This window comes from Paenibacillus albidus, from assembly GCF_014644435.1.
Lineage (GTDB): Bacteria > Bacillota > Bacilli > Paenibacillales > Paenibacillaceae > Paenibacillus_AQ > Paenibacillus_AQ albidus.
Window position 1 is genome coordinate 1 of record NZ_BMKR01000048.1, and the last position, 48,355, is coordinate 48,355.

Genomic DNA, 48,355 nt, shown 5'->3' on the forward strand with positions numbered 1-48,355 from the left:
TTGAAACATCTGACGAGAATTTGCATTCTCTACCGATTCATCTCCAGCATTCGCATGCTGCAAGAATCCTCTTTGTTTGGATTCCACTTTCGTGAATTCCCACTCACTCGTTGTTCAGTTTTCAAAGATCAATGTCTCGTTTTCGTTCATCGTTGCTTGTCAGCAGCGACCTTTATAATATATCACAGCACCTTCATTCTAGTCAAGCGATTTTTTTAATTAATTATTCGCTTGCCGTTCTGACAAGTTAATCAAGACTATCTTGTCCAAAGGGCCGAGACTTAATGTATCACAGAACACAACCTGCCGTCAACCATTATAGCAATGTTATTTTTAATCCCAATAAAAGCAGCACTCCCGGCAGCCCCAGAATCGTTACCGTGCCTATGGTTGCCGGATTTAGCGGAATGTACACTTCCGTCAACAGACCTGAGAAATTCACCAGGTAAATCCCTGCAGCAGCAAGGACTAAGTGAGTGCCGAACAGGCTTAACCAGCTCCAGCCTATTCTTTTTCTGAATACTATTAAAAGCAGCATTATTAATGACCCTATAAATATTCCCATCGCAGCTAATCTGATCATGTTACACCTCCTGCTAATGTTTTTACATTTGGCTGCGGTTCAAACCCAAGCTTTTGGCATGTTTCAAATGAATTTGATATTTGCGCTCCGCCGCTTCCAGTATAAAAATAGCGTAGTCAATCTGGTCCTGTCCTGTAGCTTCATCAAACATCAGGTAGGCCGTTTCCCACTCTGCATGTGCCTTTCGGACCTCTAAAAAGGTCTCCCAGCTCTCATCATACCGTTCTGCCTGCCGATCCCCTGCCGTCTCCCGCCGCCACGAACTCCACCATCCCATGCTGAATCCCCCTTTAGAATAAACTGCCGCAAAGATAAACGCTCTCTCAGCCGGCTATTCTCATTCATATCGGGATTGGGACAAACTTAGAACAAAAAAAGAAGCCCATAGCAGGCTTCCTTATTATTTCTCCATCCGGCCAGACCTCAGAACAGCTCGCGGCGACCCTCCAAGGCCTTGGATAGGGTCACCTCATCGGCATATTCAAGATCTCCGCCTACAGGCAGGCCATGGGCAATCCGGGTAATTTTGATTTCAAATGGCCGGGTTAACCGTGAGATGTACATGGCTGTTGCTTCACCTTCAATATTGGGGTTGGTAGCCATAATCAGCTCCTTCACCCTCTCGTCACTCAGTCGGGTCAACAATTCCTTTAGACGGATATCATCCGGCCCAATGCCCTCCATAGGCGAAATCGCACCCTGCAGAACATGATAGTATCCATTGAACTCCTTGGTCCGCTCAATCGCCACCAAATCCTTGGAATCCTGGATTACACATATTACAGAGGGATCGCGCGTTTTGTCCTGGCAGATCCGGCACGGATCGGTATCCGTGATGTTGCAGCAGACCGAGCAATAATGAAGATTGCGTTTGACATTTACCAAGGCTTTGGCAAAGTCGATAACCTCGTCTTCCTTCATACTAATCACATGAAAGGCCAACCGGGCGGCTGTCTTCGGCCCAATCCCGGGCAAACGCGTAAAAGCATCGATCAGCTTGGCTAACGGTTCGGGATAATACAAAGTGGTAGTTCTCCTTTTGACTTAATGGAGTGTGAACTAGAACAGGCCTGGAATTTTCATTCCGCCGGTGAATTTGCCCATATCGTTGTTGGCCAGCTCTTCGGCTTGGGTCAATGCATCATTTACCGCTGTGATTACAAGATCCTGAAGCATTTCTACATCATCCGGATCAACAGCTTCCGGTTTGATTTGAATGGAGAGCAGCTTTTTGTGGCCGTTCACTTGTACAGTGACTACCCCGCCGCCGGAAGATCCTTCAATCGTCTTGCTGCCGAGCTCTTCTTGGGCTTTTAGCATTTGCTCCTGCATTTTTTTGACCTGCTTCATCATCTGGTTCATATTATTCATACATCATCTCTCCTTTTGGATGCGCATTGCGCTAATGGGCCTGTTACTACTCTTTTATGACAACAAGGTCTTCTCCAAAAAGCTGGATGGCCTCGTCAATCCATGGTTCCTTGGAAGCACCCGCAGCTTCATGCTCATGCTCCAGGCGAAGCTCTTCTTTGCCCGGCTGGTCCGCAGACTTCTGCGCAGCCTCATTCCAGTCACGCATCATGATCGTAACCAGCCGATAAGGCTTGCCGAGACGGGCTGCCATAACATTCTCAATCACTTGCCTGTTGGCCGGCTTCTCAGTTGTGTCACGGTGAATGGTATTCTTAAAAGCCACAAGCACCGCATCCTCCATGACAGAGACAGGCTCCCCGTCCACAAACCAAGCATGAACCGTCACCTTCTCTTCCTTTACGCCTTGCAGAACAACGCTCCACTGCTTATAAACTGCTGAGAAATCAGGGCTGTCTTTACTGGCGATAAATTTGTCCACCTGGGGAGGCATCTTGCCGGCAGCAGAGATCCGCGGAGCACTCTGGGCAGGCTGCAGCTTCGGACTGGCATTATGATCACGCCCACCCGCAACCGCACCGGCTTGAATGGCTTGCTCCAGCTTCTTTTCCAAAGCGGCAAGCTGCCGCTTCAGCATATCCAGTTCACCAGGGTCCGCACCGGAAGAGGTTCCAGCAACAGCGGGAACGGAACCAGACGAAGCAGCAGCGACAGGAACCGCCAGGTTTCCTTGTTCATGCATGCTGCACAGCTTCATCAGTGCCACCTCAAACAAAGTCTGCGGATGGGTAGCATATTTCATCTCGCCCAGGTACCGGTTAAGGGTGTCGACGATCTCAAAGAGACGTTCACGGGAGAAAGCTGAAGCCATATCCTGGAACTCTGCAGGATTAAGAACCCGGTCAGTCAGTTGGTCTGCTCCCGGCACCATCTTAATCATAAGCAGATCGCGGAAATAATACAGCAGATTCTCCAGACACTTATCGGCACTTTTCCCCTCCTGCATCAGTTGCTCGACAAGCTCCAGAAGAAGACCCATGTCCCCTTCCAGAATAGCTTTGGCCAGGCGGGCAAACTGCTCTGAGGGGATACCGCCGGTCATGCCCAATACCTGCTGGTAGGTCACCTGTCCGTCCGTAAAGGACGAGATCTGGTCCAGAATACTCAAGGCATCCCGCATCCCGCCGTCAGAGAGACGGGCGATATACTGCAGCGCATCCGGATCCGCCTCGATCCCTTCCTTGTCACAAATCGTTCTCAGATGGGCAGCTTGCTCTTCCAGCGAGACTCTGCGGAAGTCAAAGCGCTGGCAGCGGGATATGATCGTTGCCGGCAATTTATGCGGCTCTGTTGTTGCCAAGATGAACATGACATGTGGAGGCGGTTCCTCCAGCGTCTTGAGCAGCGCATTAAAGGCTTCCGTTGTCAGCATGTGCACTTCATCAATAATATACACTTTACGGCGCACTTCGGTAGGCGCATATTTGACTTTATCCCTCAGGTCGCGGATTTCTTCCACACCCCGGTTGGATGCCGCATCAATCTCCTGCACATCCATTACGTTACCCGCAGTGATACGCAGACAGGAAGGACACTCATTACAAGGTTCAGGACCGAGTCCACGCTCACAGTTGACCGCTTTGGCCAACACCTTGGCAGCGCTTGTCTTACCGGTCCCGCGCGGACCGCTGAACAGATAGGCATGCGAAACCCGCTGTTCACGAATAGCGTTCTGCAGCGTCTTTATAATGTGCTGTTGTCCTACCATATCCTGAAACGACTGTGGCCGCCAAGCACGGTACAGCGCGATATGTTCCACTATGCATTACCCTCTCTTAGGTTGCCGCTTTCCGGCATTTGTCGCTAACCCATTATACTATATTCTCCAACCTTTGACCAAAAACAAAAAGCATCTCCGCTTATCGCAAAGATGCTGTCATTATTACATTATAAACCGTGCACCTGTTATTGATGGCTGCGATCCAAGCGGCAACCCTACATGACTGCTCGGGCTAGGCCACCCTCCGGCACAAGAGAAAACTTGCTTATGGCTGCTTCCTTCCGGACCTGACCAGGTTCACAAGCACTCATTGCGGAGGACCCAACCGTCAACACAGCCCGTAGGAACCAAGGCCTCACATCGACAGCACCTCTAACAGGAATTCAACCTCGCTACAGCGGATTGCGAGTTACAGGGCACCGCTACCTCCCCGTCTAGCACGGCGAAGTTAAGTATAGCTTACACCCGCCCAAAAATCAACCATAGGTACGGAAAAGAAACTTCAAAATATAGAAACCCCCGGCTGCAACAGCCGGAGGTTGGCTTAAACACTGGACCACAGAGATTCCAGCTGGATTAGATTCCATATTTTTTCTTGAATTTATCAACCCGGCCGCCGGCATCCAGGAATTTCTGCTTGCCCGTAAAAAACGGATGGCAGCTGGAGCATATTTCGACGCGAAGCTCTTGTTTCACGGAGCCGGCTTCAAAAGTGTTGCCGCACGCACAGGTTACCTTTGTTACATTATACTTTGGTTGAATTGTTGCTTGCATTTGAATCTCACCTCTCTTGCCCTAAGCCTCATGCGGACTTAGAGTTATATGAATATGCCCACATATTTTAGCATGGATAAATCCACACTGCAATAGGTTTCATATTCACAGCTTTGAACCCCTCAACTATGAACGCGCCCGGGCTTGGCACGGGTTAACGCCGGAGGCGGGACATGCGTAAACGATCCAATTACCACCCCGGGCAGCTCCTCCCGGAAAATATCAAGCATGGTCTTCATCCCCAGAATCTCTCCTTGAGCCGGCGGAATTAATTCAAGATAACTCTCCGGATCAATATTCAGATTGCGCATCTGAATAAGCTTCAGATCTGTACGCTTGACGAATTCGACCATCGCTTCAATCTCTTCCTCACGATCCGTCACTCCCGGGAAAATCAGGTAGTTAATCGACGTGTACACTCCCTGGGAGCCTGCGTATTTCAGTGACTTCTCCACATTCGCGAGCGTATAGCCGCGAGGTTTGTAATAGGCATTGTAATGATCATCCAGCGCACTGATCGTGCTTACCCGCATCAGATCAAGACCGGCATCAACAATCCCGCGAATATGGTCACTTAGCCCGGCGTTCGTATTGATATTAATGTAGCCCATATCCGTGATGGAACGGACCTCCCGCATAGCTTCAATAATGATCTTCGCCTGTGTCGAGGGTTCTCCCTCACAGCCTTGGCCAAAGCTGACGATGGATTGTGGTGTCTTCAAGTGCTCCAACATCACTTCAACCAGTTCATCCACCCGCGGTTTGAAATTCATCCGCGTCTGCGGAGATACAAATCCGCTGTCGTCCGGTTGTTCGGAAATACACCCGAAACAGCCTGCATTGCAGGAGTACGACACAGGTACGGCACCTTCCCAGCGGCCAAGAAACGTATTGGAGGAGGTGAGGCACTCATAACCAAGCGCACAGTTGGACAGATGAACGAACAGGCGATTCTCCGGGTATTTGGCCGTGAGGCTGCCCACACCCTTCTGCACCTCTTCCCTGTCGCAATTCAGCGGATTCCACTGTTCCGGGTCGTCAGTCAGCTCGGCGCCTACATAGAAGCCGCCATCTTTCCACACTACGGCCGAATATCCGAACAACGGAAGCTTGTAGGTCTTATCCGTCTTCACATAGCCCGGAAGGCATAACCGCGTATAGCCTTGCGGCATCAGTGCCCCAACCGCCTGGGAACCCTCAGGCAGCGGCATCATTTGCCCGGTCTTGGGGTCCATGCCCACCGCCCGTGTATGGGGCAGCCCCACCAGTGTAGCCCCTTCCGGCAGCGGGATTAGTTCTTCCTCCAGCATCTCAACAATCATATCCCCGCTGCGGGCCAGCCCGTACAGCTCGGGATGATCATATACGTTTCCTTGCCCGTCGGCATATACCAAATACATGTCAGTCTCCTCTTATTATCAATTCTCAAGTTGTCGGCAGGGAAGGTGTTTTGGGCCGGGTCGTCCGGCGTGCGGAGGCGCCGCTATTGGAGGTTCCGCCCTTGCTGGCAGTCCCGTTCGCTGCTTCCTTGCCCGAGACGTCAAAAGACGCCAAAAACTCGGCATTGGTCTTGCTGTCACGAAGCTTCTTGAGGAATCCTTCGACGAAATCGTAGGATTCGTTCATATTTTTACGGATCGACCAGATCGTATCCAATTCTTCTTTGCTAAGCAGCACTTCTTCGCGGCGCGTTCCTGAACGGCGGATATCGATCGCCGGAAAAATACGCCGTTCCGCCAATTTGCGGTCCAGATGGAGTTCCATGTTGCCGGTACCCTTAAATTCTTCATAGATAATGTCGTCCATACGCGAACCGGTGTCAATTAGTGCGGTTGCAAGAATGGTCAGACTACCGCCCTCTTCCACATTCCGCGCAGAACCGAAAAACCGTTTGGGACGATGGAAAGCCGCAGGGTCGATCCCCCCGCTGAGTGTCCGGCCGGATGGCGGAACAACGAGATTATAGGCACGCGCCAGACGGGTAATACTGTCCAGCAAAATCACAACATCCTTTTTATGCTCAACCAGACGCAAAGCCCGCTGCAGCACAAGTTCAGCCACTTTAATATGATTCTCGGGAAGTTCATCAAAGGTCGATGCCACTACTTCACCCTTTACGGAGCGCTGCATATCGGTTACCTCTTCGGGGCGTTCATCAATCAGCAGTACAAATAATTCAATCTCAGGATTATTAGTGGAAATGCTGTTGGCAATTTCTTTCAAGAGGAGCGTTTTCCCTGCTTTGGGAGGTGCAACAATCAAACCGCGCTGCCCCAGACCTACAGGAGCGAGCAAATCCATTATTCGGGTAGACAAATGAGTAGGGGATGTTTCAAGCGGCAGCTTGTCTTGCGGATAAAGAGGTGTAAGCGCCGGGAAATGAAGACGTTCCGCTGCACTGGCAGGATTCTCGCCGTTGACGGCATTGACCTGCAACAGTCCGAAATAGCGTTCATTTTCTTTGGGTGTCCGGCATTTGCCGGATACAAGATCTCCGCTTCTGAGATCGAACTTGCGGATTTGGGATGCAGAAATATAGATATCTTCAGCACTGGGGAGGTAATTAATCGGCCTCAAAAAGCCATAGCCCTCCGGCAGAATTTCCAGTACGCCTTCCATAAACATAAGTCCGCTTTGCTCCGCCTGTGCCCGAAGGATCGCAAAGATCAATTCTCGTTTCTTCATCTGCCCGTAGTAAGGGATCTGGTATTTCTTGGCCAGCTTATACAAGTCGGTCAGCTTCATTTCTTCCAGATCGGAAATTTGAAGATCCATTTAATAACCACCTATTCAATTTTTTTATATGAGTTCATCTCTAGCACTGTAACGGGCAAAAAACTATGAGTCTATTAAAACGCTCATTAGGATAGGATTACCCCAAATGGAAGGAGATATGCAGTTAACCCGCAAAAATTCCTCCCCCCTTTGTCCATGGCGTCTTCTTTATTCTTCGATTTGCTCACTTTCACGCCAGACGTCGGCTCCCAGATGGCGGAGATTGCTGACCAGATTGTCATAACCCCGGTCAATATATTCGACTCCTGTCACCTCTGTGATTCCTTCTTCTACAGTTAGACCGGCAATCACAAGGGCCGCACCTGCGCGCAGGTCGGCAGCCTTCACTTTGGCCGCATTAAGCTTACTGCCCTCAATGATGGCCGACCGCCCTTCGACCCTAATCTTGGCGCCCATGCGTACCAGTTCCGGCACATGCTTGAACCGATTGCTGTAGACAAAGTCGCTGAGCACACTAACTCCTTCAGCCTGGGTGAGCATACTCGTCATCGGAGATTGCAAATCCGTGGGAAAACCGGGATAGATCAATGCTTTGACATCAGCATTCTCATATTTCGCCTGGCCGATGACCCGAATGCTCTCATCCAGTTCTTCGATCCTCACACCCATCTCCAGCAGCTTGGCCGTTAAGGCCTCCAAATGCTTGGGGATGACATTATCTATCAATACATTGCCGCGCGTAGCTGCAGCAGCAATCATATATGTTCCGGCCTGAATCCGGTCGGGAATGATGGAATGCCGGCAGCCGTGCATTTCCGTAACCCCTTCGATCCGGATAGTTTCCGTGCCGGCGCCCTTAATAACAGCGCCCATAGAGTTCAACAGAGTAGCTACATCTATAATCTCAGGCTCTTTGGCCGCATTTTCGATAATTGTGGAGCCTTTGGCCCGTGAAGCAGCCAACATGATATTAATCGTGGCACCTACGCTGGATACGTCCAAATAAATCTTCGCACCGCGCAGTTCTTTGGCGTACAAATGAATAGAGCCATGTTCATTAGTGACAGTGGCTCCCAAAGCTTCAAAGCCTTTGATATGCTGATCTATCGGACGGGGCTCAAAATTACAGCCACCGGGAAGACCTATCGTCGCTTCCTTGAATCGTCCAAGAAGCGCACCCATCATATAATAAGAAGCCCGGAGTTTCTTTACCGGTCCGTTAGGCATGGGGATAGAAACAATACGGGAGGGATCAATTCTCATCTGGCTGCCTGACCAGGTTACATTTGCGCCAAGCTCTTCCAGGATTTCGGAGTAGACGGCTACATCACTTAGGGACGGCAAATTATCCAGAACAACTTCAGATTCAGCCAAAATTGCCGCAGGAATAAGGGCAATCGCGCTATTCTTCGCTCCGCTGATGGTTACAACACCCTGCAACGGGCGTCCGCCGCCAATCATTAATTTTTCCATAAATTTATCTGTTTCCCCCTACGTGTATTGCAGCCGGTTGGGCAATACGTGCTGTGGCTAATGCTGATGATAGGCAGAAACGGCTACGCCGTCCTTGCAGGGACGGCCTCCGTTTCCCGTTAAATGGAAAGACACCGGCTAGGCGGTGTGCTCTCCACATCAAAATATTCAACTGGACAGCCTATGAAGCTTGTCCGCATGACATGCGGGCTGGGTAATGTAAGGTAGGTTAGGCTTTGTTGCTGGAACCGAATTCGCGGATTTTGCCGATAACGGTTTGTTTGATAGCTTCGCGGCCTGGTGCGATGAATGTACGCGGATCGTAAGCATCCGGTTTAGCGGCAAGCACTTCACGAACAGTCTTCGCGAACACGATTTGGTTCTCAGTGTTTACGTTGATCTTGGAAGTACCCAGGGAGATAGCTTTCTTAATATCGTGCTCAGGAATACCTGTTCCGCCATGAAGAACCATTGGGATGTTCGTAGCGTCACGGATTTCTTCCATTTCCTTGAATCCAAGGTTAGGCTCGCCATGGTAAGGTCCATGTACGGAACCCAGTGCAGGTGCCAACGTGTCGATACCTGTTTCTTTGACGATACGCACGCACTCATCCAACTTGGCATACATAATTCCGCCGATTACATCATCTTCTTGTCCGCCTACAGTTCCAACTTCTGCTTCAACAGAAACCCCTTTGGCATGAGCATATTCAACGACTTTTTTAGTCATGTCAATGTTCTCGTCAATCGGGTGGTGGGAACCGTCGATCATTACGGAAGTAAAGCCGGCATCGATGGCTTCTTTACATTTGTCAAAGCTGGAGCCATGGTCCAGGTGGATAGCTACAGGAACAGTAATCTTCATATCATGAATAAGGCCTTCAACCATCTTGACAACAGTGGTGAAGCCGCCCATGTGGCGTGCTGCCCCTTCGGATACACCAAGGATTACCGGTGACTTCTCTTCTTCTGCGGCACCAAGAATCGCTTGTGTCCATTCCAGGTTGTTGATGTTGTACTGACCTACTGCGTATTGTCCTTCAAGTGCTTTGTTCAACATGTCCGTCATAGATACTAATGGCATGGTTTCATCCTCCTAAGAATGTTGGAATAGCTTGTTTTTAAGCCGACATCACATACAGGCTTATTATAGCACATCCTGTGTCAAATACTAAATAGGATAAACAAAAAAATGTCCCGGTGGGACGATTTTCATCCAACCCATGCCTCAGGCAGACTTGGCCGCTTTTGATTCCTATATTAGAATTGTGCCCACGGAGGAAATCTTTAATCTAACTGCATTGGTCCACAGACTTATTATGCAGATGCATATTGACTGCAACCCGCATTTCATCAATGTCAAACGGTTTCGTGAAGTGCATCAGAGCTCCCAAATTGGTCGCTTCCTTAATCATATCCAGTTCTCCGTAAGCCGTCATCATGATCACTTTAATCGCCGGGTTGATTTCCTTCAGATGCTTGAGGATCTCCAGTCCATCCATTCCCGGGATTTTCATATCGAGCAAGACCAAATCTGGGGATTCGCTGCGGACAATGTCCAATGCCAATTTACCGTTAGCCGCTTGAAATGTGGTATACCCCTCACTGTTAAACACTTCCATAAGAAGAATCCGGATGCCATTCTGATCATCGACAATCAATACTTTCTTTTTCTCCATACCATAACCTCCCAGAATTTAAGGCAGATTGACTATACCGCGCCCTTCACAGCTAACGGCCCCTTTAGAAACTAGTCCATACGAAACCTATAATTCGTGCTTTATAGTCAAATTCCTGCTAAATGGATAAAATGCGTAAATGTATGCCATAAAATGGGTCAAAAGAGGATTGCGAAGACCGGTTTTTTCGTATAGAGTCACAGTTCAGCGTGTAATACCGGAAATTTAAGGCGGTTTTGCAAAAAAAGAGAGCCCCCTTCCGGAGGCTCCTCTCAGACCCGAAGGTCCTGTTCTATTCTTATCTACAGCTTAGCCGAGTGAGTCAAAGAAGCTTTGACAAATTCACGGAACAAAGGCTGCGGGCGGTTCGGACGGGAAGTGAATTCCGGATGGAATTGTACTGACAGGAACCAAGGGTGGTTCGGCAGTTCTACAATTTCCACGAGACGTCCATCCGGGGATGTTCCCGAAATGACCAATCCGGCTTTTTCCATCTCTTCACGGAAAGCATTATTGAACTCATACCGATGGCGGTGACGTTCGTACACCAGCTCATCATCATAACAAGACATCGCCAGGGAATCCGGCAAAAGCTTGCAAGGATACAATCCAAGACGCATTGTACCGCCCATATCCTCAATATCCTTCTGCTCAGGGAGCAGGTCAATCAGCGGATAGGACGTTTCTGGATCGATCTCCGAGCTGTTGGCACCAGCCAGTCCCAGGATGGAACGGCCATATTCAATAACCGATACCTGCATCCCCAGGCATATGCCGAAGAAGGGAACCCCGTTCTCACGCGCATACCGAATGGCCGAAATCTTGCCTTCGATGCCGCGGTCTCCGAACCCTCCGGGTACCAGAATACCGCCAATTCCGCCCAGCAGTTCATTCACGTTCTCATCCGTCACCTGTTCAGCATCCACCCAGCGGAGCTTAACATCGGCATTGGCCGCAAAGCCTGCATGCGAAAGCGACTCAACCACGCTCAAATAAGCATCATGAAGCGCTACATATTTACCAACAATGGCAATTTCTACGGTATGCTCCAGCTTGGTAATGCGCTCCAGCATACTTTCCCACTCACGCATATCCGGCGCAGGAGTAGTAAGCTTCAAATGATTGACGACAATCTCGTCCAATCCTTCGTCACGCAAATTCAGCGGAACTTCATACAGTGTAGAAGCATCTCGGCATTCCACCACCGCATTGGCATCAATATCGCAGAACAGGGCAATCTTTGCCTTCATGTCGGAAGAGAGCTCATGCTCGGTGCGGCATACAATAACGTTCGGCTGGATGCCGATGCTCCGCAGCTCTTTAACGCTATGCTGGGTAGGCTTCGTCTTCACTTCACCGGCAGCCTTGATGTAAGGAATCAAGGTTACATGAATGTACATCACGTTCTCGCGGCCGATGTCACTTTTGATCTGGCGGATCGCTTCCAGGAAAGGAAGGCTCTCGATATCGCCTACGGTTCCGCCGATTTCTGTAATTACCACATCCGAACTGGTCTCACGGCCTGCGCGGAATACGCGTTCCTTGATTTCATTCGTAATATGCGGAATCACCTGAACCGTTCCACCCAAATATTCCCCGCGGCGTTCTTTGCTGATGACGGAGGAATAGATCTTGCCTGTCGTCACGTTATTGTTCTTTGACAGATTAATGTCAATAAAACGCTCATAATGTCCCAGGTCGAGGTCAGTCTCGGCACCGTCATCGGTTACAAAGACTTCCCCATGCTGATAAGGACTCATTGTTCCTGGGTCTACATTGAGATACGGATCAAATTTCTGAATGGTCACTTTCAGACCTCTGTTCTTGAGCAGCCTGCCCAGCGAAGCTGCGGTAATGCCTTTGCCAAGGGAAGACACAACGCCACCCGTTACAAAAATATACTTTGTCACTGTAAAACCCTCCTAAATAAAGTCCGGAAATTCAGGCGACGCATGATGTTTATCGTAACCCGTTTTTCAATCATCAAACGGGGGAAATCAAAAGTTATTACAGTAAAAACCGCAAATACTTGGCTTCTAAAAAACAAAAAAGTGACACCCGTAGACCCGGGGCACTTTTTATTTTAGAAAACACAATATTAACTTTCATCAGAAGCCCATGCAATAGTTTACTCTGACGCTTCTCTACTGTCAAGGCAGAATTATTCTGCCCCACAAACGCTCTTAATAATTATCGTCGGCATCCTCATTATCGGCATCCTCATCGGAGTCTTCATCCGAATCATCTTCATCCGTATCGTCTTCGTCAATGTCATCATCATCGATCACAACATCTTCGTCCACTTCTTCTTCGCTGTCGTCGTCAGAATAGAGGTCGTCACGATCTTCATCGATCACGTCGAAATCCTCTTCTTCCGCAGCATAGTTCTCTTCGTCCTCGGCAAAGTCGTCATCTTCCAAATCATCGTCTTCATCGTTGATGATCCGCACGCGTTTGGTATTGCCAACCGGATCATCGGAGCGCTCCAGAGGATACCAGCGCTTCAGTCCCCACAGGTTGGTTCCGACACAGGCAAAACGTCCGTCAATATTAATCTCGGTATATAACTGGGCAATCGTATCCTGGCTCTCTTGATCGGTCATACCGCGCAGCTTCGCTACCTCAACCATCAGATCACGGTAATAATAAGGCGTATTGGCCGCTTTAAGCACCAAAAAAGCAAGGTCTACCATTGGCATTTCTTTAACTTTCTCAGGGTCCAGCTTTAAATTGAGTGGCGTACTCACTAAAGGACACTTCCTCTCACGCATTGTTCACTATTCATGGCTTTATTTCAATAATATCCATTAACAAAACTAAGTAAAACCTATTTGGGAACAAAATGCAAGTCAAAAGCGGAGGGCACAGCCAGAAATACCCCCTCTGGACTTTGCCGGAGGGGGATCATTACTTTTTATATCGACAGAGAAGCAGACCATGCAGCCTTCCGCTGGACCCGGTCTTCGATCCTGATGTGTAAAAGGCGGAGGAAATTCCTCCGCACATGACTGTATCCGCGCCAAGGATCGGCTCCTTACGGGATGTTGCAAAGAGAGTATCAGTCTCTTCTGTCTATTTTATGTAAAGCGCCGTCTTTTGACACGATGGGCAGCCCATTTCGCTAAAAAAGGGCAAGTTCCCATTCGGCCCCCTGCTTCCGCTCATACAATATGGCAGCACGGCACCGAGGAGGGGACGGCGAGAGAATGGACTATTACGTATTTTGGCAGTTGCTGCTTGGAGAAATATCGGCGGCCCCCAAGAATGGCGAACGGCGCATTGTAACCTTTAAGGATGCCCGTCAGTATGCCGGGGCGTTGTCACAGTGGAAGCAGCTGAAAAAGAAACGCCCCGCCCTGCGGAAAGTGCAGGCCTCTCCGCTGATTCGGGCCTTTTTTGTACCTGCTGCCGGAGCGGCGAACCTGTTGAACCGGTTTGCGGATGTCCTGAGTGTGGAAGAGGACCCGCGCATTCAGCTTCATGCCGTCCCGGAGGAGAAAAAGGGCACAGTGGTTATGCCCTGGGGCGTGAAAGCAATCCATGCTCCGCAAGCCTGGTCCAGATCTACAGGCGTCCATGTCAAGATAGGTGTGATCGACACCGGGGCCGATTACCGTCATCCGGATTTACGGCACTCCCTGGCCTCCGGAATCAACCTCCTGTACCGCGGCATGCTGCCGCTGGACGATAACGGGCACGGAACACATATCGCCGGAACACTGGCTGCAGCAGGCGGCACCCACGGAATGATGGGTGTAGCCCCACGGGCGCTGCTGTATCCCGTCAAGGCATTTGACCATAACGGCTCGGCTTATGTGTCGGACATTGTACTGGGCATAGATTGGTGTGTCCAGAACCGAATTGACATTATCAACATGAGCTTCGGGATGAAGACAAGAAGCAAAGCTCTGCATAATGTGGTGATGAAGGCCTATCGGGCCGGAATCGCCATCGTTGCCTCCTCCGGCAATGACGGCAAGCGCGGCGGGGACTACCCCGCACGTTATCCGGAGACCATTGCCGTCGGCGCTATCGACAAGCGGCGCAGGGTCGCGGCGTTCAGTAACCGCGGTCCGTATATCGATGTATACGGACCGGGCGAAAGTGTGCCTTCCTGCTGGCTCAGGGAAGGCTACAAGGAGATGAGCGGCACCTCCATGGCGACCTCCCATGTTACCGGTGCCGCAGCTCTCTTGCTCGCGCTGAGGCCTGAGCTTACGCCGCGCGAGCTGAAGCTGCTCTTGCGCCGCACCGCTGCGCCGGTACGGCTCCGCAAGGGCCAGCGCCGCGCTTCCCTGGGCGGCGGCGCGGCCGATGCCCTGCGCCTGCTGAGGGCAGGCGCACGGGCCCGCCGGAGCCGCGAACGCGAAAGTGTTGCACAGGGGTGACGCCTGGCCTGGCATAAGCCGGCAAAATACAAACCGCCTCCCGTAAAGCCCAGGAGGCGGTTTGCTCAGTTATAAGCTACATGCGGTCTGGTGCAGACACTGCGATCAGACGCAGCACATTGGCAATCGTCGTCCGCGTTGCGCCGAGCAGGGCCAGACGGGCCAGCGTCTGGGCCGGATCTTCGGTGATGACACGCTCCGCTTTGTAATAGCTGTGGAATTGCGAAGCCAGATCGTATACATAACGCACCAGACGGTGCGGGGCATACGATTCTGCCGCAATGGTAATTTCGGCAGGCAATTCACCGATTTTGCGCAATAGGTCATATTCATGAACGGCAGTGAGCTTGGTGAAATCAATCTCGGCCAGATCGGGCAGGGTAATTCCCTGTTCTTCCGCTTGGCGGAAGATGCTGCAAATCCGCGCATGTGCGTATTGAACATAGAACACCGGATTCTCGTTGGACGTTGAGATGGCCAGGTCCATATCAAAATCCAGATGGGAGTCCATGCTGCGCATGGTGAAGAAATAACGGATGGCATCAATGCCGACTTCCTCCATCAGATCCTCCATCGTTACCGCCTTGCCGGTGCGTTTGGACATTTTGACCTTCTCGCCATTCTGGAACAGGCTGACCATCTGGGCGATCAGCACCACCAGCTTGGCCGGATCATTGCCAAGCGCGGACATGGCCGCTTTCATCCGTGGAATATACCCATGGTGGTCCGCTCCCCAGATATTGAACATTTTGTCGTATCCACGCAGATATTTGTCGTTATGATAAGCAATATCCGGCGTGAGGTACGTATAGGTTCCATCGTTCTTAATCAATACGCGGTCCTTGTCGTCGCCATATTTGGTGGTTTGCAGCCAGGTCGCGCCTTCCTGCTCATACACCTCGCCCCGATCACGCAACTCATCCAGCGAGCGCAGCACTGCTCCATTCTCATAGAGGGAGGTTTCACTGAACCAGATGTCAAAAGAAACGCGGAAACGGCTAAGATCACGTTTGATTTTGTCCAGCTCTTTGCCCAGGCCATAGGTACGGAAAAATGCCGCGCGGTCGCCTGGAGTCATCTCCAGCAGCGCATCGCCTTTCTCGGCTACGAGCTCTCTGGCAAAACCTTTGATGTCTTCGCCGTGATAGCCGTCTTCCGGCATTTCAGCCGGTTGGCCAAGCTCCTGCAAATAGCGGGCTTCAATTGACTGGCACAGGTTGGCAACCTGATTGCCGGCATCATTGATATAATATTCGCGGGTTACCTGATAGCCGGCATAATCCAATACATTGCACAGCGCATCGCCGACAGCGGCGCCCCGGGCATGGCCCAAATGCAGGCTGCCGGTAGGATTGGCGCTGACAAATTCAATCTCAACCTTCTGCCCTTGGCCGATATCAACACGGCCATAGTTGTCTCCCTGCTCCAGGACTTGCTTGATGACCGGATACAAGTAATGTTTGGACAGGGTGAAGTTAATGAACCCCGGTCCGGCAATCTCCGCCTTCTCAATGGATGCGCGGCCAGTCTCCAAATGCCCGATAATCGCTTCGGCGATCTGGCGCGGATTACGCTTCGCAATCTTCGTCAGCTGCATCGCGGCATTCGTAGCCAGATCCCCATGCGCCTTGTCTTTGGGAACTTCCAGCACAAGGGCCGGCAGTTCTTCACGTGCAACCAGTCCGGCCGCCACAATGGCGTCGGCAATGGCTTCTTTCACCCGTTCATTGATAAGCTCTAACGGATTTTGACTCTGTGTCATGATTTTGGTTCCTCCTGTATATGCAAACTAATAGCGAATGATCCAGATAATTCCCCGTACACATGCAGATCATAATCCCACGAAACGGTAAAATCGCGTCCCTTACGCACAACATCCAGCTTCCGGGTCTGCGTAGAGAGATTGAACTGGGTATACGGTGAGCGGTAGAACCCCGGCAACTGCCGCCCCGCTTCAAAGGTCTGCTCCGACTGCACCGCACCATGGCGGATCAGCTTCAGCTCGCTTCCTGATATCTTGACGGTTGTCCGGACGGAAACCGATTCCCCTTGAGGGCTCTGCTGTAATTCTTCATATCGGACATACAGCTGTGGTCCTTTGGATATGACTTCGCCGGCAACGTTCAAGACATTCCGCTGCCCGTCCTGAAGGCTGACGAGCTGAATGGAGACCGGGTACTTGTCGGACTGCAATTCAGGCACTACATGTTCCTCCGTTTCTAAACTGAAATATAAGACTGAACCCCATCGGGCAGGGCCCTAAAGCGTCTTATACTCTCAACTAAGGCCAAACCTGCATATTCGCTTAACCATTGTACACTATATCCTTTTCGATTATAAGGGACGCAATTCGACCTTATCTGCGGACCGAAGCTGTTCCACCATGGCGTGCCATGACTGCGGCTTGCTGTCCAGTACCGAATAATAACGGGTCAGGAAATCGGCAACCAGACCAGCGCTCAGCGAGGTCCGCTCTTCATCCCCAGGCATGAAACACAGGTCCAGCCCGGTCACAGCTTCACCGTCGCCTAACCAGGAAGGGTGCACATACGGGAAGTCCAGACGCTGATACCCCAGGTGGGACAGCACCTCACGCCGTACGAACGGGTCCATCGGCTTCACACCGCCAAATGCAAAATCTTCTACCCGGTAAGGATCATAGATCTCGGCGAACATACCCAGCAGCTCTTGGCCTTCTGCGGCGGCGAGTGCCTGCAGGTCCTTCAGACGGCTCGTAGCCAGGAAACGCCCAATCCCCAGACCTTCCCGGCCGATAATGGTGAAATCGGTCATGGCCACGTTCCAATCGGGATAGTAACGGTATTCGGTAGTGCCGACCACTTCGCCCTCATGCACAGCGACGAATACCCGAATCCCCGGATCTTCGAGCGGCTCTTTCCACAAGCTGAATTCAAGCACTTCCTCCGGCGGAAATACCTCCGTCATCAACTGATGCAAGGAACGGAACAAAGGGTCCTCAATACTGCTAATTCTGATATATTCCATCATTAAGCCTCCTCCAATCGCTTTTATCTAAAAGGGTTCTTCCACTCCATCAATGCCGCATAATTCCTGGACTCCTCATCCTCAAGATAACCGGCTACCACACCAAGCGGTGTACGTCCGCAACGCAGCAGGAAGGTGATCACCGGATCGGCCAGCCTCCCTGCCACCACATCCGCCAAATATTGCTCAGCCTTCATCTCAGGCGCCTGCTTGTGAAAGCCGGGCATTCGCCCTGCACCAAGCAGACGCGACAGCTTCTGTTCCACGACCACGTGATACAGCGACTGCACCAGCTCCTTGCCAAGTCCGAGCTTGCGGTATTTGGGACGCACACAGAGATCGGCAATATATAAGGCGTTGCCGTCCGGAAGATGAGTGGTGATATACCCGTCCGCGGTCACTACAGCCCACGAGTGTGCTGCATCTTCCGCATGAGAAGGGTCAAAATCAATCTTGAGGCTTGTGACCGATCCCGCCAGTTCGCCGCCCGCCTCCACACACAGCGCCCCCTCGGGAAATAACGTCACATGATTCAGCAGCTGCCCCCGGTTCCACCATAGCTCCGCAGGATAAGGAGGCGGAAAGGCTTCGGACTGAATCCTGATCATCTCCTCGAAATCCTGTTCAGTATAGTTGCGGATTACAGCTTGTACCGGCGTGTTGCCGTCAAATACATAGAATGTTTTGTGATACATAGCCTATGTCCAGTCCGTATACAGATCGGTTCTGCGGTCGCGCCACGTTGTCACGGACCCGCGCTCACGCACGCGGTAGAGCAGTTCCAGATCCAGATCGGCAGTGATGATCATGTCGTCGTTAATCTCCCCTTCGGCCAGCAGCCCCTTGGGCGGGAAAGGAATATCGTTCGGGGTAATAATCGCCGCCTGGCCGAAGTTGGCCCGCATCAGGTCGACAGTAGGCAGCGAACCAACCGTTCCTGTAAGCACGACATAGATCTGATTCTCAATGGCCCGGGCGTGGCTGGTATACCGAACGCGGTGGAAGCCGTGGCGGTCATCGGTGCAGGATGGGCAAAAAATGACGTCAGCCCCCTTGGCCTTAGCCATACGTACAATCTCCGGGAACTCAATATCGTAGCAGGTCAGCATTGCAATGGTTCCCTTGTCCGTCTCGAATACTTCGAGCCCTTCGCCTGCACCCATGTTCCAGCCTTCAACCTCGGCGGGTGTAATGTGCAGCTTGGCCTGCTCGGCAATTCTTCCATCCGGGTAAAAGAGATGGGCCACATTGTACAGCTTCTCATTCCGGCGCAGCACATGGGTACCACCAATGATATGTACCTGATACTTCTTGGCGAACCCTGAGAACATCTCCCGGTAGCGCTCTGTAAATTGTGGCAGATCCTCAATGCTAAGCGCCCGGCCTTCGGCATCGCCGATGGACATCAGCTGAGTGGTCAGAAATTCGGGGAACAGAATAAACTCCGCGCCGTATTCCTCGGCCGTCTTGATGTAATGCTCGCACTGGGCGGCAAACTCCTCAAATGAAGAAATCGTATGCAGATGGTATTGTACAGCGGATACGCGAAAAGTCATGCCGGCTAATCCTCCCTAATCCCTGATTAAATGCTTTGTTTGAACACGCTCTTGTTGAAGTACATAAAATTTTACCATAATGGTCTGTAAAAGACACTTGGGGCTTTATCCGGTGCGCCAGGATGCTGACAGGTACACAAAAAGACTGCCCCGGGCCCGCTTGAACGGTCCCGCTGAGCAGTCTTGCTAATGAGAGGATGTTACTTCCTTAGAACTCAAAAGAAAACTTGGCCGTCCAATGGGCTCCCGCATCTTTGGTGGCATAAAGCGTGGAGCTGTCAAAATCTCTGACGGCCATCCAGCCCTGATTGTGATCGGTAAATGAGATCATGCCCTCATATCCGTGCACAGTCGCGCTGTTGTTCCAGGTCTGTCCGTTATCTTTGGTGAAGCCTGTGCCCACCTGTTCAGCGGCAGGCAAATACCCTACCATAAAGGCCGCCTCCTTGCCAATCAGCTGCAGATTCCCCGGTTTGCCCGAAGCCGGACCCCGGTTGACCTTGGTCCTGCCGCTGCCTGGCGCAGGGCCGCCTCCGGCTGAATCCTGTGCGATGACACGGGTCCAGCTTCCGCCCGTATTCGAACTTGAATACAGCGAGTAAGAGGTGTGTGACATACCGGAACCGCCATAGAGCAGCGCGTAGACTTGGTTGCCCTTCGCATAGATCTGCCCATACTGAGGGTCAGCAAAATTAGATTTCAGCCTCAGCTTCCAGTTGGCCCCGCCGTCCGCCGTGCTCATCACCTGGTAGCCGGTGCCTGGAACGATGACCACAGCCCAGCCGCTGTTGCGGCTGCTGAAATAAGCTCCGCGCGTATTGGCCGGCGTTGGAATCTTGCTCCAGCCAAGCCCGCCGTCTTTTGTATAGTAGGTGGAGGCCCGGTTGTATCCGAAGCCGGTCTTGCTGTCCATGAATTCCACATGTTCAAAGGTCACCGCTTGCTTCGACAGTCTTTTCCACGTGGAACCCCCATCGGTTGTGCCAATCAGATATTTAGCCTGGCCTTCTTGAACAGAAGCCAGCGCAAATCCGTTCACATTATCAGGAAAGCTTAATTGCCGAAAGCTCCATTGTCCTTGATAAATCTCCTGGAAGTGACAGCCGCCATCCGATGTGCCGATGAGAAATCCGTTCCCTGCCGCCCGGCCCGTATCCGCATTCAGGAACTCCACGTCAGCAAAAGTGAGCGGAACCGTTCCTTCGCCCGTATGTTTCTTTTGCAGCTGCTGCAGCAGCCCCTGATCGCCTGTGTTGCATACCGGAGCAGGCGTAGCCGATGCAGCGGCCTGTACCGGGGCACCTCCTGTCCCCCATCCTGAGACCATAAGCAGACCCACGGAGAGAAGTGATATAGTCTTATTTTGCAATTTTTTCGCAAAGTTCATCGTGACACCTCCTAAGTTATATTTACCCTGTATTACTGTCACTACTCTGTTATAACGCTTGCGGGACAGTGCCTTCTATCTGCAAACATCACAGAATAGCTACAAATTATTCATGAAAGGGCCGCCTTCGCGGATGAATATCCTGCCTCTTCCTTCCCCATAATGGGAATGAAAAGAAAGGAGCCTGGTAGAATGCCGCGAGATTCCGCTGTCCCCCCAATACGTAAACGCCCCTTCCGCCGGATACTCCGACTGCTAGCCGCCTTGACTGTGCTGGGCCTGCTGGCTGCAGGAGGCCTGCTCGGGTACTTGTATCAAAAAGAACTTCCTCCTGTCGGGGATGATGTGCGTTCCAAACTGCTGGATGCCCGTGGCAATGTGCTTGCTACTTTTGCCTCCGACGGGCGCAGCCGTGAGCCGGTAACCCTCAGCCGGATCTCACCTTTGCTTATACAGGCTACTCTGGCGGTAGAGGACCGCAAATTCTATGACCATATCGGCTTTGACCCGAAGGGAATGGCCCGGGCGGTGCTCGTCAATCTGGAGAAGGGGAGCCGCACCCAGGGTGCCAGCACATTAACCCAACAGTTGGCGCGCAATTTGTACCTGTCCCATGAGAAGACCTGGACACGTAAGGCTAAGGAAGCCCTCTATACTCTGCAGCTGGAGATGAAGTACAGCAAAGACGAGATCCTGAATATGTATTTGAATGAAATCTATTATGGACACGGGGCATACGGGATCGAAGCGGCAGCCCGGATGTATTTCGGCAAAGCTGCAGCGGAGCTGAATCTGGCCGAGAGCACCATGCTGGCCGGTATCCCCAAAGGCCCTACTTATTACTCCCCTTACAATCACATGGACAACGCCAAGGAACGCCAGGGCATCATTTTGTCCGTCATGAAGGATCAGGGCCATATTACCGCTGCGGAAGAAGAGCAGGCCAAGCAGGAGAAACTGAACCTTAAACCCCGGGGTGAAAGGGATGCCACTGTCGATGCCCCATATTTCCGTGATTATATCCGGACTCTGGTCATGGACACCCTGCATATCAGCAGCGACGAACTGGACCAGGGCGGCCTGACTGTCTATACGACACTGGACCCCGAGATGCAATCTGCCGCCGAAGAAGCGGTCCACAAGGGCATGGATCAGAACGGTGAGCTGGAGACCGCGCTCGTATCCATCGACCCCCGCAGCGGCTATATCAAAGCCATGGTCGGCGGCAAAAATTATCGGTCCAACCAGTTCAATCACGCACTGGCGACAACACGACAGCCGGGTTCTGCGTTTAAACCGATTATGTATTTGACGGCACTGTCTTCCAAATCCATGACCGGACTGTCCGTCTTCAACAGCCAGCCGACCCTGTTCCATTATGATAACAACCGGCAGACGTATCAGCCCCGCAACTTCGGAGATAAATATCTGGGTGAGATTAACATGAGGCAGGCTATTGCGGCTTCCGACAATATTTATGCCGTAAATACCATTCTGAAAGTTGGCGCGGATAAAGTTGCCGAAATGGCGGTCAAAATGGGGATCGACAGCCCGCTGCAACATGTCCCTTCGCTTGCACTCGGCACTTCACCGGTCAGTCCGCTGGAAATGGCCTCGGCTTTTGCCGTAATCGGCGGCGGAGGCCTAAAAATGCCGGTCACGGCTATCCTGAAAATTACGGATGCCGAGGGCTCCGTGTTATATGAGGCTCCGCCGCCACAGGGAGAGGCTGTCGTTGAACCCGCCGCTGCCTATGTGCTTACCCGGCTCATGGAGGGTGTATTTGAGAGCGGGGGGACCGGGAGCCGTGTGGCCTCGGAGATCAAGCGGCCTGTGGCCGGCAAAACCGGCACCACCGATACCGACGGGTGGATGGTCGGTTTCACACCGGAACTTTCCACGGCTGTCTGGGTGGGTTATGACAAGGGCCGAAATATTGAGACGGCCGACGGCCGGCGGGCGGCACCAATTTTTGCCCGGTTTACCGAGAAGGCATTAGAGAATGTTCCGCCGAAGACTTTTCCGATACCGGATGGTGTCGTCAGTGTGTATATTAATCCGAAATCCGGCAAACTGGCCACGGCAGCCTGTCCGGATAAAGAGCTGGAAACCTTCATTAGCGGTACCGAACCTACGGAATACTGCGAGGAGCATAGCACGGGCGGCTCCGCTGGCCCTGCAGCCGGAGGCGAGGCTCCACACCCGCCTGATCCTGCTGAAGAGCATAACTCCTTATGGGGTGATATCAAGCGGTGGTGGCTCAATTAGCAGGTTGCGGCAGCCTGTATCTTGGGATACGATAAGGACTATTATCGAAGAGGCTGCAGCAGCTTTATAGAGCCTCATCAGAAAGGTGCTGGGTCTTTCGTGTCTTCAACTAACCGAAGCCTGCCGCTGCCTCCCGAGCTATACAAAGGTACGGCACTGGAGGCCGCTCCGCGACTGCTTGGACAGCATCTGGTCCGGCGTACTGAAGAAGGCGACATCGTTTGCCGAATTGTAGAAACCGAGAGCTACGGAGGAATAGAGGACAAGGGCAGCCACGCCTATAATGGACGCCGCACAGCCCGTACGGAGGTTATGTTCAGTTCCGGGGGTGCTGCTTATGTATATTTGATCTACGGGATGTACCACTGCCTCAACGTCGTTACCGGATCCGTTGGCGATCCCCAGGCGGTGCTGATCCGCGCCGTAGAACCGCTGACACCTGCCGATGCTGAGCGAATGGTCTCCTTCCGCAGTATCACAGTCAAGCGCCCTTCTGACTTGTCAGGGGGTCCTGGGAAGCTGTGCCGGGCTCTGCAGGTAAACAAAAGCCACAACGGCACCCGCCTTGATGTGTCCGGCGGCCCGCTATGGATTGAACAAGGGACTGACCCGGCTTCGCTTGATGTTGTTCAATGCCCGCGGATTAACATTCCCTATGCCGAAGAGTATGCCGGACGTCCTTGGCGCTTCTATATCAGGGACAATCCCTATGTCTCGGTTAAAGACCCCCAGGCGGTCCCCCTAATCTGGCTATAAAGCTTGAACCCGGGACGTTTCGGCAGCCTTAAATTGGGTATAAATGAATAGAACCCCAATAAACCTCTCCCTTTGGATTTCACGAACGGAGAGGTTTTTCATTGACACGGGTTTTGTACCGCTCCTGCAACCTTTTATACAGAAGATACGTTTACATAGGATAAGCATCGCAGGAACGGCATTTATGTGGAGTTACCAACTTTCAGGAGGGTTGCTTGAATGATCATTCACAAACGGGCCTTTGCTGCCATTATGACTCTGGCCGTCGGAACTGCTCTGTCTCTACCTTCGGGACACCTCTTTGCCGCCGCGTTAGCCCCTGAATTACCAGCCGCCGCAGCCGCCAGCACGCTGCCCAAGACCGTACGTTCGCCTGAGCATCCCATTATCCGCGAGAAGGGCTCGGTTTATCTGCCGCTGCGCGAGACTGCAGCCATGCTGGATCTCCAAGTCCTCTGGAACGCCGGCAAATCCAGCATTGAAGTTACCGGGCTCTATCAGGCGCTCAGCCTGAAGGTCGGCCAGCCCAAAGCCTATACGGCGAGCAACGCCGTGATTATGCTCGGAGCACCTACACTGATCCGTGAGGGTGTGACCTATGTGTCCGATAAGCTTTTCTCCAAAGCCTTCAATCTTCCCGTCACCTGGAACGATAAAACCGGGGAGATCGCTGTGCCTTATGCCGAGCGTTACCTCAAGAGTTCCTCAGGAAAACAATTGTTCTGGGTGCATAAAGGTCAGGGCGTGGTCTACAGCGGGCCGAGCGGAACGCTGCCCTCCCGCGCAGGAGCGGCCAAGGTCCATGATCTGGATTGGGTAACCCTGTCCGCACGCACCATTAACAGCACCAGCTATGTGCTGAGTATCAGCAACGCTTTCGGAGAACCTCACATTAACGAGAGCCGCTACCGTCTCCTGCTGCACAAGGGACAGCTCGTACGTCAGGCTCATACCAGCTACCGGGGTGTACGCAATCTCGGGATGAACGAGAACGTATTTGCGTTCCAAGGCAACCTGGTTATGGTGGACCGGAATATCCTCACCCTGGTCAATCCGGACGGTCATGTCTTTCAAACCTACCATCTGGCAGATATCACCGGTATTGACGATGCCTTTGCCGTCGAGGCGGTTGAACCGGAATTCCTTGTGGTCCGGCCTTATCAAAAGGGCACCTTGATGCTGATTGACCGCCACAGCAATAAAAGCGTCGTCTTGTATCCCCAGCTTCTGGGAGCGGAAGACCAGGCATGGCTGGAGGAATTTCCGGATACGGATGTGGATTATCCCGGAGATCAATTGCGTTATACGGGACGTTCCGGCAACACCTTGTCTTTTGAGTGGGCATCCTTTACGGATAACCGTCAAATCCACTTCACGTATGCGCTTCCCCCGTTCTCATAAATGACATTTTCTGCTATAATGTGAATGGCCACCAAAATCTAATGATGTAAATGAGGGACATGGGATGAAAGATACGGGCATGATCCGGAGTTTAGACAGTCTTGGTAGAATAGTGGTTCCCGTGGAAATCCGCATGACACGCAACATCGACATTGGGGATCCGATCGAATTTTTCATTTTGGATGAGAATATCATTGTTCTCAGAAAGTACACCTCTACGGAATGCACTTTTTGCAGAAGCCTGGATCATGTTACCTACTACAAGGATCAATTTATTTGCAACAGCTGTCTCAAAGAGCTTGTAGACCCGGATCGTGTACCCGAGGAGCCTCAGCGTCGCCAGGAGCCTGCCGAGGAAACCGAGCCTGGAAGCACCGTCAGACGGGCAAAGACCGAAGAAATGAGATCCCGTCTGGAGCAAGCCATTGAAGACCATCCCTATGCCAATCAGAAGGAGCTTGCGGCAATCCTCGGTATCAGCCAGGCAAGAGTCAGCCAATTGAAACGCAAAATTGTCACCGCCAGCAAATCGTAATCCATGGACAGGCCTTATGCACATAACTTATACACATACGGCCCTTTGAAAGGGCAGCCTAAACAAGGCTCCGTTCTCCTGCAGCAGCAGGAAAGCGGAGCCTTGTTTATAATTACCTGAATCCAAATCTTGTGAGCGTGCTCTTTTAGTTCGATAATGCCGCCTTCAGTTCCTCCGGGGAAGCTGCCCACCATGCCTCATTGTGGGAAATCAGCAGGTTTCTTAATGCTTCCTTCTCCACAGGGCCCAGCCCCTCCACATTAATCTTCCGCTTTAGGGCAGCATCCAGTTTATTGACGTGATCGGCAAGAATCTTCCAGCCCCGGCGCGCCTCCTTGTCTATCCACATCTCACAAGAAGTAATACCTCCATAGAACTGGCCTTCGGGCGTACGGTCGACTGCTACCCAAACCACCCATACCTGTCTTCCATTTGGAACCTCATCCCGGTTCATGGAGAATTTAATCCCTTTTTCGACCTTGCTTTTAGCGTGCATAGCTCCAATGTCTATGACCGCCTCGTCTCCGTCAATAATCACTGGGGATACATTGTTCAGATCAATTGAACCTGCTCCAAACCCTTTATGTTTGCTCTTCGCGTTCACAATATTCAAGGCAATCTGTTTTTTGCCCTCCGGCTGTACATTATCCACAGGTGCACATCCTTCCCTCTTACGAATAATTTAATTTTAGCTAATAATGCTGCGATTGCAAACATATACATCCCGTAGATGCTTGTCAACGGGAGGAATCACAGTTATGAAGCCACTGTCCATGAAATCCAAATTCATCTTTGCGACCCTCGCCGCCTTCACCTTGCTGGGTGCAGGGGTCTTGCCTCCGCTTAGCCCTGCGGCCGTAGATAGCTTCGCGCCAAAAGGGGCCAAGTCCCCCGCAGCGCAGACCCAGCCTGCCGTCCCGCAGCGGCCCCTTCCCGATAGCGCCCCCGTTCCGGCAGAACAGGCGTTAAGCCAAAGAGTAGCCGAGTATCATATCGATGTACAGCTTGTCCCGGATACAGAAACGTTAAAAGCATCTGAGACCGTAACCTGGACACATCCCGGGGAAAAACCGGTCAATGAGCTGTATTTCCATCTGTATCCCAATGCCTTCGCTTCCATGGACACCACGTTCATGAAAGAATCCGGAGGGGCGCTGCGGGGTGATACCATGCCTCAGAATGGGTTCGGCAGCATGACCATTACGGACCTGCGCACCTCGGAGGGCGTGTCACTGCTTCAGCGGACCCAATATGCACAGCCCGATGACGGCAATGTGAAGGACCAGTCGCTGCTCAAGGTTCATCTGCCTCAGCCGGTGAACGGCGGAGAGAGTGTCACAATCAGGCTTCAGTATGAGGTCAAGCTGCCCAAAATCTTTGCCCGGATGGGCAGCGCAAAGGATTTTGTGATGGCCGGGCAATGGTTCCCCAAGCTCAGCGCTTATGAAACCGCCGGGACCAGAGGCCTTCAGGAGGAAGGCTGGAACTTGCACCAGTACCACGGCACCTCCGAGTTTTATAGCAATTTCGGTATTTATAATGTGACCATCTCGGTGCCCTCCAATTATATCGTTGCCGCCACCGGCTTCCCCGTAAAGAATGCCAAGTTGAAGCAGGGGCAGAAGATATACCAATTTTATGCCGATGATGTGCATGATTTTGCTTGGGCGGCTTCACCGGATTTCGTTGTAGCGGAAGAAGCTTTCTCGTCGCCAGAGGTTCCCGGTGTAAGGATCAAGCTGTATCTGGACCCGCTGCACAAAGATCTGAAAGAACGCTACTTCCAGGCTGCCAAGGCTGCCCTGAGCAATTTCAGCAAATGGTACGGGCCGTACCCTTACTCTACGTTGTCCATCGTCGTCCCTCCCAAAGAGGGCAACGGTGCAGGAGGGATGGAATACCCGACACTCATCACGGCATTTGGGGCATCCGGGGCGTCACCGGATACTTCACTTGAACGCACCGTCATTCATGAGATCGGGCACCAATATTTCTATGGCATGGTAGCAAGCAATGAATTTGAGGAGGCATGGCTGGATGAAAGCTTTACTTCCTATGCCGAAGACAGACTGATGGAGCAGGAATACGGCATCGCCCCCAATCTTCCCCTTCAATCCAGCCTGGTACAGAAACCGGAGCCGCTGAAGCTGGAGAGCTGGAAATACGGAGGGGCCGATTCCTATACCTGGAACGTATATATCCGCGGCAAGCTGCTGTTAAAAGATATGGAACGGCAAGTCGGCAGCAAAACGATGGATGCCATCCTCTCTTCATATGCCAAGGAATACCGCTTTAAACATCCGACCACTGCTGATTTCCAGAGAACTGTAGAGAAGAAAACCCGCAAATCCTGGAAAACTTATTTTGACCAATACGTGTACAGTGGAGGAGCACCCGATTTCGCAGTCGCCGATATTATCACCGGCCCAAATAACAGCGGCAGCAACGGAGACCGCTTCACCCGGGAGTCTGTAGTAAAAGTAACCAACACAGGCAGCCACTATGCCAATGTTCTTTTGAAGTTCAACTTTGCAGATGGCTCCACAGCCTTGCGTACATGGGATGGAGAAGGCAAGGAGGCCAAGTTCCAATTATTGCATAATGCTGCTCTGCTCTCTGCGGAGATTAACCCGGAGCATTCCGTTCTGCTGGAAAGTAAGCATCTCAATAATTTCAGACGGGCAGAACTTGAACCGGAGTCACTCTCCCGCTGGACGTTAAGCATGACAAAGCTGCTAGAAACCGTGCTCGGAACTCTTGTCTGGTGAGGTGAGAACAGTGAGAACATCATTAACCCGCAGTTGGATCAGCATGAAGGAGCAATTTTATATTCTGATCATGCTGTTCATTTACCGGCTGCTTTGGGGCTACTTTTTGTATGGATTTATCCGTTCAGCCGTTGTCCCTGTGTTGCTGCGGTACCCGGACGAGGATGCCGGCGGCAGTGCAATCAGCAGGCTACTGTATTACATCGATGGCCAGTTCGGTTTAACCGCCGACCCTGAGATCCAGCACTGGCTCTGGATGCTTCTGGCGCTTGCCGTCCTGCGGCTGATGCTCTCCCCCTTTATCCGGGCGGGGCTCTTGCATGAGCTGGATCAGGAACGCCAGGGGGCGCGCGGCCTGTTCTTTTTTCCCGGGATGAGAAAATACGGGCTGCCTATATTGCTCTTCAGCCTGGTCGAATGGATTCTGGTCCTGTTGCCGCTTTACTGGCTGGCTCCCAAAATGTACGGGCTGCTCCTCACATCATTTATGAATTATACCCAGCTGGCCCAATCGCTCCCCTACTTGCTGGCCTGGCTGCTCTACCTGTACATTGTCCGTTTATTGCTGCTCTATATGCAGTTCGGCTATATAGCCGGAACAGGGATTTTCACTTCCCTGCTGGTTTGCCTGCGGGTTCTGATTCCGGCGGTCGGCCTCTCCCTTATACTGGGGGCAGGCGGATTGCTCCTGCTGCTGCTCTGCACTTTGACCGGACTATTCTGGCCAGGTCTTCCCGCTCTCCTGATCCGTCAGGTCGCCCCGCTTCCCTCCACCCTGTTCAAAATGTGGGGGATCGCCGCACACTACCATCTCTGGCGGAGCAAAGTATTTCCTGAATAATCCCCTCATCCGCCAGACAGAATAAGAGTCCACGGCCCTGGAGTATCAGGAGCGCGGACTCTTTTTTTGCGGAACGTTTGCAATTAGGTAAAGGCTCTGATACAATGATGCCTGTACTAGTAGTAACAAGTTTGTAATCTTTTGAAGCTTTTTCTTCATAATTTAAGAAAATTCAAGAAACGAATGCCGCTCAGTCGCTATTCTGGTGCATAATACGCCAAATTCCCTGCACCGGGAAGTGGGGGAACCATATTTTGGGTGAATTGATCTCGTAACAGAGGGATCATAGGGGAACCTTCTACCGAATCCTTAAGCTAACCTCGCAGGCCTTGGAAGGAGTACATCTTTTGAATTATCACAACTTTAAGAAAAAATGCGCCGCTGCGGCGTTAGGACTTGTAATGGCATTCAGCTTGGGAACTGGCAGCGCTTCCGCTGACTCCAAAATGGATACCGTAATCACGAAAACACTGGGAACCTCGTATAAAATGGGGGGTACTACCCTTAACGGATTTGATTGCTCCGGCTTTACCAACTATGTATTCAAAAGCTTGGGGATTTCCCTTCCCCGGACCTCCAAAGCCCAATTCCATGTGGGCACCGCTGTTTCACGCAACAACATGCGCCCCGGAGACCTTGTATTCTTCAATACTACAGGCAGAGGCGTATCCCATGTCGGAATTTTTGTCGGCAGCGGGAAATTTGCACAATCCTCCTCGTCACGCGGAGTCACGATCAGTTCACTGAATGAAAGCTACTGGGCCAACCGCTATATTGGCGCCAAACGAGTCATGAGCACAACCTCATACAAAGCCGTAGCCTATGATTGATTTTCCTCACACACAATAACCCCTTTATAACATATGAGCCCGGGATCTGATTATTGCAGTAATCATTTTCCGGGTTTTCTTTTTCCTTATTCTACCTTTTACACACTTCCGTTCCTTACGAAACATCTTCCACACACAAAAATTGGATTTTTTTATTAAATAGGCATATTCGCCTTAAATTCAACGTTTACGCGGCTTATTCGCTCTTAAATGCACAATTATTCTGCATTAATATGTTTTAAGTGATTGCCAAGTGCTTCCGTCTTTGTTACAATAATCGCAGTGAGATTTTAGTAACATTTTTGTAATTATTCAGATTCGTTTTAAGAACGTTTTGTCATGTATTAGCTACAAGCAATCCTAATCAATAATATTGCCGAGTTCTCTAATCAGTAGAGAAACGGGGGAACCAACTTTGGGTGAATTGACCTCCTATTCCAAGAGGGGTCATAGGGGACCTTCAACCGAACCCTTAAGCTAACCTCGTAGGCATTTGGAAGGGGTATAACTTTTGAAGAAGAAGTTAGCAGCAGCAGTACTTAGTTTTTCCATTATCCTCACTCTCGGAGCAGGAAGCGCATTCGCGGATTCCAAGATGGATAAGGTAATTGACACAGCCATCGGTTCTAAATATGTAGCCGGCGGCACCTCAACCAACGGGTTTGATTGCTCCGGATTTACCCAGTATGTGTTCAACAAGATTGGCATTGAATTGCCACACCAATCAGGTTCGCAATACCAAATGGGAACTGCTGTATCCCAAGAGGAAATGAGAGCAGGAGACCTTGTATTCTTTAATACAAGCGGCCGTGGCGTATCGCATGTCGGCATCTATGTCGGCGAAGGCAAATTTGCACATGCTTCATCTTCACGTGGTGTGACCATCAGTTCGCTAAGTGAGAAGTACTACGTCAACCGCTACGTTGGCGCCAAACGGATCATGAGTACGGATGCTTATCAGACCGTCGCTACAGATGTTCCAGATCATGACGATGTAGAATAGGAAGTTCAGCATAGGCTCTTTTCCAGGATTTTTGCCGAATCTTGGGGAGGAGCTTATTTTTGTGCTTACTTATCACTTACCCTTCCCCATATCTGCCAAACAGGTATTCCACAAGAATAGCTGTTTTTAATAAATAATTTTAGGTGAAAGTCAAGTCGGGGGCCAACTTTCAAAAATATGCGTCGGATAAGCCCCTTTTTGGATATAATTAATTAGGAGTTTATTGTTGCTGTTTCTGCCGAAAGGAGGTCCCGGGCCTTATGATTCATTCCCCGGTTGTATTTCACGTAGTAGCTATGGAGGTTCATCAAGCGGCAGAGGTCTGTGAATGGATCTACGAAGCGCCATATGATATTTATGGCTGGATGCCCTGGCCACAGATGCAGGAGCTGAATATCGAATTTGGCGACCCGCAGCTGCGAAGAGAACAATATGTTTCCGTGATCAACGAACAAGGGCGCCTATGCGGCTTTGCCCAGCTGTTCCCCATGGAGGGTGTAGTGAGACTGGGGATTGGCATGCGCCCTGATCTATGCGGCCAAGGCCTTGGACACTTGTTCATGGAGCCCATCGTCAGAGAAGCTCTGAAGCGTTATCCGGAGCGGGAGATTGATCTGGAGGTGTTGACCTGGAATCAGCGGGCCATCCGCACCTACCAAAAATGTGGTTTCAGGATAACTGATACGTATGAACGCCGAACCCCCACTGGAGATAAGCCCTTTTATTGCATGGTCTATGATAAATAACACTTCAGTTGCGGTGTTTTTGAGGATATATAGAGAAAACGTTCGTTTTTTTGCCATAAACGCTATGATAACGCTTCACCTTCCGCTATAATGTAGGAAGCAGCTTACATAGAAGGGACGAATGGGGATGCAAAAATGGATCATGAGCGGTTTGTTTTTTGCCGCCTGTGCCTTTGCGGTAGTCTTAATGTTTACACTTCCCGGTAAAGAACAAGTGGCCGAGGAGGAGAAACCTACGATGCCCGTTGTCCAACTGGATGCGGCATCGGCTGAAGCAACTGTGAAAGCCAGTTGTGTCAGCTGCCACGGCGACCAGCTTCAGGGTGGGGTTGGACCCAGTCTGCAGCAGGCGGGCGGCGAGCATGACGCTGAAGAACTCTACAGTATTATTTCCAAGGGACGCGGCCAAATGCCTTCTTTTAAGGATCAACTGGCTCCCGAAGAGATAGCGAATGTCGCCATGTGGCTGGCCGAGAAGAAATAGCTTTAATTGCCACACCAAAAACGCCTGATGCCCGGATAGCCTTCTATCCGCCGCACAGGCGTTTTTGGTGATATCTGAGACTCTCTTATCTATTAGAATTGAAGCAGAGAGACTAGCGGGCTTTCTCAAAAGCTTCGTTAAATTCATGCGCTTCTCGAATATCCAGTGGAGTGATGCCGCCTTCTTCATTTGAAGTAAGCCGCAGGGTCACCGTTTTATAATCAATCGTGATGTGGGGATGATGATCAAAAGCTTCGGATATGGCCGCCACCGCATCCACAAAGGCAATACCCTTCATAAATTCGTTGAACATGTATTTACGGACCATGGTATTCTGATCCAGCTTCCAGCCTTCCAGCTTGCTTACCTGCTCACGCAGCTCTTCCTCCGTCAATAGCAATTTGTTTCCTCCCTTACTAAAAGTAGCAGCAACGTTCTACTTGCTTGGCAATAGGTGTACTAAACAAAACATCCCTTAGCTTCTGAAGTCCAAGGGATGTGCCAGGATAATGGCTTTTTTTCGGTTTAATGTATTCTTAAATCCCGGCAAATAGTACTTCGGCTCTATTAATTTTACCACGCGCTGCCTGCTGCGGGCAAATTAGGCCCTGTCTTTCTATTAAACCAGCACAACTGAGGCCAGATCTTCCTCTCCAAGCAAAATATTGATCCGGTGGGTATCCTTATTGTAAATAACTACAGCGCTCCCCACTTCAATAACCGGCTCATTTCCCAGTGCAAAGAACAAATCCTCTGCCAGCGCTTCCCAGACCTCCAGCTTAGATTCCTGGGGCAGCCCCTGCCATTCCTCCGGTTCCATTTCAAAAAAAACATACCCGTCGGAGATTCGTCCGACCGCTTCTGTCAGATCATTTAGAATTTCACTGTAATCTCTGCCATGTTTTACACCCACGTCTATCACTCCATTTTCTTTGCAAATGAATAATAACCTGCCTTATCTATTATAGCCGAAAAAATCACTTCACAAAAAAGGGAATGCTGTCGATAAATAAGAATATACGCTATTCGGCTGTACAAGAGTGGCCTGCTGCGGTTCAAGGATGATAAACGCGGCATAGTCGGATCACTTATTAAATCTCATGGACGAGGTGCATAATGGAAATTTCAACAATACTTGGCTTGGTTTTCGGTTTGATTGCAGTTCTCTGGGGAATGATGCTTAAGCATGCCCCGCTTACAAGCTTAAATAACCCCGCAGCCTATGTAATTATCTTTCTGGGTACGGCCGCTTCAATTTTCATGGCATTCCCTATGTCGGAAGTCAAAAATATTCCTAAGCTGTTCAAGATGGTTTTTGTAAAGAAAAAGATGGTCAGCAAAACGGAACTAATCACGATGTTCATGGAGTGGGCTTCGATTACCCGGCGTGAAGGCCTGCTGGCCCTGGAGTCCAAGGTTGATGAGATAGAGGATAATTTCCTCCGCAATGGAATGCGTATGATCATCGACGGCAATGATCAGGAATTTGTCAGTGATGTTCTGATGGAAGATATACGTGCTACAGAGGACCGCCATAAAGCCGGCGCCCTGATCTTCTCTCAGGCCGGCATGTATGCACCTACGCTTGGGGTGCTAGGGGCCGTTATCGGTCTGATTGCCGCCCTCGCGGATATGAGTGATATGGACGTTCTGGCTCACGCCATTGCCGGGGCCTTTATTGCCACCCTGCTGGGTATTTTTACAGGTTATGTAATGTGGCATCCTATGTCCAACAAGCTCAAACGTCTCTCCAAAAAAGAGATTGAGGTGCGGATGATGATGGTAGAAGGCTTGCTGTCCATTCAATCCGGGGTATCGACTATTGCCATCAATCAAAAGCTCGTTGTATTTCTTACCCCTACAGAACGCGCCAAGTTGAACAGTGAAAGAGATGGAGGCGGCTCCGGTGAGCAAAAAGAATAGACATGAAGAGCATGAAGAGCATGCCGATGAATCCTGGCTCCTTCCCTATTCCGATCTAATGACTCTGCTCGTCGCCCTGTTCCTTGTAATGTATGCCATGAGTGCGACAGATGCCAAGAAATTTGAAGAAATGAGCCAGGCATTCAGCTCTGCGCTCGCTGGCGGAGCCGGAGTTCTGACCGAAAAAGCGGCTTCTCCTTCCGAAAGCCAGCTCGATCAGGGTAAAAATCAAAAATTGAACAACGTTATAGAAAAAAACACTGGTCAATCGGAGATTTCCAAGCTGCGTAAAAAAGAACAGGAAGATCTGGAGAAGCTCAAGAAGCAATTTGATCAATACATCAAAAATAATGGGCTGACCGACCTGTTAAGCACGAAGCTGAATCAATCCCAGCTGATGATTACCATCAGCGATAACGCGCTGTTCGCTTCCGGACAAGCGGTGGTCAAGGATGATTCACGCCAGCTGGCGAAATCTATTTCAGCCATGCTCCAGCAGTTCCCGGACTATGATGTAGTCGTTCAAGGCCACACCGACAATATTCCGATTTCGAACAGCAATTATTCATCCAACTGGGACCTGAGCGTTGACCGGTCATTACATTTCATGAAGATACTGCTGCTTAATCCGAACCTGGACCCGAAGAAGTTCAGTCCGATTGGATATGGGGAATACCACCCTATAGCAGATAACTCCACAGCCTCCGGTCGGGCCAAGAACCGCCGGGTAGAGGTATCCATCATCCGTAAGTACCAGGAAAACCAGGAATTCACCGGTGTTGTGCCGAACGGTGGAAATTAATACCACGGCTTTACCTATTTTCATGTAAACAAAGATGCCTCTTAAGGGATGAACCCTTATAGAGGCATCTTTGTTAGGTACTAATAGGCCTACAGCAGTTCGTAATTGAGCATCGCTCCAAGCTCGGTCTTCTCCTGATCCGACAGCTCACGCCACTCTCCGGTCTGCAATGCACCCAGACGTATATTCATAATCCGGATACGCTGGAGCTTTCTCACCTCGTAACCAAACGCGCTGCACATCCGGCGGATCTGCCGGTTCTTGCCCTCTGTCAGAATGATGCGGAATACCCGTTCTGTTATCCGCGTAACCTCACAAGGCAGCGTCTTCTCGCCCAGGATCTTCACTCCGGTTGACATGCCTGTAAGAAAAGAAGGCGTAATCGGCCGGTCTACCGTCACCACGTATTCTTTCTCGTGGCGGCCTTCCGCCCGCAATATTTTGTTCACGATGTCTCCGTCGTTGGTCAACAGGATTAATCCTTCCGAATCCTTGTCCAGTCTCCCAATTGGAAAAATACGCTCCTGATGGCCGACAAAATCAACAATATTGCCCTTGATATGTTCTTCGGTCGTTGAGGTGATGCCCACAGGCTTGTTCAGAGCGATATAGACGGTCCTATTAGCCGCTTCGAGCAGTCTCCCGTCTATTCTCACCTCATCCCCTGTCTCGGCCTGACTGCCCAGTACAGCTAGCTCTCCATTGATGGTGACTCTGCCGCCGTCAACCAGCTTGTCTGCTTCCCGGCGAGAGCAGTAACCTGTCTCACTGATGAATTTATTAATTCTCACGCTGTCCTTCACTCCGTTCTTCATTGACCCCCTGCCGGTCCGCTGGTGTTCCGGCAGCCGGCAGCTTAATCATTACTTCAGCTCCGCGGCCATATTCGCTTTGTATTTCCAAACTTCCTTTGTGCGCCTGAATGATGCGCTGACTGATCATCAGACCCAGCCCGGTGCCCGTCTCCTTGTTGGTATAGAAAGGTTCCCCCAGCTTAGGCAGCATGTCTTCAGGGATACCTTCACCCTCATCCCGGATCACAATGACTACATCTTCCTCGTCGATGTACTGCTTCAGAGTGATAGTCCCGCCTTCCGGCATGGCTTCAATCGCATTTTTGACAATATTAATAAAGACCTGCTTCAGCTGATTCTCTTCACAGTGTACCGTGGCGGGCTGATCGGAGAATGCGGCTTCAAACTCGACGCTGCACAGATGAGCTTGACTGTCTAACAGTGAGATGACGTCGCTTAGAATGAACCGGACGTCCTTCTCCTGAAAATGAACCGCCTGCGGCTTGGCCAAAATCAGAAACTCACTCACAATCAGATTAATCCGCTCCAGTTCGGACAGCATGAGCTCAACATGCAGCGGAACCAGCTGCTTCTTCTCTTGCTGGAGCTGCAGGAATCCTCTCAGAGTGGTCAGCGGGTTGCGGATCTCGTGTGCTACCCCTGCGGCCAGCTGCCCCACGGTAGTCAGCTTCTCAGAGCGTCTCAGCAGCTCCTCCATCCGGTTGCGCTCCGTCATATCACGGGACACGTGAATGAAGGAGTGCGGCTGTCCATCTTCATCACGGATAATTGAGGTGCTGACACTAACCTCCACCAGCGTACCGTCCCGTTTAAGCCTTACCGTCTCAATTGGAGGCAGATTCGCCCCCATCTTAAGCAGCCTAAGCCTCTCTTCTTCCTGTTTCTGCGCCGTGGCAGGAACAAGATAAGGCGTCTTACCCACCGCCTCGGTGGCGCTCCAGCCATAGAGCTCCTCAAAAGCTCTGTTCGTACTGATGATCCGACCATCCATATCCATGGTATGAATGGCATCAGAGGTGCCATTGATGACTGATTCCAGATGCTCTTTGACGGCCCGGTTCTCTTCCAGGGTCTGGCCCAGGCGATTCGTATGCTGCAGGAGATGCGAGGTCATCGCATTGATGCGCAGGGCCAGCTGCCCAAGCTCATCCCGGCTTCTTACATGGAGCGGAGGTTCAAATTTGCCTTTGGCTACATCATTTACTTTGCCCAGAATGGCCTGAATCGGACGGGTAACCACACCTGCCAGGATGTAACTGCAGACGAAGAAGAGTACCAGCAGCAAGATCGATGTGGAGATATTGTTAATCAGCTGCTCCTTGATGACGGAAGAGATCACCGTGTAATCGGTAACTACACTGATGACATAAGCTCCGGCACCCGGCTGGACAATGGGAATGAAGCTCTTGAGCACTCTTTTGCCCAAGGCTTCAGTATCCAGTGTAATCGGCTCTTTCCTGGCTAAGGCTTCCTTCACCGCTTCCTTATCCTCTTCTACATTGCCGTAAGCATAGGTCCCGTATTTGATCGGACGATTACGAAGCTTAACATTGATACTGTCGCTGCCATCAGGGGCCATGCTTGCTGAACCAAAGGTCTCCTGGTTAATCCCTGTAATCTCCAGAATACCCGGATTTACTTCTTTGGTCTTTCTGACAATCTCATCCGGGCTCATAATCTTTACATAATCACTGATTGCTGTACTCCGGATATAAGGGTCAATGATGTAATTGCTCCGTCCGTCGTAGTAATATCCCCATTTCTCGATGGATTCCGGGTTAGAGGTTGAAAACTCAAAGGGACCGGACCAGAAATTGTCCATTGTGTGTCCTTGCTCTACAGATACCCGCCCGTCCTGAAAGAGTTCCAAAAAAGCTACATACCAATATCCCCACTCTTTGGTCGACAGTCCGATCTCTTTGGGATCCGAGGATTTGGCCACGACAATATCATCATTAGTCTTGACCAGAAGGGAAATATTAGACACACCAAGCTTAGCCGCGAGAGCTTTCAGTTCCTGATTCCTTACATTCTTAATATCAGGATCAAGTTCAGCTGCGGCAAGTATGGCCGTCATTCGCAAGTTCAGGGCAATCTGCTGTTCGACATAGTTAGAGCTATAACTGCTCTGTTCTACAGAAACGGCAATCTGCATTGCGGTCATCTTCATATTGTTCAAGCTCTCGCTGCGCAGGTTATCTCTGACCGCATACAGATTAAGTGTCAGATTCAACGCCAGAATAAGCAGCACTGAACCAAAGATAATAGCCGATAATTTCGTTTTTATGGACAAGCTTCTTCTCCACCTCTTATCCACTGGTACAACCAGCGGAGCGTTCATCCATATCATACCTTTTGCCCTTCCATTTGAAAAGACATTTCAATGAAGCGTTTACTTGCAGAAGCATTGAAATTCAGAACTTCTTTCTCTACAATGTATAGGAGTCCATCCACATGTTATGCACATATAAACATTTTATTCAAAACCCATGTGCACAAATATGTGTATAAGTAGGCTGTTATCCACAGAGTTATGCACAATTTGTTAAGAACGAATATTTGTTCGTTGTACAATGGCTTCAGTTTAGAAGGGAAGATGCGCTTGAACAGTTATGATAAAGAGCCTCTAGAGAATGAGCAGACGGTTCATGAATATTGGATGAAGTACGCAATTGCAGAAGCCCGCAAAGCCGAAGCGCTGGGGGAGGTGCCTATCGGGGCTGTAGTGGTACGACATGGAGAGATCATAGGACAGGGCTATAATCTCCGGGAAACAACCATGGACTCGACGGCTCATGCAGAGATGGTGGCTATTCGTGAAGCCAGCCGTTTTCTGAACTCCTGGCGTCTCCTTGATTGCCGGCTGTATGTTACCCTGGAGCCATGCCCTATGTGTGCAGGTGCTATAGTGCAATCCAGAGTCCCGCTTACGGTATACGGTACGCCCGATCCCAAAGCAGGCTGTGCCGGAACCCTGATGAACTTGCTGGCAGAGCCGCGGTTTAACCACCGTACTGAGGTAGTACAGGGCATTTTACAGCCAGAGTGTGCAGAGCTGCTCACCACATTTTTCCGGCGTTTGCGCAAGAAGCCTGCAGAGTAGAAAATAGAACCAAGGAGGAGTAGCCATGTCTTTGACTTTATATCACACCGCTCAAGGGATTTACATCTCACCGCTGTTGCCCGAGAATGCGGAGATTCTTCTGCAGCTGCGTCTGAACAACAAAGTTGCCCATCAAGCATTCGAACCAAGGCGTGAAGAAGATTTCTACACCCTTGAAAGCCAGCTTCAGTTCATCCGTCAGCGCATCCACGATGCCGAACAAGACAAGGCCTATATGTTCGGGATCTTTCTGCTGGATGGACGGCTGATCGGTCAGATTACCCTCTCCAATGTAGTACGGGGAGTAGGGCAATATGCTGATCTAGGCTACTTTATCGATCATGAGTTGCAAGGCAAGGGATATACATCGGCAGCCGTTGGGCTCGTAATCGGATATGCTTTCCGCGCACTTGCGCTGCATAGAGTGCAAGCCTCCATTCTGCTGCATAATGAAGCCTCGCGCCGGGTACTGGAGAAGAGCGGTTTCCAGGCCGAAGGAATTGCCCGCCAGTTGATTAAGATTAATGGACAATGGCAGGATCACCAGACGTATGCCCTGCTGGCTGAAGACTTTTTACAGTCACAGTCACAATCTCAATAACCCGGCGGATATACACAAACACCCGCATATGCGTAAGATACACGCACCTGCGGGTGTTGTGGTTATTCTCTAATTAATAAGTACTCATGCTGCCAAATTGTTCTTCCAGCTCTTTAAGGGTAACAACTTCTTCACCTTGAGGAATGCCGATTTTGAATGCAGCCTTTTCATTAATTTTGCTGTATTGATTGCTGCCTGACAAGGACAATCCTACATTAACGCCTTCTTCTGGATTGTTCACTTTAATATCCATCAGCAGATCTTGGTAAACGGGGAAGTTATCCTTATCGATCGCTGTGTTGAAGTGGAATTGATTAATCGTCAGATATTTGTTCAGATCAACCAATGCTTTATCCAGTTCAGCTTTAGCATCTCCGGATTGGATCTCTTTTTTGGCGTCAGCCAGATCCGCCGGCTCTATCTGCAGCATTTCTTTGTATTCATCTTTGCCAAGAATATCAATGATCTTCGGCAAAGCATTGTTTACAAGTATAGTGATGGCTTCCTTAACGTTGTCATTGGTCACTTGGAATTGTACGACCTGCTTAGCTTCAACACCCTCCGGCAAATTAGCATCCTTTGGTTTGATGTCGTTAAAGTACTTCTCTTGGTCGTATTCCCCCAACAGCGTGTTCAATACTTCGTTGGAGAGCTGCTGCGCTTTTTGGGTATCCATTGTAGCCGGATTGAATTCTGCACCTTCCTGCTCAGCCAGTTCTTTCAGATCAAGCTCCAGGAACTTGCCAACGATAGTTTCCGGAATCGGGAAGAACGGTATGGATGGAACCTTGACATACATCTTCTCCTTGGTCATTACCATAGGAATGGTGAAGCTCATGGCCATATCGCCTTTCAGATTAAGAACCAGTGTAGCTTCGGTTTGCATCGGTTCTGCCTGATATACGCTATCCACTGTGAACTCGGCATTCTTGAGCATGCTGAGCACCTGTGAAGTCATAGCATCGGCCTCTTCACCTGCACTTCCAGCATCAATAGTTAAATTGTTGATGACCATCTTGCTCTTGCTTTCATAAGACTTCATGGTCAACACTTCGGAAGCCGCTGCACTCAAAGCCTCTTTTGGTTCTTGCTTGCTTGCACATCCCGGCAGTATAACTGCTGCTGTAAGCAGAAGCGCTGCTGCGGAAATCCCCCATTTTTTAATCATTTTGTTTCTCCTCTCCCATGTAAAAAAAATTTCCCCTCTTTAATGATAAACCATTTGTCGAATCAGAGAAACAAATTCTTATCAAATTGTTTCCAAATGAGTGTTATCCTTGCGGATTGTGATGGTCGACATGGTTGGCCTGCTTCACCTTTTTAGAGCCGGATAACGGCTCCTGTCCAGATGAATGCTTCTCTTTCCTCCGCTCACTGCCAGAAGGGTGAGTGCCGGGAGCAGGCATGCTTTTGGGCTTGCTCATCATTCTTTCCTCCTATCAATGGTTAGTGAGTTAGCTTGTGCAGAGCTTGGGCACACTCGTGGATCTGCCTGGTGTATCGCTGAGCCAACTGTTGTACAGCATCACTGCGCTCATCGGTATGACGACCGTCCTGTTCGACATCAAGCAGGTCTACGGCTACCTCTCTGCTGTCCACATACGTGCAGCGGAAATCCAGCGAGTACCCCTGCCGCCCGGCTGCATTAAAATGGACTAGCAGGCTGTGCTGATCTGCTGCATCTGCCTGTACAGTGAAGCTCTCCCCTTTGTCCATCAAAGCAGGCAATTGTTCCTGCCATGCCGAGACAAGACTGTGCTGATCCAGCTGCAATTCATGGTTCATGGTTATCATCAGCCTCCTTCTCTAATACATTGCGGAGAAAGGGGGCTTTTTATTCCCGCCTCTGGCAGGCACAGATATATATACGGCCACTTCTTCAAATGGTCGCAACAAAAAAGCCGCCCTTTATGGGGACGGCTTCTATCTATATACGATTCAATGTTTAGGAATGGCGGAGAGGATGGGATTCGAACCCATGTGAGCTTGCACTCTAACGGTTTTCAAGACCGCCCCGTTATGACCGCTTCGGTACCTCTCCAATGCATCAAAATTTCACATGCACTAAGAATTATACCACAGTTCGTAAGGAATAAGCAATACTATTACTGAGAAGTTTTCATTGCAATGGATTTAACATTGCGCATGTATGGCTGCAAGCATTCCGGAATCAACACACTGCCGTCCTCTTGCTGATAATTCTCCAGAATGGCAGCCACAGTCCGGCCCACAGCCAGCGCCGATCCATTCAAGGTATGGACGAACTCGGGCTTGGCTTTGGGCTCTTTACGATAACGGATATTCGCCCGGCGTGCCTGGAAGTCCTCTGTATTGGAGCAGGATGAAATTTCACGATATGTGCCGCTCTCCGGCAGCCATACCTCCAAATCGTACGTCTTGGCGGCGGTAAAGCCCATATCCCCCGTACATAACCCCAGCACACGGTATGGCAGCTCCAGGAGCTGCAGAACGCGCTCAGCGTCTGCTGTCATCTTTTCCAACTCCTCGTAGGAGGACTCCGGTGTAGTGAGCTTCACCAGCTCCACTTTGTTGAATTGATGCTGACGAATCAAACCGCGCGTATCACGGCCTGCCGAGCCTGCCTCAGAACGGAAGCAAGAGCTGTAGGCCACATGATATTTAGGCAGATCTGCTGCGGTCAGGATCTCTTCCCGGTAGTAGTTGGTCACTGGAACTTCAGCAGTAGGAATCAGGTAATATTCAGTATCGCGAAGTTTAAACAGGTCCTCCTCGAACTTGGGCAGCTGACCCGTTCCATACAAGCTGTCTTTGTTGACGATATATGGGGGCAGCATCTCTTCATAGTTATGCTCTCCACTGTGCAGATCCATCATGAAATTAATCAGCGCACGTTCAAGACGGGCTCCAAGTCCCTTATAAAAAGCAAAGCGGGAACCTGTGACCTTGGCAGCGGCTTCAAAGTCGATGATATCCAGCTGCTGGGCGATCTCCCAGTGCGATTTGGGTGTAAAGCTGAAGGCTTTCGGCTCAGACCAGCGGCGAATCTCTACATTTTCTTCTTCTGATTTCCCCACAGGGACAGACTCATGGGGAATATTCGGAATGCTCATCGTGAGATCAGAAATTTTGGCATCAAGCTCGCGTACCTCATCATCAAGCTCTTTAATCCGATCGGATACTGTACGCATTTCCGTAATTAAATCGTCCGCGGCCTCACCATTCTTCTTCTTCTTGGCCACTTCACCGGATACAATGTTGCGGCGGTTCTTCAGTCCTTCCGTTTCCTGCAGCCGCTCACGGCGGCGCAGATCAAGCTCCGGGAAGTCAGCAATGAGATCAAGCGATTTCCCTCTTTTCTCCAACGCTTGCTCCACCCGGCTGTACTCACTGCGTAACACTTTTACATCTAGCACAAAGTTTCCCTCCTGAAAACAGCCCAAACTCTTTCAAAATGCTGGATACAGCTTTGAAAGAGTCAGGATGTCTTATATGCAATTCTATTTGTTAGCGGTCCCGCTGGCCTCCACCATATCGGCAAAGTACTGGTGCAGCCTGAAATCATCCGTAAGCTCCGGGTGAAAAGAGGATACGAGCAGATGACCCTGACGCGCAGTCACAATCTCATCCTTATACACCGTCAGCACCTCAACCTCGGGACCCACTTCATTAATAAGCGGGGCACGGATAAATACGGCACGGACCGGCTCATCAATGCCTTTAACCTCCAGATCACACTCAAAGCTTTCCCGCTGACGCCCAAACGCATTCCGGGCCACGGTGATATCCATCAGCTCCAAATGTCCTGCTTCGCCACCGGCAATCTTTTTGGCCAGTACAATCATACCGGCGCATGTACCAAAGATAGGCTTGCCCTGATGGGAGAAATCACGTACAGCCTCAATAAAGCCGTACTTACGCATCAGCTTGCCGATGGTAGTGCTCTCTCCCCCCGGAATAATCAGCCCATCAATTTCTTCCAGTTGTTCCACGCGCTTGATCGGCAAGCCTGTGGCCCCGGTCTTCTCTATGCTGACAATATGCTCAGTTACGGCGCCTTGAAGCGCCAGCACTCCTATTCTCATCCGGTAACCTTCTCTCTATTAACGGCCACGCTCCGACATACGCTCAGCAGGGCTCAGGGATGCAATGTCAATTCCCTTCATCGGTGTACCCAGATTCTTGGATACTTCTGCAATCAGCTTGTAGTCTGTGTAGTGTGTAGTTGCTTCAACAATGGCACGGGCAAATTTCTCAGGGTTGTCCGATTTGAAAATCCCGGAGCCCACGAAAACCCCATCCGCACCCAGATGCATCATTAATGCCGCATCCGCCGGAGTGGCTACACCGCCTGCAGCAAAGTTAACAACCGGCAGCTTGCCTAGCTCATGTACTTCAAGCAACAGCTCATAAGCCACACCGAGGTTTTTGGCCTCATGGTACAGCTCATCCTTGGATAGGTTAGTCACTTTACGGATTTGGCTATTGATAAAACGCATGTGACGGACAGCCTCAACGATGTTGCCGGTTCCGGGCTCACCCTTAGTACGAATCATGGATGCTCCTTCGTTAATCCGGCGCAGTGCTTCTCCAAGATCCTTGGCACCACACACAAAAGGAACAGTAAATTCACGTTTATTGATATGGAAAACCTCGTCTGCCGGGGTGAGCACTTCACTTTCGTCCAAGTAATCCACGCCCAGAGATTCCAGAACCTTAGCTTCTACATAATGGCCAATACGTGCTTTAGCCATAACGGGAATACTTACAACCTTGATTACCTCTTCTACAATCGTAGGATCAGCCATCCGTGCTACCCCGCCGGCAGCGCGTATATCGGAAGGAACACGTTCCAGAGCCATAACCGCTACTGCACCTGCAGCCTCAGCAATCTTTGCCTGCTCTGCATTCATAACGTCCATAATGACGCCGCCCTTTTGCATTTCTGCCATGCCTCTTTTTACTCGTGATGTTCCTGTTTCCATGTTCAAGCCTCCCGAATTATCTATCTGAATCTAACTTGTAATTTTACCGCAAGGCGGCTATATATACAACCCATTCACTTGGAATTTCAACTGTCGAAGGCAGAAACCGCCATTAGAACAGATTCTTGATTCCTGTAAACAGATCGCTGAAAAACTCTCCTATAGCTCTGAGAAGCAGCTTGAACCAGCCGGCCTTTTCGGCTTCCTCAGTAGCAATTAAATTCACTGTCTTCTGCTGCACTTCAGACATTCCATCCGCCTTGTACGAATAGGTTACTTTGCCTAATTTGGTCGAAGCTGCAATAGGTGCAACTACGGTTGCCGGATCATTGATTTGTACCGTGGTTTTTATTGCAGGATTAACGGTTCCTTTGGGTACAATAAACGTAACGCCCGCGTCAGTGACTACAGGCACTTCCTTGCTCTTTCCCTTCTGCACCGGAACTGTTTCGTAACCGGAAACTACGGATTTGGGTGCAATCACCTGTTTGATCTCAAAATTGTTGAAGCCGAAATCAAGAACCTTCTTCGTCTCCGTAAAACGATGTGCTTCAGAATTGGCTCCCATTACCACACTGATGAGACGCATTTCATCACGTACGGCGGTACCTGTAAAATTGTTCCCCGCTTTGCTGGTATGCCCTGTCTTCAACCCGTCCAAGCCGGGATAGGCGTAGGCCTTAAAGTTCGCAATGTCCTTGTTCGCTTCGAGCATCCAGTTTATGTTAATCATGGGCTCCTTGTCACGCTCACGGAACTTATAGGATTGGATTGTAGTAAATCTGGTGAAATCGGGATGGTCCGTAACGATATATTTGGCTAGAATGGCAGCATCCATGGCCGACATTACGGTCTCTCGGTCAGATTCAGGCTGATACTTTTCGGGCATGTCAGCCCGGTCAAGCCCCGTAGTATTGATGAAGTAAGCTGTCTTCATGCCCATCTTCTGGGCGGTTTCATTCATCAGTTTTACGAAATCCTGCTCGGAACCGGATACGTATTCCGCCAGTGCCACAGTAGCATCATTGGCTGATCCAACAGCCATTGCTATGTAAAGCTCTTCAACAGTATGTTCGTCACCTATAGCCAGAAAAATACGCGATCCGATCTGCTTGGCGGCATTTTCCTTCACAACGACTTTATCTTCCCAGGAGAACTTGCCATTCTTGACAGCATCGGCTACAAGATATTCGGTCATCATTTTGGTCATACTGGCCGGAGGCAAGGGCTCATCCGCATTCAGTGACATCAGCACCTGGCCCGTAGTTGGCTCAAGCAACACCGCTGATTTCAGATTGAGGCCGAGCGATTCTATTGAGGGGATCTTGACGGCCTTCGCAGGCGCTGTTTGCGTTGTCTTGGTATCTGTAGAACTGGACTCCGTCTTGGCAGGAGTCTTTACGGCTTCGGCCATAGCCGGAACACCAGGGGTTAAAAGCATATTTAAAAGTATACCTACTGTTGCAGTTTTAATCATAAATTGCCTGCTGCTGAATTTACGCTTTGGCTTCAATTCTATTACTCTCCTTTGAATCTCAAATCAGTGCTTGTTCTATTCTAACACAGGGGTATCAGCAAAAAAAGACAGTCAGGATGAAATTCGTCCTGACTGTCCGCAAAATAAGCCGACTTGGCGATTATAAGGAATAATTTGGCGCTTCCTTCGTAATTTGCACATCATGTGGATGGCTCTCGCGAAGTCCGGCTCCAGTGATACGGATAAAAGCAGTGTCATTGCGCAATTCATCCAGTGTCTTGGTTCCACAATACCCCATTCCGGAACGTAAACCGCCAATCAGCTGGTGAACGGTATCAGAAAGGCTGCCTTTAAAGGCTACACGGCCTTCGATGCCTTCTGGAACAAGCTTCTTGTCATCATCCTGGAAGTAGCGGTCCTTGCTGCCTTGCTTCATGGCGCTCATACTGCCCATACCGCGGTATACTTTGAATTTGCGGCCTTGGTAGATTTCGGATTCACCCGGACTCTCTTCAGTACCTGCGAACATGCTTCCCATCATAACTGCATGAGCTCCGGCACCAATGGCTTTGGTAATCTCTCCAGAGTATTTAATTCCACCATCCGCGATGATTGGAATTCCATATTCGCGGGCTACAGTAGCACAATCATAAATTGCCGTAACCTGAGGTACACCAATACCTGCAATAACTCGTGTTGTACAAATGGAACCTGGACCAATACCAACCTTAACTACAGATGCTCCTGCTTCAATCAATTCCCGGGTAGCATCGCCTGTAGCCACATTTCCCGCTACTATAGTAAGTTCTGGATAGAGACCACGGATTTGGCGGACCGCATCAATAATATTAATATGATGGCCATGCGCGGAATCGACAGTGATTAAATCCACTCCCGCTTTGACCAAAGCTTCTGTACGTTCCAGTGTATCCTTGGAAATCCCAATTGCTGCACCTACCAGCAGCCGGCCTTGGGCATCCTTCGCTCCATTAGGGAACTGGATGGCTTTCTCAATATCCTTAATGGTAATCAAGCCCTTAAGAATGTTGTTCTCGTCAACGAGCGGCAACTTCTCAATCTTATGACGCTGCAGGATTCCTTCTGCTTCCTGAAGTGTAGTTCCTACGGCTGCTGTCACAAGATTCTCATGGGTCATGACTTCTTTAATCTGAATGTTAAAATCGTGGATAAAGCGCAGGTCGCGATTGGTGAGAATACCCACCAACTTATTGTTCTCATCTACAATAGGGACACCGGAAATACGGTATTTCCCCATTAAGTGTTCAGCGTCGGATACCCAGTGGTCTGGCGTAAGAGAGAAAGGATTCGTAATAACTCCGCTCTCGGAGCGCTTCACACGGTCCACTTCTTCCGCCTGCTGCTCCACGGACATATTCTTGTGAATAATACCGATGCCGCCTTCGCGGGCAATAGCAATTGCCATGGCCGCTTCTGTTACCGTGTCCATCCCTGCACTCATGAGCGGAATATTCAGCTTAACATTCTTGCTCAATACAGTAGACAGATCTACCTCCTTGGGCAGTACCTCGGATTTACGCGGCACCAACAGCACATCGTCAAAAGTCAGTCCTTCTTTACCAAACTTATCTTCCCACACCTGGGTCATTCCTCCTCATTAATCTCTATTCGTCGAATCGCCCACAAACTTTATAAATGAAGAATGCTTCTTCTAGATCAAGTCCATTCAAGAAAGACATAAATTCCGACCTGAAAGTTGTATCAACAGATATCTTCAAAATAGGTTTGAGATGCTGGTCCAAAAATATATTATTGCCATCTTAGCAAAGGGTTTTTGGACTGTCAAGAATATTACATCTTCAGTGGAGGTATTGGGAAATTGAGCATGTAGTAAGCGAATTCTTGGACGAGAGTCCGCGTGGAATGGACATACACACGGATTTATGATCTATAACCTGAATTTACGCACAACTAATTTTGCTTACCGTTGCTGCGGCTTATTCAATGTGTTTAGTACAGCAGAATCATGCTTTGATCGCTCCAAGCCGCATTCTAATGTATATCGTACAGCAGAATATTAGAAAACCGACTTCTCCCGGCTATTCCTCCCCTTTCTGATGTACTAAGTACATTAGCATCATAGATTGCTTTTATTTTCTCTTCTTTTAATGTAGAAAATACAGTCAAGCAGTTAAAAAACAAAGATTAGGCAATATAGGTTCGCAAAAATAACAAAAAAGCCACTGTTGATTGCTCAACAATGGCATCCTCGTGCTTGGCGACGTCCTACTCTCCCAGGACCCTTCGGTCCAAGTACCATCGGCGC

General features: G+C 50.3%; 47 protein-coding genes, 1 tRNA gene, 1 other RNA gene and 2 riboswitches. Of the genes, 15 read left to right on the forward strand and 34 right to left on the reverse strand.

Annotated elements, in window-relative coordinates:
- Nucleotides 1-316: 316 nt before the first annotated feature.
- The 14 genes from IEY53_RS31075 to rpoE all read right to left on the reverse strand — a co-directional run bounded on the left by IEY53_RS31075 (nt 317) and on the right by rpoE (nt 13,143).
- On the reverse strand, nt 317-583 hold the full coding sequence (locus IEY53_RS31075) for a pro-sigmaK processing inhibitor BofA family protein (protein WP_189031745.1): 267 nt from the start codon (nt 581-583) through the stop codon (nt 317-319).
- 22 nt (nt 584-605) lie between these two features.
- Complete coding sequence (locus IEY53_RS31080) at nt 606-860, reverse strand: hypothetical protein (protein WP_189031821.1); 255 nt, start codon at nt 858-860, stop codon at nt 606-608.
- 146 nt (nt 861-1,006) lie between these two features.
- Nucleotides 1,007-1,606, reverse strand: a complete 600-nt coding sequence (recR, locus tag IEY53_RS31085) for a recombination mediator RecR (RefSeq protein ID WP_189031747.1) — start codon at nt 1,604-1,606, stop codon at nt 1,007-1,009.
- A 36-nt stretch (nt 1,607-1,642) separates the two neighbouring features.
- The gene (locus IEY53_RS31090; RefSeq protein ID WP_189031749.1) at nt 1,643-1,954 is read right to left on the reverse strand and encodes a YbaB/EbfC family nucleoid-associated protein; all 312 of its coding nucleotides are present in this window, start codon (nt 1,952-1,954) and stop codon (nt 1,643-1,645) included.
- A gap of 46 nt (nt 1,955-2,000) precedes the next feature.
- Nucleotides 2,001-3,773 carry a DNA polymerase III subunit gamma/tau gene (dnaX, locus tag IEY53_RS31095; protein ID WP_189031751.1) on the reverse strand — a complete coding sequence of 591 codons (1,773 nt, stop codon included), beginning with the start codon at nt 3,771-3,773 and terminating at the stop codon, nt 2,001-2,003.
- 135 nt (nt 3,774-3,908) lie between these two features.
- An RNA gene (gene ffs / locus IEY53_RS31100) (signal recognition particle sRNA large type) lies at nt 3,909-4,177 on the reverse strand.
- A 133-nt stretch (nt 4,178-4,310) separates the two neighbouring features.
- Nucleotides 4,311-4,508 carry a 50S ribosomal protein L31 gene (gene rpmE / locus IEY53_RS31105; RefSeq protein WP_189031753.1) on the reverse strand — a complete coding sequence of 66 codons (198 nt, stop codon included), beginning with the start codon at nt 4,506-4,508 and terminating at the stop codon, nt 4,311-4,313.
- Nucleotides 4,509-4,630: 122 nt separating this feature from the next.
- A complete protein-coding gene (locus IEY53_RS31110) occupies nt 4,631-5,908 on the reverse strand; it encodes a radical SAM family protein (protein WP_189031755.1) in 1,278 nt (425 codons plus the stop codon).
- Between the two features lie 25 nt (nt 5,909-5,933).
- Nucleotides 5,934-7,283, reverse strand: coding sequence for a transcription termination factor Rho (gene rho / locus IEY53_RS31115; RefSeq protein ID WP_189031757.1), 1,350 nt, complete (start codon nt 7,281-7,283; stop codon nt 5,934-5,936).
- A gap of 168 nt (nt 7,284-7,451) precedes the next feature.
- Nucleotides 7,452-8,717: a UDP-N-acetylglucosamine 1-carboxyvinyltransferase gene (murA, locus tag IEY53_RS31120; protein ID WP_189031759.1), complete on the reverse strand. Its 1,266-nt coding sequence runs from the start codon at nt 8,715-8,717 to the stop codon at nt 7,452-7,454.
- 229 nt (nt 8,718-8,946) lie between these two features.
- The gene (fba, locus tag IEY53_RS31125) at nt 8,947-9,801 is read right to left on the reverse strand and encodes a class II fructose-1,6-bisphosphate aldolase (protein WP_189031761.1); all 855 of its coding nucleotides are present in this window, start codon (nt 9,799-9,801) and stop codon (nt 8,947-8,949) included.
- A gap of 208 nt (nt 9,802-10,009) precedes the next feature.
- Nucleotides 10,010-10,396, reverse strand: a complete 387-nt coding sequence (locus tag IEY53_RS31130; RefSeq protein ID WP_189031763.1) for a response regulator — start codon at nt 10,394-10,396, stop codon at nt 10,010-10,012.
- 302 nt (nt 10,397-10,698) lie between these two features.
- Nucleotides 10,699-12,306 (reverse strand): CTP synthase, encoded by a 1,608-nt coding sequence (gene pyrG / locus IEY53_RS31135; RefSeq protein WP_189031765.1) that lies wholly within the window; start codon nt 12,304-12,306, stop codon nt 10,699-10,701.
- 273 nt (nt 12,307-12,579) lie between these two features.
- Nucleotides 12,580-13,143 (reverse strand): DNA-directed RNA polymerase subunit delta, encoded by a 564-nt coding sequence (gene rpoE / locus IEY53_RS31140; protein WP_189031767.1) that lies wholly within the window; start codon nt 13,141-13,143, stop codon nt 12,580-12,582.
- Between the two features lie 459 nt (nt 13,144-13,602).
- Here rpoE and IEY53_RS31145 point away from each other — a divergent pair, with 459 nt between their 5' ends.
- Nucleotides 13,603-14,784 (forward strand): S8 family peptidase, encoded by a 1,182-nt coding sequence (locus IEY53_RS31145; RefSeq protein ID WP_189031769.1) that lies wholly within the window; start codon nt 13,603-13,605, stop codon nt 14,782-14,784.
- Between the two features lie 76 nt (nt 14,785-14,860).
- On the opposite strand, the gene argS is transcribed toward IEY53_RS31145, so the two are convergent.
- The 6 genes from argS to IEY53_RS31175 form a co-directional block, all read right to left on the reverse strand.
- Nucleotides 14,861-16,546, reverse strand: a complete 1,686-nt coding sequence (gene argS / locus IEY53_RS31150) for an arginine--tRNA ligase (protein ID WP_189031770.1) — start codon at nt 16,544-16,546, stop codon at nt 14,861-14,863.
- Nucleotides 16,543-16,986 (reverse strand): YwiB family protein, encoded by a 444-nt coding sequence (locus IEY53_RS31155; protein ID WP_189031772.1) that lies wholly within the window; start codon nt 16,984-16,986, stop codon nt 16,543-16,545. The genes argS and IEY53_RS31155 overlap by 4 nt, the downstream gene beginning before the upstream one ends.
- A 132-nt stretch (nt 16,987-17,118) precedes the next feature.
- On the reverse strand, nt 17,119-17,790 hold the full coding sequence (locus IEY53_RS31160; protein WP_189031774.1) for a GNAT family N-acetyltransferase: 672 nt from the start codon (nt 17,788-17,790) through the stop codon (nt 17,119-17,121).
- A 23-nt stretch (nt 17,791-17,813) separates the two neighbouring features.
- Nucleotides 17,814-18,485, reverse strand: a complete 672-nt coding sequence (locus tag IEY53_RS31165) for a GNAT family N-acetyltransferase (RefSeq protein ID WP_189031776.1) — start codon at nt 18,483-18,485, stop codon at nt 17,814-17,816.
- Nucleotides 18,486-18,488: 3 nt separating this feature from the next.
- Nucleotides 18,489-19,346, reverse strand: coding sequence for a carbon-nitrogen hydrolase family protein (locus tag IEY53_RS31170; RefSeq protein WP_189031778.1), 858 nt, complete (start codon nt 19,344-19,346; stop codon nt 18,489-18,491).
- Nucleotides 19,347-19,554: 208 nt separating this feature from the next.
- Nucleotides 19,555-20,733: a beta propeller repeat protein gene (locus tag IEY53_RS31175; RefSeq protein WP_189031780.1), complete on the reverse strand. Its 1,179-nt coding sequence runs from the start codon at nt 20,731-20,733 to the stop codon at nt 19,555-19,557.
- 192 nt (nt 20,734-20,925) lie between these two features.
- Here IEY53_RS31175 and IEY53_RS31180 point away from each other — a divergent pair, with 192 nt between their 5' ends.
- The 4 genes from IEY53_RS31180 to IEY53_RS31195 all read left to right on the forward strand — a co-directional run bounded on the left by IEY53_RS31180 (nt 20,926) and on the right by IEY53_RS31195 (nt 25,693).
- Entirely contained in the window at nt 20,926-23,001 is a 2,076-nt protein-coding gene (locus tag IEY53_RS31180; protein WP_189031781.1) for a transglycosylase domain-containing protein, read from the forward strand.
- 99 nt (nt 23,002-23,100) lie between these two features.
- Nucleotides 23,101-23,757: a DNA-3-methyladenine glycosylase gene (locus IEY53_RS31185; RefSeq protein WP_229696444.1), complete on the forward strand. Its 657-nt coding sequence runs from the start codon at nt 23,101-23,103 to the stop codon at nt 23,755-23,757.
- Between the two features lie 219 nt (nt 23,758-23,976).
- Nucleotides 23,977-25,158: a copper amine oxidase N-terminal domain-containing protein gene (locus IEY53_RS31190; RefSeq protein WP_189031782.1), complete on the forward strand. Its 1,182-nt coding sequence runs from the start codon at nt 23,977-23,979 to the stop codon at nt 25,156-25,158.
- A 64-nt stretch (nt 25,159-25,222) separates the two neighbouring features.
- Entirely contained in the window at nt 25,223-25,693 is a 471-nt protein-coding gene (locus IEY53_RS31195) for an AbrB/MazE/SpoVT family DNA-binding domain-containing protein (protein WP_189031783.1), read from the forward strand.
- 145 nt (nt 25,694-25,838) lie between these two features.
- On the opposite strand, the gene IEY53_RS31200 is transcribed toward IEY53_RS31195, so the two are convergent.
- Nucleotides 25,839-26,345 carry a YwhD family protein gene (locus IEY53_RS31200; RefSeq protein WP_189031784.1) on the reverse strand — a complete coding sequence of 169 codons (507 nt, stop codon included), beginning with the start codon at nt 26,343-26,345 and terminating at the stop codon, nt 25,839-25,841.
- Between the two features lie 106 nt (nt 26,346-26,451).
- On the opposite strand from IEY53_RS31200, the gene IEY53_RS31205 reads away from it, so the two are divergent.
- The 6 genes from IEY53_RS31205 (at nt 26,452) to IEY53_RS31230 (ending at nt 32,365) form a co-directional block, all read left to right on the forward strand.
- Nucleotides 26,452-28,461: a M1 family metallopeptidase gene (locus IEY53_RS31205; RefSeq protein ID WP_189031785.1), complete on the forward strand. Its 2,010-nt coding sequence runs from the start codon at nt 26,452-26,454 to the stop codon at nt 28,459-28,461.
- Between the two features lie 10 nt (nt 28,462-28,471).
- Nucleotides 28,472-29,302, forward strand: coding sequence for a hypothetical protein (locus IEY53_RS31210; protein WP_189031786.1), 831 nt, complete (start codon nt 28,472-28,474; stop codon nt 29,300-29,302).
- A 205-nt stretch (nt 29,303-29,507) separates the two neighbouring features.
- Nucleotides 29,508-29,646, forward strand: a riboswitch (cyclic di-AMP (ydaO/yuaA leader).
- Between the two features lie 57 nt (nt 29,647-29,703).
- The gene (locus IEY53_RS31215; protein WP_189031807.1) at nt 29,704-30,132 is read left to right on the forward strand and encodes a C40 family peptidase; all 429 of its coding nucleotides are present in this window, start codon (nt 29,704-29,706) and stop codon (nt 30,130-30,132) included.
- 364 nt (nt 30,133-30,496) lie between these two features.
- Nucleotides 30,497-30,639, forward strand: a riboswitch (cyclic di-AMP (ydaO/yuaA leader).
- A 4-nt stretch (nt 30,640-30,643) separates the two neighbouring features.
- Complete coding sequence (locus IEY53_RS31220) at nt 30,644-31,135, forward strand: C40 family peptidase (protein WP_189031787.1); 492 nt, start codon at nt 30,644-30,646, stop codon at nt 31,133-31,135.
- Between the two features lie 260 nt (nt 31,136-31,395).
- Entirely contained in the window at nt 31,396-31,881 is a 486-nt protein-coding gene (locus tag IEY53_RS31225) for a GNAT family N-acetyltransferase (protein WP_189031789.1), read from the forward strand.
- Between the two features lie 127 nt (nt 31,882-32,008).
- A complete protein-coding gene (locus IEY53_RS31230; protein ID WP_189031791.1) occupies nt 32,009-32,365 on the forward strand; it encodes a c-type cytochrome in 357 nt (118 codons plus the stop codon).
- A gap of 112 nt (nt 32,366-32,477) precedes the next feature.
- On the opposite strand, the gene IEY53_RS31235 is transcribed toward IEY53_RS31230, so the two are convergent.
- Entirely contained in the window at nt 32,478-32,765 is a 288-nt protein-coding gene (locus IEY53_RS31235; RefSeq protein WP_189031793.1) for a 4a-hydroxytetrahydrobiopterin dehydratase, read from the reverse strand.
- Nucleotides 32,766-32,984: 219 nt separating this feature from the next.
- A complete protein-coding gene (locus IEY53_RS31240; RefSeq protein ID WP_189031794.1) occupies nt 32,985-33,278 on the reverse strand; it encodes a hypothetical protein in 294 nt (97 codons plus the stop codon).
- A 203-nt stretch (nt 33,279-33,481) separates the two neighbouring features.
- On the opposite strand from IEY53_RS31240, the gene motA reads away from it, so the two are divergent.
- Nucleotides 33,482-34,288 carry a flagellar motor stator protein MotA gene (gene motA / locus IEY53_RS31245; protein ID WP_189031795.1) on the forward strand — a complete coding sequence of 269 codons (807 nt, stop codon included), beginning with the start codon at nt 33,482-33,484 and terminating at the stop codon, nt 34,286-34,288.
- A complete protein-coding gene (motB, locus tag IEY53_RS31250) occupies nt 34,272-35,090 on the forward strand; it encodes a flagellar motor protein MotB (protein WP_229696445.1) in 819 nt (272 codons plus the stop codon). The genes motA and motB overlap by 17 nt, the downstream gene beginning before the upstream one ends.
- An 89-nt stretch (nt 35,091-35,179) precedes the next feature.
- On the opposite strand, the gene rluF is transcribed toward motB, so the two are convergent.
- Both rluF and IEY53_RS31260 read right to left on the reverse strand, forming a co-directional pair.
- The gene (rluF, locus tag IEY53_RS31255; RefSeq protein ID WP_189031813.1) at nt 35,180-35,881 is read right to left on the reverse strand and encodes a 23S rRNA pseudouridine(2604) synthase RluF; all 702 of its coding nucleotides are present in this window, start codon (nt 35,879-35,881) and stop codon (nt 35,180-35,182) included.
- Nucleotides 35,871-38,255 (reverse strand): ATP-binding protein, encoded by a 2,385-nt coding sequence (locus IEY53_RS31260; protein ID WP_229696446.1) that lies wholly within the window; start codon nt 38,253-38,255, stop codon nt 35,871-35,873. Before IEY53_RS31260 ends, rluF begins: the two co-directional genes overlap by 11 nt.
- Before the next feature lie 246 nt (nt 38,256-38,501).
- On the opposite strand from IEY53_RS31260, the gene tadA reads away from it, so the two are divergent.
- Together tadA and IEY53_RS31270 are read left to right on the forward strand one after the other, a co-directional pair.
- Nucleotides 38,502-39,008 (forward strand): tRNA adenosine(34) deaminase TadA, encoded by a 507-nt coding sequence (gene tadA, locus IEY53_RS31265; protein ID WP_189031815.1) that lies wholly within the window; start codon nt 38,502-38,504, stop codon nt 39,006-39,008.
- Nucleotides 39,009-39,033: 25 nt separating this feature from the next.
- Nucleotides 39,034-39,609: a GNAT family N-acetyltransferase gene (locus IEY53_RS31270; protein WP_189031796.1), complete on the forward strand. Its 576-nt coding sequence runs from the start codon at nt 39,034-39,036 to the stop codon at nt 39,607-39,609.
- A 73-nt stretch (nt 39,610-39,682) separates the two neighbouring features.
- Here IEY53_RS31270 and IEY53_RS31275 read toward each other — a convergent pair whose 3' ends face one another.
- The 9 genes from IEY53_RS31275 to guaB form a co-directional block, all read right to left on the reverse strand.
- A complete protein-coding gene (locus tag IEY53_RS31275) occupies nt 39,683-40,777 on the reverse strand; it encodes a hypothetical protein (protein ID WP_189031797.1) in 1,095 nt (364 codons plus the stop codon).
- Between the two features lie 103 nt (nt 40,778-40,880).
- On the reverse strand, nt 40,881-41,033 hold the full coding sequence (locus IEY53_RS31280; RefSeq protein WP_189031798.1) for a small acid-soluble spore protein P: 153 nt from the start codon (nt 41,031-41,033) through the stop codon (nt 40,881-40,883).
- Between the two features lie 22 nt (nt 41,034-41,055).
- Complete coding sequence (locus IEY53_RS31285; RefSeq protein ID WP_189031799.1) at nt 41,056-41,394, reverse strand: hypothetical protein; 339 nt, start codon at nt 41,392-41,394, stop codon at nt 41,056-41,058.
- Between the two features lie 167 nt (nt 41,395-41,561).
- Nucleotides 41,562-41,650: transfer RNA gene (locus IEY53_RS31290), tRNA-Ser, on the reverse strand.
- Nucleotides 41,651-41,714: 64 nt separating this feature from the next.
- Nucleotides 41,715-43,004 (reverse strand): serine--tRNA ligase, encoded by a 1,290-nt coding sequence (serS, locus tag IEY53_RS31295; protein ID WP_189031800.1) that lies wholly within the window; start codon nt 43,002-43,004, stop codon nt 41,715-41,717.
- 84 nt (nt 43,005-43,088) lie between these two features.
- Nucleotides 43,089-43,673, reverse strand: coding sequence for a pyridoxal 5'-phosphate synthase glutaminase subunit PdxT (pdxT, locus tag IEY53_RS31300; RefSeq protein WP_189031802.1), 585 nt, complete (start codon nt 43,671-43,673; stop codon nt 43,089-43,091).
- 18 nt (nt 43,674-43,691) lie between these two features.
- Nucleotides 43,692-44,573 (reverse strand): pyridoxal 5'-phosphate synthase lyase subunit PdxS, encoded by an 882-nt coding sequence (pdxS, locus tag IEY53_RS31305; RefSeq protein ID WP_189031803.1) that lies wholly within the window; start codon nt 44,571-44,573, stop codon nt 43,692-43,694.
- A gap of 112 nt (nt 44,574-44,685) precedes the next feature.
- The gene (locus IEY53_RS31310) at nt 44,686-46,086 is read right to left on the reverse strand and encodes a D-alanyl-D-alanine carboxypeptidase family protein (protein ID WP_229696447.1); all 1,401 of its coding nucleotides are present in this window, start codon (nt 46,084-46,086) and stop codon (nt 44,686-44,688) included.
- A gap of 124 nt (nt 46,087-46,210) precedes the next feature.
- The gene (gene guaB / locus IEY53_RS31315; RefSeq protein WP_189031819.1) at nt 46,211-47,668 is read right to left on the reverse strand and encodes an IMP dehydrogenase; all 1,458 of its coding nucleotides are present in this window, start codon (nt 47,666-47,668) and stop codon (nt 46,211-46,213) included.
- Nucleotides 47,669-48,355: the final 687 nt, after the last annotated feature.

What these genes read in the sequence shown, in the direction of transcription:
- IEY53_RS31075 (WP_189031745.1), bottom strand. Translation starts at nt 583, where the DNA reads ATGATCAGATTAGCTGCGATGGGAATATTTATAGGGTCATTAATAATG.
- IEY53_RS31080 (WP_189031821.1), bottom strand. Translation starts at nt 860, where the DNA reads ATGGGATGGTGGAGTTCGTGGCGGCGGGAGACGGCAGGGGATCGGCAG.
- IEY53_RS31090 (WP_189031749.1), bottom strand. Translation starts at nt 1,954, where the DNA reads ATGAATAATATGAACCAGATGATGAAGCAGGTCAAAAAAATGCAGGAG.
- rpmE (WP_189031753.1), bottom strand. Translation starts at nt 4,508, where the DNA reads ATGCAAGCAACAATTCAACCAAAGTATAATGTAACAAAGGTAACCTGT.
- IEY53_RS31110 (WP_189031755.1), bottom strand. Translation starts at nt 5,908, where the DNA reads ATGTATTTGGTATATGCCGACGGGCAAGGAAACGTATATGATCATCCC.
- rho (WP_189031757.1), bottom strand. Translation starts at nt 7,283, where the DNA reads ATGGATCTTCAAATTTCCGATCTGGAAGAAATGAAGCTGACCGACTTG.
- murA (WP_189031759.1), bottom strand. Translation starts at nt 8,717, where the DNA reads ATGGAAAAATTAATGATTGGCGGCGGACGCCCGTTGCAGGGTGTTGTA.
- fba (WP_189031761.1), bottom strand. Translation starts at nt 9,801, where the DNA reads ATGCCATTAGTATCTATGACGGACATGTTGAACAAAGCACTTGAAGGA.
- IEY53_RS31130 (WP_189031763.1), bottom strand. Translation starts at nt 10,396, where the DNA reads ATGGAGAAAAAGAAAGTATTGATTGTCGATGATCAGAATGGCATCCGG.
- IEY53_RS31145 (WP_189031769.1), top strand. Translation starts at nt 13,603, where the DNA reads ATGGACTATTACGTATTTTGGCAGTTGCTGCTTGGAGAAATATCGGCG.
- argS (WP_189031770.1), bottom strand. Translation starts at nt 16,546, where the DNA reads ATGACACAGAGTCAAAATCCGTTAGAGCTTATCAATGAACGGGTGAAA.
- IEY53_RS31160 (WP_189031774.1), bottom strand. Translation starts at nt 17,790, where the DNA reads ATGGAATATATCAGAATTAGCAGTATTGAGGACCCTTTGTTCCGTTCC.
- IEY53_RS31165 (WP_189031776.1), bottom strand. Translation starts at nt 18,485, where the DNA reads ATGTATCACAAAACATTCTATGTATTTGACGGCAACACGCCGGTACAA.
- IEY53_RS31170 (WP_189031778.1), bottom strand. Translation starts at nt 19,346, where the DNA reads ATGACTTTTCGCGTATCCGCTGTACAATACCATCTGCATACGATTTCT.
- IEY53_RS31175 (WP_189031780.1), bottom strand. Translation starts at nt 20,733, where the DNA reads ATGAACTTTGCGAAAAAATTGCAAAATAAGACTATATCACTTCTCTCC.
- IEY53_RS31180 (WP_189031781.1), top strand. Translation starts at nt 20,926, where the DNA reads ATGCCGCGAGATTCCGCTGTCCCCCCAATACGTAAACGCCCCTTCCGC.
- IEY53_RS31190 (WP_189031782.1), top strand. Translation starts at nt 23,977, where the DNA reads ATGATCATTCACAAACGGGCCTTTGCTGCCATTATGACTCTGGCCGTC.
- IEY53_RS31195 (WP_189031783.1), top strand. Translation starts at nt 25,223, where the DNA reads ATGAAAGATACGGGCATGATCCGGAGTTTAGACAGTCTTGGTAGAATA.
- IEY53_RS31205 (WP_189031785.1), top strand. Translation starts at nt 26,452, where the DNA reads ATGAAGCCACTGTCCATGAAATCCAAATTCATCTTTGCGACCCTCGCC.
- IEY53_RS31215 (WP_189031807.1), top strand. Translation starts at nt 29,704, where the DNA reads ATGGCATTCAGCTTGGGAACTGGCAGCGCTTCCGCTGACTCCAAAATG.
- IEY53_RS31225 (WP_189031789.1), top strand. Translation starts at nt 31,396, where the DNA reads ATGATTCATTCCCCGGTTGTATTTCACGTAGTAGCTATGGAGGTTCAT.
- IEY53_RS31230 (WP_189031791.1), top strand. Translation starts at nt 32,009, where the DNA reads ATGCAAAAATGGATCATGAGCGGTTTGTTTTTTGCCGCCTGTGCCTTT.
- motA (WP_189031795.1), top strand. Translation starts at nt 33,482, where the DNA reads ATGGAAATTTCAACAATACTTGGCTTGGTTTTCGGTTTGATTGCAGTT.
- IEY53_RS31260 (WP_229696446.1), bottom strand. Translation starts at nt 38,255, where the DNA reads ATGATATGGATGAACGCTCCGCTGGTTGTACCAGTGGATAAGAGGTGG.
- tadA (WP_189031815.1), top strand. Translation starts at nt 38,502, where the DNA reads ATGCGCTTGAACAGTTATGATAAAGAGCCTCTAGAGAATGAGCAGACG.
- IEY53_RS31270 (WP_189031796.1), top strand. Translation starts at nt 39,034, where the DNA reads ATGTCTTTGACTTTATATCACACCGCTCAAGGGATTTACATCTCACCG.
- IEY53_RS31275 (WP_189031797.1), bottom strand. Translation starts at nt 40,777, where the DNA reads ATGATTAAAAAATGGGGGATTTCCGCAGCAGCGCTTCTGCTTACAGCA.
- IEY53_RS31280 (WP_189031798.1), bottom strand. Translation starts at nt 41,033, where the DNA reads ATGAGCAAGCCCAAAAGCATGCCTGCTCCCGGCACTCACCCTTCTGGC.
- IEY53_RS31285 (WP_189031799.1), bottom strand. Translation starts at nt 41,394, where the DNA reads ATGAACCATGAATTGCAGCTGGATCAGCACAGTCTTGTCTCGGCATGG.
- pdxT (WP_189031802.1), bottom strand. Translation starts at nt 43,673, where the DNA reads ATGAGAATAGGAGTGCTGGCGCTTCAAGGCGCCGTAACTGAGCATATT.
- pdxS (WP_189031803.1), bottom strand. Translation starts at nt 44,573, where the DNA reads ATGGAAACAGGAACATCACGAGTAAAAAGAGGCATGGCAGAAATGCAA.